Here is a 57,671-nt window from a genome sequence, read left to right as displayed (position 1 = left end):
GCCTATATCGCGCATTACAAGGCGCAACATCCTGCCTTCCCACACGAATCGACAGGCGATCAGTTTTTCGACGAAGGACAATTCGAATGCTATCGCGCGCTGGGTTACAACGTCGCCATGAACACGCTCCAATCTTGGGAGCAGCGCCCTGCTACCCCGGATCCGGAATGATATCTGTGATCAATACAGCTCGAACATTACCTGGATCCGCTCGGGATCGTCCGTGACTGTTAAGGCCAGCATGGTCAGCACCCGGGCTTTCTGCGGGTTCAGGTTGTCGGCAGCGACAATACCCTGCTCGTGCATGGAGGTACGCCGCAGCACGCGGCCGCTGCCGGCGCGCGTGCTTTCTACGATCACCACGCCCTCTGATCGCGCAGCTATTAAGGCGTCGCGTTGCTGCGGCGTGACCAGGCCGGGTGCAACACTCGACATCACAATCCCACGCGCCCCCGCGGCCACAAAGGCCGAAATAGCGGCTTCGTCGGCGCCAGCATATGTCGCCGCAATGTCGACTCGCGGCAGGCCGTCCCGACCGGAAACATCGAACTCGCAATCCGGTGCATAGCGGCGCGCCGGACGCCGGTATATAGCGACCCGGCCGTCCGCATCCGCGTAGCCCAGCATCCCCAGATCCGGGCTGCGAAAAGTCTCGAGCCGGTGAGTGGAAGTCTTGGTCACCTCACGCGCGGCCTGGATCTCCTCGTTCAGCACGACCAGAACACCGAGGGCACGCGCCTCCGGTGACGCCGCGACCTGAACCGCGTTCACCAAATTGGGGCCGGCATCCGACCCCAAGGCATTCTTCGGCCTCTGAGCGCCAACCAGAACGACAGGGATCGATGTCTTCAAGGTCAGGTTCAGAAAATATGCAGTCTCTTCCAGGGTCGCCGTGCCGTGAGTAATGACAAAGCCGTCCGGCCCCCCGCCTCCTTCCGCCAGATCGTGAATTTTCTGCACAAGGTCGATCCAGTCGCACGGAGAAACCGCCGCGCTCGATAGCGTCCGGAAGGAAACCGTTTCGATTTGCGCTATAGCATCAAGCTCAGGAAACCTGGTCAGCACCGTATCGATATCGTGACGCGTGCCGAATTCCATATATTCGTATGTATCCAGACCGTGCCTGCCATCAAAAGAGATGGTCCCGCCAGTCCCGATGACAATCACTTTGGGACGATCTTTCCTCTCTCCCACGGTGTCCTCCTTATGGCCTGCGATGATTTCAATGGGTCTGTCCGAGTGGCGTGTGCCGCAATCAAACTACACGCCGACTCTAGTCGAGGCCAACTTGGGCGCGGCAACGACAAAGCCTTGCCGGCTTCCAGATACAGATTGTTTATGCAGGCACGTCTCAGGTTAATCGACGTAACAATATACATAAAAATATAACACTGTTATTATACAGTTAGTTGGAGATAACAGGTTGCGACGACGGCTGTGTTAGGAGTTTGCTCATGCCCAAGGTTCTCTACAAAAAAAACGGCCGGATCGGCCGGATTACTCTCAACCGCCCCGAGGTTCTGAATGCCATCGACGGGGATCTGCCACAGGAACTTGCCGACCGCGTCACCGAGGCCAACGCCGATCCGGACGTCCACGTTATTGTCTTGAGCGGCGCAGGACGAGCCTTCTGCGCAGGCTACGACCTGAAAGCCTATGCCGAAAGCGGCGACACCAACGACGTCATTCAGAAGATGCCCTGGGATCCCATGAAGGATTACGCCTTCATGATGCGCAACACCGAGCTTTTTATGTCTCTCTGGCGCAGCCATCGTCCGGTGATCTGCAAGGTGCAGGGCTACGCAGTGGCCGGCGGATCGGACATCGCACTCTGTTCGGACCTGGTCGTGATGTCGGAAACAGCAGAGATCGGCTATATGCCGGCACGGGTCTGGGGCTGCCCGACAACTGCCATGTGGGTGTACCGCCTGGGTGCCGAAGGCGCCAAGCGTATGCTCTTTACCGGCGACAGGATCAGTGGGCGCGAGGCCGAACGCATGGGCCTGATCCACAAAGCCGTGCCAGAGGCAGATCTGGACGCGGAAGTCGAAGCACTCGCGACCCGTATCTGCAACGTACCGGTCAATCAGCTGATGATGCACAAACTGGTCATCAACCAGGCGATCGAAGCCATGGGCCTGCGCAACACCCAGATGATGGCGACTGTTTTCGACGGCATCACCCGACACAGCCCGGAGGGTGTCAACTTTAAGAACCGAGCAGAAACCGTAGGCTGGAAACAAGCCGTCCAGGAGCGCGATTCCGGCAGTTACGACTGGACCGCCGACCAGCCTTTTCATGATCCCACATAATCACAAGGCTTCAACAGCGAGGTTGTGGCCTTGACCTATCCAGAAGCAAGCGGCAGGGCACGCCGTCGTCGCGCCGATGCCATGCGCGATGTTCGCACCAACCTCCTGGTCGAAGCCGCCAAGAGGGTCTTCAGCGACATGGGGCTGGAGGGCGCAACCATGCGCGCTATCGCCGCCGAGGCAGGTTGCACGACTGGTGCGATCTATCCCTATTTTGAAGGCAAGGAAGAGCTCTATGCGGCGGTCCTTTCGCGGACATTGTCAGTCCTGAAAGAACGGGTCGCCGCTGCGGTTCTACGGGAACCCGAGACAAGCAGGCAAGCGCGCGCGGCCTTGCAGGCCTTTTTCGACCACTACCATGCAAATCCTGATGATCTCGCCTTGGGGCTCTATCTCTTCGGCGGCATGAAACCCGCCGGACTGAGCAGCAAACTGAACCGCGCGCTGAACAAGCAACTCCGAGAGGTGTTCGACCTGGTCGAGGCAGCCTTTGCGACAGCCGGTAAACCGGACCCTGCAGGTACAACCGCATCAGCTATCGCCCAGGCAACAGGACTATTGATCCTGGAGCAGACCGGGCGACTTCGGCTGTTCAAAAAACGGGCACCTGCGCTGTTCGCAGATTACGTCAATCAGATCTGAAGCCAATTTTCCATTGCTCGCCGATGTCCGATTGCGGCAGGCTGGTTGAATGAAAACACACATCGACTATTACCTCAGCGTGACCTCACCGTGGGTTTATCTCGGGAACCCAAGGCTCGAGGAAATCGCCCTCCGGAAAAACTGCAGCGTCAATATAAAGCCGGCAAAGTTCCATGAGATCTTCTCTCAGACTGGCGGACTGCCGCTTCCCAAGCGCGCACCTGAACGCAAGGCGTATCGTTTGATGGAACTCAGACGCTGGAGTGACCTGCTTAAGGTCCCAATTAACCTGCAACCGGCACATAGCGGCGCCGACCATCTGCCCGCTGTGCGATTGTTGCTCAGCGCCGCCGATTCACATCAGAACGCCTTGCCGTTGCTGACTGAAATCGGGCGGGCCGTCTGGGCGCGCGAAGAGGATATCGGCGACGCCAACGTACTTGCCGCCGCAGCTCAACGTGCCGGGTTCGATCCCGCGGCACTGGAGTCCGGTGCCGCTTCATTTGAGGAGACCGCTGCGCGTTACGACCGAAATACTTCTGAGGCGGTTCAAGCGGGAGTCTTCGGTGCACCGAGCTACGTTCTCCCGGACGGGGAAATCTTCTGGGGCCAAGACCGCCTGGAATTTCTCGATAGAGCACTTGTCTGATAGAGCGCTCTCCTCTCACCGCATGATCCTGCCGATGCCAGCTTTCAATCAGACCGCGTTCGAGACTTCCTGCACAATCGTCTCGACATCGCTGGCGTAGAATCCGGAACTGTTGAAACAGTTGATTTCGATGATCTTTAGATCATTTGCGACCAGACCGATGTCCAACACAAATACCTCCGCCGGCGACCAGATGTCCGCCATGCTTTCAGCGAAAGCCGTGACCTCCTCTGGTACTGGCGCCGCGATATCCAGCAACCCCGCTGTTCGATAACAGCTGCCGCCAACACATCGTCCCTTCACCATGAAAAGGCGCCACTCGGCTTCGATTTGAAGAGGTTTTGCCACGAGAATTGGGGTATCGGCCTTCAACTCGAAATCATCATCCCGGATTTTTACGAACCACGCGCCGAGCGCCTCCACTTCGGAGACTCGCGCCTCGAACTCCTTCAGATCGCGATCAGGGCGGACGAAGAGAACCTCTCCCGGCTGATAATCCCGTGCAGAGAATTCAGCAATCGTCGTGAGCTGTCCGGCCGCGTTCAGAACCCTGTCGCCATAGCGCTCGATGTATTGGCCCATGGTAAAGGCGTCTTCGTCGAAAAAGACGCCGGGCGTCCATTTCCCCGCGCGATGAACATTGGTGACGAAGCGCGTCGAACCATAAGCCACCAGCGGACCTTCCCAGTCCACGTCCGGGAAGTCATCTGCGAAGGGGACAATGCTCACCGGGTGATAAGGCAGATTCAGGGAGTCAAAAGCAGTCAGCAAACGTACGTAGTCTTCGCCGTTCCCGAGATTATCCTGCACGACCCAAAGTGGCTTGTTCACGCCTGGCCTCTGACATCGCAAGTGCGGTTAGCCGCCCTTGATTACCCGGTCGATCAGTTCGCCGGTCACCCCCAGATAATTGGCCGGATCCCGGACCTTCGCCCAATCGACCGGTGCGTCGCTACGTTCGGCCAGCAAATCCATCAGGTGCCGTCCACTCGCCAGTGCCGCCCCACAGCTCTCCTTGACCAGAGCTTGCGCTTCGGGGCGTGGCATGTGCTCGGCCAGCGCGAAAGTTGCAGCTTCAGCCAGCAACAGACCATTGGACCTGTCCAGATTTGCCCGCATCCGCACAGCGTCAACCTCCAGGTTTTCCGCCAGATAGAGGCCGTGTTTCAACGACACCGCCGTACAGACCGCCATCTGCGGCAACGTGAGCCATTCGAGTTGCCAGGCTGCACCGCCGCGTTCATGCTCCTGCAACAAAGCTTGGTGCACCGCGGGCAGCAGGGTGGCATTCATCTTCGCCGCGGTCACCAGCGCTTCACTGGATACAGGATTGGACTTCTGTGGCATCGTGCTGGAGCCGCCGCGGCCTCCCCCTCCCGACGCCTGCCCGCCTTCGCGCAATTCGCCAACTTCGGACTGCGCCATCAGCACGACATCCTGTCCCATCTTACCGAGACTTCCCGAGACCAGCGACAACCAGCCGGCAAATTCCGCGAGGCCGTCGCGCTGCACCTGCCAGGGTACGCCAGGTGAATTCAGGTCCAGTTCCGATGCCAAGGCCTCCATCACTTCCAACCCGCGCCCACCCAGCGCAGAAAGCGTACCGACCGCCCCGCCGAACTGAACGACAAGCAACCGTGGACGCAGTTGGTCAAGACGCACCCGATGCCGTTGAAGCGGTCCGAGCCAGCTCGTCACCTTCAAGCCGAACGTCATCGGCAGTGCCTGCTGCGAGCGGGTGCGTGCCGCCATCACCGTCTCACGATGCTGGTCCGCCAGGACCTTTAGACTTTCGATGACTTTATCGAGTCGCAGCTCAAGGAGCTTGATCGTACGTGCCAGTGTCAGGACCAACGCTGTATCCATAACATCCTGGCTGGTGGCTCCCCAGTGCAGATACTGCGCGGCGGACCCGTCTATCTTTTTTCGCAAGGCCGCGACCAGAGCCGGCACCGGAACGCCTGCATCGGCGGTCCCAACCGCCAGTTCTGCAGCCGGCAAGTCGATCTGCGCCAAAGTCTCGTGGAGTTGTTCAGCGGCGCCGCCTGGAATGATCCCCAACCGGCCCTGTACGCGCGCCAAAGCAGCCTCGAAACGGACCATGTTGTCGACATAGACCTGATCGTCAAACAGACTGGCAACGTCACGGTCCGAAAGCAGCGAACCATAAATAAGAGAATCGAAGGGGCTAACTGTCATCGGCGGAGCTTAACTCGAAATCAAACGTCGAAAAACACTGTCTCCTGCGGCCCCTGCATATGAATGTCGAACCGGTAGACTCTTATCGCTCCACTTTCGTCCAACTGCGCGATCAAAGTCTCTCGCCGTTCAGCGGGTACAGACGACAGAACAGGATCGCTCGCGTGAGCCTTTGCATTCTCAGGAAAATAGATACGTGTATAGGCGTGGCTGAGCATGCCTCGCATAAAGACCACGACATTGACATGAGGCGCCTGACCGTTCCCAACTGCACCGGGTCGAATCGTCTCGAAGAAAAACCGCTGTTGCGGATCGGTGCCCGTCCCCACCCGTCCAAATCCGGTGAAGTTTGCATTGGAACCACGACCATCGGCGGAGTGCGCGTAGCGACCGGCCGCATCTGCCTGCCAGATCTCGATCATGGCATCGCCAATCGGCGCTCCCTCACCGTCGAAAACCTGTCCTTCGATCCGGATCCGCTCTCCTTCCACATCCTGACCACCGACTTCAGGCACCGCGATGGATGTCAGGTCATAGTCATACTGTTCGGGCGTTAGACCGTAGGCGAAGAACGGCCCAACCGTCTGCGACGGCGTTTGCTTCTTCTTCATCAATCAAGTTTCCATCGGCGTTTCGTTGCGGCCGCGTAGCACGATGTCAAAAACATACCCCAGCGCGAAGCCGGGTTCCGTAACATCGAGCGAAAAGTCCGCCACCAAGCGGCTGCGTGCCGCAGTTGGGGTTGCCAGAAAGATCGGATCGAGATCCAGCAATGGGTCGCCGGGAAAATACATCTGTGTCACCAAACGGGTCGCAAAGCTGGGTCCGAAGAGGGAGAAATGAATGTGATTGGGTCGCCAGGCATTGTGGTGGTTGCCCCAAGGGTAAGCGCCCGGTTTGATGGTCTTGAAGAAATAGCGCCCCTCGGCATCCGTGGCACAGCGTCCGCCGCCAAAGAAATTAGGATCCAGCGGCGCGTCGTGCTGGTCCACAGCATGAATGTAACGCCCAGCTGAATTGGCCTGCCATACCTCGACCAGGGCGTCCGGAACAGGCCGCCCGTCCTCGTCCAGCACCCGCCCGGCAACAATGATGCGTTCACCCAGTGGCTCGCCGCCGGTGACCCCGTTTTTTGTCAGATCATCGTCCAGTGGGCCAACGCTCTCCTGCCCAAAGACCGGTCCGGTGATCTCCGATAGAGATTGCACCAGCGGCACCAGCGGCTTGGTCGGACTGCGCAGGCGCGTCGACTTATACTCAGAACTCAGATAGGCGGGATGGCTGTCCCAGTCCCGAGATTTAAAGGCGCGATTCTCGCTCATGCCCCACCCTGCTTTTCTTTTGCCGCTGCAGCCTCCTCAGCCTCAAGAGCCGCATAGGTTGCCTTGGCAATCTTGATCGCTGTGTTCGCCGGCGGCGCGCCGGCATAGACGGCCACCTGAAGCAGCACTTCCTTTACGTCTTCCATTGTTGCACCTGTATTGCGGGTTGCGCGAAGGTGTAACTCAAGTTCGTCGCGATGCCCCATCGCAGCCAGAAGACCTATGGTCACCATGCTGCGCTCGCGCGGCGTAATCTCATCACGCGACCAGACCGAGCCCCAGGCTCCTTCGGTAATGAAACGCTGAAAGGCTTCGTCGAAAGGAGATTTTCTCGCTTCGGCGCCGTCCACGTAACGCTCTCCCAAGGTCGCACGCCGGGTCTTCATCCCCTGCGCATATCGGTTTTCAGACAAGATTGTTCTCCTTTAGAAAACCGCTCATCAATTCTGCTAGAACGTCCGGCTTCTCGACGCAGGGCAGATGCCCAGCTCCTTCAATCACTTCGAAACGCGCCCCCTGAATCAGGCCGGCAAGCTCCCGCACAAGATCCGGTGGTGTCGAGCCGTCTTCATCGCCCACCACGCAGAGAGTCGGCACCGCAATCGACTGTGCTGCCTCGGTCATGTCGGAATCGCGGATCGCTGCCGAGGTGCCCAGATAACCCGCGACCGGCGTACGCACGAGCATACTGCGCCAACCCGCCAATTCATCCGGCTGGTTATGGCGCAGTTCGTTTGAAAACCAACGCTCAAGGATGGGCTCCGCTAGTGCTTCGATCCCACCTGCGCGGATCTTGGCTATGCGGTCATTCCACATTTCAGGTGGCCCAATCTTGTGCGCCGTGTCACTGAGCACCAATCCGCTGACTCGTCTGGGATGTCTGGCCGTCAGTCCCTGGGCGATGATCCCGCCGACCGATAGACCGCAGATAACGGCCTGCTCGATCTCAAGGTGGTCCAGCAACGCGGCAAGGTCGCCGACATGATCGTTCATGACGTAAGGGTCAGCAGGTGCTTCAGAGAGGCCATGACCGCGCTTGTCATAGCGCACAATTCGCAGAGGCCGCTCGATAAGATCGCGAAGACGCACGACAAGACGTTCCCAGACCCGAAAGTCTGTGCCCAACGAGTTCGAGAACACCAGCGTTGGCACCGCGCCTGTCGCGTTTTCCGAACCATGATCGTCGTAGTGAATAACGATCCCATTGATCTTTGCGAACTTCATTTTCGTTTCTCTCCAACTTGAACCAGTCTCAAGGTTAGCGCCAATCAACGGTCTTTCCACGACAATAAGATGCGCACTTGAACTGGTTATGTAAATTTATATATTGAGCCTGTTTCATAACCATTTCGTCATATATAATCGAGTTACATTAATGATCGACCGGCGCATCAAATTCCGGCACCTGCAATGCTTTCTGGAGGTTTCGCGCCAGAAGAGCGTGGTAAAGGCAGCTGACACGCTGTCGGTCACTCAGCCTGCGGTCTCCAAAACTCTGCGCGAACTTGAAGAAACTCTTGGCGTCCAACTCTTCGATCGCAGCAAGCGCAGCATTGCACTCACGCGTTTCGGTGAAGTTTTCCTCCGCTACGCCGGTGCCAGCGTGACTGCCCTTCGCCAGGGCGTGGACAGCATCGCTCAGGCGCGCGCAAAAGATGGCGCGACCATCACAGTCGGTGCTCTTCCCACGGTTGCGGCCCTGGTCATGCCGGCGGCGGTGAAATCATTTAAAAAGGACGGAGTAGAAACCATCGTGCGGATCGTCACCGGCCCGAACGGCTATCTCGTATCCCGCTTACGGGTCGGTGAGCTTGACCTTGTCGTGGGGCGCTTGGGTGAGCCTGAGCTGATGACCGGGTTATCGTTCGAGCATCTCTATTCAGAGAGCGTCTCCTTCGTCGTCAGGCCTGACCATCCGCTGCTCGCCGACAAAACTTTCGACCTGGCAAAAATCCTGTCTTTCCCGGTCCTTATGCCGACCCGAGATTCCATTATCCGGCCTGCCGTCGACCGCTTTCTGATTGCAAGCGGCATCGGCGTTCCGGAAGACCAGATCGAGACTGTTTCCATGGCCTTCGGCCGGAGTTATACGCGCACAACCAATGCAATCTGGATCATCTCCCGGGGTGTTGCCGCCGATTCCATCGACGATGGCGTCCTCGTCGAGCTGCCGGTCGATACGACCGACACGCTCGGCCCCGTAGGCCTCACAACCCGGGTCGATTCCCCTCCTGGCCTCGCTGTGCAGATGCTGATGCAGGCCATTCGGGAGGTACCTGACAACCAGAGAAAGAAAAGCGCATCCTGACAACAATTGGTTATGGATAAAGCCGATAAATTCATTTCTCATAACCAATTGGTTCGGTCAGACTTACGTCTTTCCTGCTGAACATTCTTAGACGGGAAGAGAAATTGCCAGGCGTAGCGATGCCCTCAAAAAAACAAGAACGGCAAAACGAGCGATAATGCGTACCCAGGTTGGTATCATCGGCGCAGGCCCGGCGGGCCTTCTGCTTTCGCAACTCCTGCACCTCAAGGGGATCGACAGCGTCGTCCTTGAACGGCAAAGCCGTGCGTACGTGCTCAGCCGCATCCGCGCCGGCGTTCTGGAGCAGGGCACTGTCGATTTGCTGAAGACCGCGCAGGTCGGCGAGCGACTGGACCGCGAAGCATTGCTCCACGGCGGCATAGAGTTGGCCTTTAACGGGAAGCGCCGCCACATCGATATGAAGGGCCTGACCGGTGGCAGCGTGGTTACGGTCTACGGTCAGACCGAGGTCACCAAGGATCTGATGGATGCGCGCAACGCTTTGGGTGGACAACTGGTTTATGAAGCCGAGGATGTGACACCTCACGATTTCGACGGCGACAAGCCACGCCTGACCTACCGCAAAGACGGTATCGAGCATGAAGTTTTTTGCGACTACATTGCGGGTTGCGACGGCTTTCACGGCATCAGCCGGCGGTCCGTGCCGCAGACGGCCCTGAAAACCTTCGAGCGCGCCTACCCTTTCGGTTGGTTCGGCTTACTCTGTGAAACCCCGCCAGTCCATGACGAACTGATCTACAACAATCATGAACGCGGCTTCGCGCTTTGCACCATGCGTTCGCCGACGCGCAGCCGCTATTACATCCAATGCGCCACCGATGAGAATGTCGACGACTGGTCCGACGACCGCTTCTGGGACGAGCTTCGGTCCCGCCTGCCAGGGGACATTGCTGAACGTCTGGTGACCGGCCCCTCGATCGAAAAGAGCATTGCACCTCTAAGGAGTTTCGTTGCCGAGCCGATGCGCTTCGGCCGCATGTTCCTGGCCGGCGATGCCGCGCACATCGTGCCGCCGACCGGTGCGAAGGGCCTCAATCTGGCTGCCTCGGATATCTACTTCCTGTCACGCGCTCTAACAGCCGTTTTTGAGACCGGCAGCAATGATCTGATCGACAGCTACTCAGCACAATGTCTGCGCCGTATCTGGAAGGCCCAGCGTTTTTCCTGGTGGATGACATCCTTGCTGCACCGCTTCCCCGAAAGCAGTCCCTATGAACAGCGCCTGCAGCAGGCGGAGCTGGACTACGTCACCTCTTCGCCCGCAGCCGCTACAGCACTGGCGGAGAATTATGTGGGCCTGCCCTACGAGTGAAGGCAGACGGCCTGGCTCAAGTATCCAATCGGCTTGTCGTCGCAACCACAGTGTCCTCTGAGCCGTTGATTGGGCTTTCGGGATTACTCGGAGCAGTCCCTGAGGGCCGCAGGATCGAAAGGCAAATCGGCCAGTTGATCCAGCGACATTTTTTTCAGGTCTGGGTGGGACAGCGGGTCGCGCCACCAGGAGTGGCAGAGGTATTCAATTTGATTTTGGTTACCGGAAAATGGCCGGCATATCAGTCTTTTGAGGGTATGGTATAAATTTAGCATGGCTAAAACATAAGCCTGCTTAGATGCTAATTTCTATCGATCCTTTCTATTCAATGATATAGCGTTGCTATATGAAAAACCTGAACCGCATCAACCTGGGTGGCTTGCGCGCCATTGAGGCGGTGGGGCGCCTGGGCTCCCTTCGTGCTGCAGCCGAAGAACTGGGCGTAACTCCCGGCGCCGTCAGCCAGCAGATCCAGAAAACCGAGCTGCAGCTCGGCCGCGATCTCTTCGAACGCCGCCCAAAGGGCCTTGTGCTCACCACCCACGGCGACTCAGTCTTGCGGCATCTGAGCGGCGGGATGGCTGAGCTCTCGGCGGCCGTCGCGCTGGCAGAGCGCAGCCGCGAGGATAGCCTGACGGTCTCGGTTGCTCCGGTTTTTGCAAGTAAGTGGCTGGTTTGGCGTCTGAAGGATTTCTACAAGAAGCATCCCGGCATCCGGGTAAGAGTCGATGCAACGGTTGCGCTGATCGACCCCAACCTCTCGGACGTCGACCTTTGCATCCGGGTCGGCAAAGGCGGCTGGAGCGACGTTAAAGCCGAGAAACTGATCGATCAGCGGATCTTTCCGGTCTGCTGTCCGGCTCTCGCGGAGCAGATCAAGTCGCCTGACGACCTGCGCCACCTGCCTATCATTCGTGACGCTGGCCAGGTCTACAGCTGGAATATCTGGCTGGCACCCAATGGACGCGACGAGTCCCTTCTGGGTGACGGCCCGACATTTTCAGACGGCTCGCTCTGTCTGGATGCCGCCGTCGCCGGCCAGGGCGTCTTCCTCGCGTGGGAAACGCTCGCCGCTGACGGGCTGGCCATGGGCCGCCTGGTGGCCCCTCTACCCGGCCGCTATTCGACCGGCCTGTCCTATTGGCTGGTGGTCGGCCGTCACGTGCAGAAATCGCGCAGCGTAAAACTTTTCGAAGCCTGGCTTCGCTCGCAACTGGAGATCTCGCTGCAGGATCAAAGCTCTAAAGCCTAGCGATCGGCGGGCAGTTCAATTATTTTCGTATAACCCTATAGAAATTTCGGCAATACCCAAACGCTGAGTCGCTTCATAGATTTAGTGTGTTAACGGCGTTTCTTTCGTCTCATCCCGCGGGAGACTTTTGTCCCGTGGACACACCAACCGGCTTGCCCTGATCAACCCGAAGACAGCGCGACTCTGCGCAGTTTCCAGGAGATCCGACAGAAGCAAATTGGAGAGCAGCGGTTTCCGGGCTTCCTCATTCACCGCTGGCAAATGACCGATGAAACCACAAACCGAAACAATTGACTCACGTATCCCTACACCCGCTAAAAGTAGGGTATCCTCCGCCAAACGTAACGCGTCTTCTGCGTCGGGTCCCGATCCTGTCAAAACCGGGCTGCCCCGGCTTCTCACCCGCCTCTGGCGCTTCTCCATGGTGTTGTCTCACGACGAGGAGACCGCGGCCGATCTGGTGCAGAAAACCTGCCTGCGCGCCCTGCAGCGCAGCACCCAGTTTCAACCCGGCACGCGTCTGGATCGCTGGACTTTCTCAATCATGGCCTCGCTCTGGAAGAACGAATTGCGCGCTGAACGTATTCGACGGGGTGGCGGCTTCGTCGATGCCAGGGAAGTCCTGGTCAGCGACAGCCACGGAAAACTCGAGACCCACATCTTTCTGGCCCAGATCTTGACCAAACTGCCCGAAGCCCAGCGCAGCACGATCCTGTTGGTCTACGTCGAAGGCCTGACTTACGCCGAAGCCGCCGCCACGCTCGCCATCCCGGTCGGTACCGTCATGAGCCGCCTGGCCAATGCACGGCAAAAGCTGGCGGAAATAAGGACTGCGGCCGAACGGCAGGCGGTCGAACCCAAGCGAAAAGCGGGCTGACGCGCGAAATGGTTATTTGGAGGGTAGGCGATAAGGCAGCAGGATGATCATGACCTGAAACGACAAAGAAACTGTCATGAAGTACACCCTTGTGATGCTGCTTCTTCTCTCCAGCACTGCACCAGAAGCAGAAGAAGTCGCAAAACCGATTCCGGATGCGAACACAGCCCCGGCGCGGTCGAGCGAAAGCAAACTCAACCTCTGCCCCAAGGACATGCCGCCCGCATGTGCCTGTGTGGAGTATGGGAATGGGGTGCGGGTAATGCCAGCAAACGAAGCCTATAAAAGCCGGGCGAAAATCCTGTTGGTCGGGCCACAAACATAAGACGCGGCACGCCCGTCACCGCCCCTTCCAGCACCGCACTCAAATGTCGGCAAGGCTTTAGCCCGAACGCTTGAAGCGCAGAAAGCCGCTATCGCCGGTCGGGGCGGCGACGATGACCAGGCGAACAATAGCTCCCTTTTCGTCACAGAAAGGAAAGCAGCCGCGGCAAATAGAGATAAACTCTCGCGCCTTGACCGGCACTTTGCTCACATGAAATGAAGGCTCGCGTGCCTCCGCGACACTGTTTAGATCCTGCCAGCGTTTCGCGAGGTCCTTGTCGCTCAGGGCTTCCGACAGATTCTGTCCAGTCATATTCGAGGCAAAGAGATTTTTTACGCTTTCGCCCATCAAGCGGACAACATGCCCTTCCAGGCTCTCATCCCGCCGTTCGAGCACGACCATCCATTCCAGTACGCTGGGCACCGCCATGGGGTCAAAATCCGACCAGAGCGGTGCCAGCGGACAAACAACACGCGGCATCCGGAAGAAATAATTCGCCATAATAAAAACGGGATTTACTTCTTCAACTTCAGATAGATTTATTCGCCGCATCGCGGTTTACTTCAGGTCTATCACAATCAACAACAGAAATAACTTAGCCGAAGAATATAATAAAAGGGTAAAAAAACATCGTTTCAATCGGTACCAGAACACAGGCAAACCCGGCGAACCCGGCAATCCTCATCCGCCCGCGCCTGCCTGGCACAGGGTAACGGCCTGCAGGCCATACCTGCGAACTGGATCTACAGAAGCTCTGCGAAGATCCTCCAGATGGATCCGAGGGTGTAAGACCGCTGTCACGGACTGCCGCCGCCATCCAGTGGAGCTACGTCCTCTCCATCTCACCTTCTTCGATCGCGGTTTTATCACCGGTCGCACGCACCATCCTCACGATCTGCGGCGCCTGCACGCCGTGTATCGCACCGGCCTGGGCCGCCAGGATGCTCGGCACGTACACATGTTTGATCTCCAGGTTTTGTACGGCCGCATGTCCCGGGTCGAAGTTCATGAAGAATGACCAATCCCCCTCTTTCACCAGCTCGACATCGGGATAGGGATGGGCGCCGCCTTTGTGCCGCAGATGTGCCGCGGCCCCAATACCGCCGGACTCGGCACAGACTGAATCGTATTGGTAGATGACGCAATCCGTGTTCATCGCGGCGCGGAGGGTCTCACGCAGATTGCCACCGGTGCGCAGCAGGGATTCGCGATGCGTGTTCCAATCGCTGATATTGCCAATCAGAAGCATGCTGAGGATATTGGCTGCTCCTCGCTGCTGCTCGAAGTATTCGCAGGTGTATTGAATCACGCGCAGCGTCGTGCCCGCGGTCATATGCGTGCCCAGCAGCGTGCCATCGTCCAGCACCACGGTAAAACCCAGGCAGGTTTGGAGATTGGGATACCAGATCTCGCGATCCCGGCCGAGATCGAATTCATTGAGACTGATCGCCATGGCTTGCTCTCCCCGAAAGCCTGCTCTCCACGATCATCGCGCTTGCAGGATCGCTGAGTTTCCCGTTACGGGGAAACTCCAGAAACATGATACGGCATAAGATTCGGCAATCACAGCGTGCAACGCAGGAGCCCGCTATACCTAACAAGTATGAGACGAGACCCCACCTATCGCCGCCGCTACGCCATTCCATCAGCAAAGTACCCCAGAGCCAGCCGGGTCTCCTCAACGGTGACCGGCTGAACACCGACCTTCTCACAGATTACGCCACCGGCTATAGCGGTTTGTGTTTTTCTGAAACCAAAAGGTTCTTAAAATCTGCATTCGAAAGCAGCAGCATGCTGGTTGAGAGGCAGCGGATTTTGAGTCGACTTAAACGCAAACAGCTCAAGGTTGACCAACGTCACAGCTTCGAACAGAGAAGCGCCCGAAGCCATAGCCGCAGCCAGCACGCTCACCACCGTGTCGCCTGCGCTCGCCGCGTCATGGACGAAGCGGATCATGGCGGGCAGCATGGCGAAATTGCCTTCGCGGTCCAGCAACGCGACGCCGTCCTTGCTGAGGGTCAGCACCACGTTTTCGCAGTCCAGATGTTCCTGCAATTCGCGGCAGCAGGCCTCTCTACACTCAGATTGCCCCCGTAGAGAGAGGCAAAATCACCTCACCTCAATTTACAATTTCACGTATTGCGTTATCGTGATACTGTTTAATCTTCTTATAGACGCATTTTACCCTTAAAGAGAATATGATTCTTTTTAAGTGCAAACGACACTATTTGGTTGTGGGGAAATCAAAATGTCAGCACTAGAAGCAATTTTATCATCGGCTGTTTTGATTATTACATCGTCATTTTTGTTTGGCGGAGCTTATGTACTAAACATCGCTTTGAAAATCAAACGTAACCAGACAAACAATCCTAGCGATATAAGTATAGATCCACAAATTAGATCGAGTAATTTTTTTCTTTACTCGACAGTTGGAAGCACACTTACATCCCTTGCTTCTGTTTACATATTCTTTCTGCTTCAATACCCTTATTTTGGATTCGCAATGCTCGCGACACTAATTGCGTTTCCACTTGGTGGCTTCATCGGTCAGAAACTAGCTAAAAAAGCCACTAATAATATCAGCAAAGAACGCAAAGGCCGGGAAGCTCTGTCAATTGGACTTATGGCAGCATTGGTTGGAGCAAACGCTGGTATCACTACAACTCGATTTGTCAAAATACTGTCCATAATAAATATATCAGCAGTAATTTGGCTGGAAATAAAAATATTGTCATCTGTATTTGCCGGTGTTGTTTTTGGCATTAGCTTTTCACCTGAACATGCAATCCATATCGGCGTTATCGCCGGAACTTTAACCGCTCTTCTTGTGCAGTTTGTCCTTCGTTTTGGTATGCAAGGTGTTATCGCAACAGATGCATTGTACTGGCCATTCATAATTCTATCTGTCGCGGTTGTCGCCGTCGTAACTATTGGGCTCGCTTACAACACATCTGGCAACATTGACAATGTAGTAAAATCGATTCAATTGGCTCCACAGAATGATCCGATCATTCTTTGTTTTTTTATTCTAAACATTTTTTCAGTTAATGCTATTTACCACATCGGTCGTGACGACCTTTGGCTTCGAATGTCAGCGTTCTCTGACGATAAGAAACATCAAAATCTTGCTGCTTCGCGACTTTTTCGGGCCACTGTATACGCGATCCCTGTCTGGCTTTTACTTGTGCTTGTAGGAATGCTTGTACCGGTCGTAATTGGCAGACCAGCAACATCTGTTGTTGAGGTCATTGAAATCGTTCGAGTGTCCGCTTTCATGCTACCAGTTTTAGTATTGGGTATGCTTGCCGCCATGCTTTCGACCTCTGACAATCAGTTTTTTGCGTTGAAACGCCTGTTTCTATTTTGCGCAAAAACAAACTCGTTACGCCGCTGGGAAATGAATAAAACGAGGATGCTGGCGATAACTGCAATGTCATTTTTTTTGGTTTTTGCGGCGACTTGGGCTGCAGTTTTTTTCTCTGTAAATGATCAAAATCTCGTCTTCATTTGCTTAGGCCTTCCCGCTGTTGTTTTTCCTGCAGTTTTGCGATCGATCAACTTGCAAAGCGTCGGTCCTACAGATGTCGTTTTGCCGGCTGCCGTGTATCTAGCCATGACCATTCAAGGCCTGATAGAAGGAGGTTTGCCAAGCTTATTCTCGGTTGCCGCTGCCCCTGCAAGCCTTTTTATTGGATTAACCTATTCAAAATTGCACCGTTAGGGTTCTAATTTCCCAAGAATGGGAAGGGAGGGTGTTATCATGGGGATACAAGAGTACGTCGCACTAGCGACCTTAATCGCATTGCTATTTGGTGGATTAACCAAAATTAGAGTTACGCTATTTCGATGGCTCAATAAAATTGATATTGGGTCACCAGAAAAGAACACTAGGCTGAGGCTTGTTGTTGGAAGCCTCTTTTTTGGAAACTTGGGACTTACAGCTTTAATATTATTCGTTTTTTTGGTTATTGGATTTGGCTTCGATAGGATTCAGGATGAACTGTTTTCTGATGATCGTAGTCAAAAAATTGAAATAGTTGACGCATCGAGCTTAAAGATTAAAACACCTTACCTGGGTGTTGTAATTGAAAAATCTTCTAACCAAGATCCTTCGACGTTTCCAGTGCTTAACTTGAACCAAGATATAGTCGATCCCGTAAAAAAGGCTCTAATAGCTATTTTTGCCTTTTTCACCGTCGCCTCCTTCTTATTATTCGTTATTGTTGGTTTAATAAAATACATATTGAACCCTTCGCCAGCTCCGCCGCCGGAATTGGGACCATGATTGGGCGCTTTGGCAAGAATGCAATGACGGTTGTGAGCATGGACAGCCAAGCATTTGACCGAGATTATCTCATAAGCACAATTGCGATGTGTGCAAAGATTCATGCTCGCCTCCATATTGTCCTTGCAGATGATTTGTATTGTTACAATCGTCCGGTTTTTGATGATGATCCAAACGAGATTTATAAGCTAGTTAGAGACCGATTTCGTTATGTTGAGAACGCGATACAAAGATCCGAAAAAGGCAAGCTAGAGGTCTTGGTCCAGTCGTGGAGGCAATTCTGTACGCCAGAGTTTATTGATATCTTAAGACGCGTCTATATGCTTATCGTCAGTGAACATACGCTTGTAGCCGCGGTTCGCGAAAGAACAGATCACTTTATAAAGCGATCCCGTCCCGGCATTAGTCATTTAACTAAAGATGATCTAATCGCCAGGTCGCGCGCGTACGTCGTTGAAGAGACAGCGATGTCGTTGCATCTTGCGTCAAGTCAAAACATTACCGACGAGTACTATCCTGGCGATCACGCGCCTATTCTGCATCTAATCTATAACATTATTGATAAAGATCAACTATATGAAAAGTTAAGCCTAAAAAGTCACGAGAAGAGATTTTGGAACATTGAGCAGAGCAATGGTCGCTTCAGGCGCACCATTGAATGGTCGAACGGCCCCGGGCGGATGGACATCTAAAATACTCATTGTGTAGACAATAGACAAAAGAAACTGACGCTACAAATGCAAGCAGTCTTTAGCGAGTGGGTAGCGCCATGACTTTATCAACACAAGCCATTCACCTCGAACCAATAAGAGGTACTCGCAAAGCGCACACCACGACATGTAACAAAACGAGGAGCTTCTAGTTTTTTTCGTAAAGCTAATTGTTAGGAACACTCGTCCCTATACAAATTGCTCGGCATTGGGACTGAGCGGCTCCTCCACCTGTACCTTGATTGTGTGATGGTCCGTCTGCTTCCAAATACCAATTGGCCCCCTCTGTTCGAACTCGACATTGTAACCACCCTCTGTTTGGGTCTCCATGTCGATAAAACCCTGAACCTGATAAGGTGCACATAAATGTATCCAAAACTGTCCCTAATAACTTCCTCTGAAGAACGCCATTGTTGTCAGTTGCTATAGCCTCAGACTCCCAGACGACTAGCGCTTGATTAGGCTTAAATTCAGATATTTTCTCCGCGGCAAACAATGAGTGATTACAAGACACCAAATAAAGGATTGCTATGGCCATAAGCCTACAGGCTTTAGTCACGTCTCCGCCCCCACACCACCTATTGTTAATAAAAAGTATTTTCAATATCGTATAAGTCGCATATTTTCTCACCAATTTCAACACCGATGAACGCTCTGTCATGTAAATAGAGGTAGATACCAGACATGTGTTCGCGGATCTGCTCAAATACCTAAAACGCAAGCCGAGGAAATCGGACTAGGCTCCAGACTCATAACCAGTAACATACAGTCGCAGCGAGACAGACAGCGGCGAGGAAGTTTTTTGCGAGACGGTCGTATCGAGTTGCGATTCTTCTGAAGTCCTTGAGGCGTCCGAACATACGCTCGATGGCGTTTCGTGACCGGTAGAGTGCTGGCGAGAAGCAGTTCTTCCATCGCTTGTTGACTTTGGGTGGGATGTTCGGGGCGGCACCTTTGCTCTCGATCTTCCGCCGTACGGCATCGCTGTCATAGCCTTTGTCGCCGTGAAGAATTTCGATTTCTGGCATGAGCTCCAGCAGAGCATCGGCCGCTGTGCAATCTGCCACCTGGCCACCGGTCAGGTGGAAGGCTATGGGACGGCAGTGGCGGTCAGTCAGGGCGTGGATCTTAGTGGTGCGCCCGCCGCGCGAGCGGCCTATGGCCTGGCTGAGCTCCCCCCTTTAGCGCCCGAAGCGCAGCGGTGAGCCTTTACTGCCGATGAATCGATCAGAAATTCCGCCGGTGGGCCACCGGCCGAGGCCAGAGCATGAAAGATTTCCGCCCATACGCCTTTGGCCGCCCAACGCACAAACCGATTGTAGAGCGTTTTGCGCGGCCCATAGACGGCCGGCGCATCGACCCAACGTCCGCCGCTCTTCAAGACATGGACGATCCCGCTGATAACCCGACGGTCATCAACACGCGGCACGCCACGTGTATCGGTCGGTAGCAGCGGTTCAAGCCGAGAAAACTGCGTGTCGTCGAGCCAAAAATAGTCGTGATCCATCATGGGGCTCCCTTCGGAAACCTTGAATCACAAATCCATTCGATAGGGAACCCATTTTATGGGTCCGGAGCCTAAGAACTAAAAGAATTTACCTATAAAATCTGCCCCAAAAACTCCTGCGTCCTTGAGTCCTTCGCGTCACTAAAAAACGTTGCCGGCGGCCCGTGCTCCACGATCACGCCCCGATCCGTGAAGTAAATATGATCCGCAACCTCCCGCGCAAATCCCATCTCGTGGGTGACCAGCATGCAGGTCATGCCATCCTGGGCCAGTTCCTTGATGGTGACCAGCACTTCCTTGACCGTCTCGGGATCGAGGGCCGCCGTGACCTCGTCGAACAGCATGATGTCCGGGTTCATGGCGAGTGATCTTGCGATGGCGACGCGCTGTTGCTGGCCGCCGGAGAGTTCGCCGGGATAGCTGTCTTCCTTACCTTCCAGGCGCACCTTCTTGATCAGTTTGCGCGCCCGTTCCTCGACCTCGGCCTTGTCCTGTTTCAGGACCTGGACCGGCGCCATCATGACGTTCTGGATCGCGGTCTTGTGGGGGAAGAGGTTGTACTGCTGGAACACCATGCCGACCTTTTTGCGCAGGGCCAGCTTGTCCAGGTGGGCGTCGTGGACCTCTTGCCCCTCCACCTTGATCGAGCCTGAGTCGATCGGGTTCAGCGCGTTGACGCAGCGAATGAGCGTCGACTTGCCGGAGCCCGAAGGGCCGATGATGCAGATCACCTCGCCCTTCATCACATTGAAGGTGATGCCCTTCAGGACCTCCAGGTCGCCGAAGGATTTACGCACTTCGTTCAGCGCCACGATGGGCTGTTCCGGGGTCCAGTCCCCGGCGGCGACAGCGGTTGCAGTGTTGGTCTCGGCCATAATTCTAATGCCTCAGAGTTTGACCGCGAACTTGCGCTCGAGCCGGATGGTCAGGCGCGCAATCGGGTAGCAGTAGACGAAAAAGATCACCAGTACGAAGCTGTAGAAGGGGATCAGCAATTCCGGGTGATTGTCCTCGGCCTCGATCGCCTGACGGGCCAGGTTCAGCACCTCGTTGACCCCCAGGATCGAGACAATGGGTGTGGCCATGGTCAGGATCGCGTACCAGTTCATCCAGGGTGGAATCATGCGCTTGATACACTGCGGCAGGATGATCTCAAACAGGGTCTGGCGGCGCGAGAAAGCCAGGCACTCGGCTGCCTCCCACTGGGCCGTCGGCACCGAATTGATGGCGCCGCGCACGATCTCGGAAATGTTGGCCATGATCGGCAGGGCCAGCCCGATCACCGCCTTGATCCAGTCCGGCACCGGGATGATCAGATCGCCGATCTGAATCTCGAATGGAAAGGACAGCATCACGATGAAGAGCAGCACCAGCCAGGGCGAGTTGCGGAACACCTGGGTTATGAACCAGCTCGGCTTGGCGATCAGCGGATTGGGCGAGATCTGTCCCAGCCCCAGAAGCACTCCGAAGATGGTACCGACCAGCATGGTCAGGAAAGAAATCAGGATGGTGAGTGCAAAGCCGCTGGTCAACAGATAGGGGATCCAGCGCAGCAGAGCCTCGAAGGCATCGCCGGTCGTGAAACCGCCACCCTGCGCCAGCGCGCTCAAGGGCCAGAGCCCGGCGACCGCGATCAGGACGAAGACGCTCCAGGCCGGAAGGCTCGCCAGCCAGCGGCTGAAACCCAGTTCGCCCGGACCGCTGTAAGTGGCCTTGAAGGAATGCAGAACCGGCAGGTCGGTTTTGGCTGCGGCGGTCACGCCCGGAATGGCGTCACGGCGAATGGCGTTGCGGCGAATAGAATGACTGCGAATGGAGTTTCTGATCATGTCAGCCTCCATATCCGGGGATGCGCATGGTGCGCTCCCACTTGTTCATGCCGACCACCACCACGCCGACCAGCCCGAGATAGGCAAAGAACAAAAAGGTCATCATGGGATACTGCGCCGAAGGATAATCATTCCAGATGGTCACCGACTGATAGAGCAGCTCCGGCACCGCGATCACGAAGGCCTGGGTCGTGGTCTTGACCAGGTTGACCAGATTGTTGTTCAGCGCGGGAATCGACACCCGCAACGCCAGGGGAAAGACGATGTGGCCGTAGATCTGCAGCCGCGTGTAGCCCAGCGCCTCGGCCGCCTCCTGGGTCGACTTCGGCACCGCCTCAACCCCGGCGCGGAAGATCTCCACGTTGAAGGCGCCGGCGAAGAAGGAGAGCGAAATGATCGCCCAGCCCACGTTGCTGATGATCGGGATCTCCAGCCAGCCGTCCGGCGAATAGGTCGGCGTGAACTGCCCCAGCGCAAAGTAGAAGAACAGCAGCTGCACGAAGGGCGGCGTGTTGCGGAAGAACTGGATATAGCCCGCCACGACGGCGCGCAAAACGGCGCTCTTGGCACCCTGCATGCCCGCGCCCACCACGCCGATCACCAGAGAAAAGAGAATGCAGACGACCGAGAGCTGGATGGTCATCCACAACCCCGACATCACCTTGTTCCACTGAGTCGCCTCGTAGAAGAAGATGAAGTTCCAGGTCGGATGGTTGGCGGCTACTTCTCGAAAAAATTCCTGAATCGCTTCGATGACATCCCCCTAAAAAGCGGCATTTCGGCCGATCTCTGCGTCGAAGCTTCCGCTTCTGTCCTCACATACCTGAAGTATGCTCCGGTTCTCGCGAAATCCTCTCCTGAAGCTCGACTCAAACTCCCGCTTTTTTACATCGAACCCTGTTTCAATTGAACCGCCGTTGGCCGGCGACGTTCTTTTTATATCGAATCTGCGCCCACTGCTCGTCGGCAGTGAATCGTTCTCGCGCCTACCGTTTGGGAGCGGCCGAAACGAGCGGCCGCTCCCAGTCGGAAAAGCTTACTTAATCCAGTCGGCGAAGCGCTCTTTCTGGTTTTGCAGATACGCGGTCGGCTGGATGCCCCACTTTTTCTCAAGCTCGACGAGAGTTCCACTCCGATGCCAGTTGTACTGCATGCCGGACATGAACTGTCCGAAGACGCAGTTCTGTTCGGCTTTCGGCACGGCCAGCGCCCAGGGGTTGTCGTCTTCGGTCTTCAGGGGCATCTCGAACTGATCCCAGTTGCCCGAAGACAGATCGGCGACGATGGAGCTGTCGTCATAGACGAAGGCGATGCACTTCTTGTCGCGCAAGGCCTGCTTGGCTTCGGCGTTGCCTCCGAAGGCCACGACCTTGGCGCCGTAGCGTTCTTCGACGATTTTGTTATAGAAGGCGCCCTGCTTGCCGCAGACCGGACGGTCGCGCAGCTGTTCCCAGTCGGCGAACTTCAAGGCCTTCGGCGCCAGGATGTTGGTGCCCGAGGTGTAGTAGTTCGGGCCGACGATACCGACGATCTCGCGGCGGTCCGGGCGGTCGGACATGGTGGCGATCATCAGGTCGATCTTGCCCTGCTCCAGAAACTGCATGCGGTTGGAGGACTGCACGGCAACGGTTTCCAGCTCAACGCCCATGGCGTCCGCAACCGACTGCGCCATGTCGATCTCCATGCCGACCAGATTGCCGCTCTCGTCGCGGAATCCCCAGGGCTTGTAGTCCGCCTTCACGCCCACGACCAGCTTGCCGCGCGACATAACCTTGTTCCAGGTGTCGTTGGTGCACTGCTCGGCATAGGCGCTGGTCGCAACCAAGGTCATGGCCGTGGCGCTCAACAGGCTAATCATTTTCCTCATAGTCTTCTCCCGTTTCTTTGCTTGATGGTTTTTATCTCACTTTTGTCCGGTCAGCCGCCCCTATGCCACCAGGCTCGGCTCTCCGGTTCTTTCATCAGCCCGTCTGTATCCAATGATCCGCCGGGCCAATGTCTTCAGATTCTCTTGTTCGTTCGATCCAGTCTGCACCTCTACGTCACCGTACGATAGACAAGATTCGAATTTCTCACGCAACTGCGCACCGCTCAGCGGCCGATTGGGCATGCCGGCCGACTCACCGCAGAAGGAGTCATGTGCGCTGCCGTCCTTTAGAGACAGCCGCAGCCGTGCAGACTCCGGAAAGCGCCCCCGCATCTCGTCGCTGGAGAGATCCGCCGCGACGGAAATGCTGATGCGATCCATCAGCGCACGCTTGCGAGCGGATGCAATTTCCACCGGCTCCAGATCCTCGAGCCGTACCTTACCGGTAAGCAGTCCGCAGACCACTGCGTAGGGCAGTGAAAACTGCGCCTGCTGTGGTGTCTCCGGCCGGTCGTAAACCAGACTGATTCGCACCAATTCCGGCACCTCGAGCCGGATTACGTCGATGTCATCAAGATTCGCTCCTGACGTCTTGAAAATCTCATCCGCCGCCTCAATCGCCGCATGAGCCGCGGAACAGACCGGGCTGGTCTTGAACAGCAGCCCCGGGTCAGCCAGACGCCAGCGCCGGCCGAGGCTGTCCAGTTCATCCATCTTCGCCTCGCCGTCGTTCAGCAGTACCAGGAACCCACGCTCATCCTCGAAAGCACTCATCGGTCCGCTCAAACCCGCACCTGCGACCCTCGCGAACTCAATCGCCCGGCGCGCCGCCTCACCGACCAGGAAAGGCTTGCCGTCACTCCCAAAGACGGACTTGCCGCCGCCCGATGCCGCCGCCGCGAGTCCAAGAGCATTGGCCGTCTGCTCTAGGTTCAAACCGTATAGCTTTGCAGCGGCCGCCGTCGCGCCGATCAGTCCGAAGGTCACCGTGCTCCACCACCCCCTGAAGTAGTGAGCATGAGTGCAGATGTCGGCCAGAGTGTAAGTCACCTCGGACCCTGCGATAAACGCCGCCAGCATCTCCTCTTCGCCCGCGCCGGCCTCTTCGGCCACCGCGAAGACCACCGGAAACACTACCGCCGATCCGTGCATGATGCCGGTGTAGCTGGTGTCATCGAAATCCCAGGCATGGGCTGCTGCACCGTTGATGAGAGCCGCGTTTTCAGCAGTCAATCCCTTGGCGCATCCGGTTGCCGAAGAGAGACCGTCGCTCTTGCCATATATATCCGTCAGAGCCGGCAGCATTGGATGAGCAGTCGCTGCGGCGATCACGCCAATGGTATCGCGGACCGCGCATCGGGCAACAGCCATCACCGCCGCCGGAATCGCTTCCGGCGCGAGACTCGCGCTCCAATTCGCAAAGCTGTGGCAAATGTCACTCATTTTAGTTTTTATGCAGCCCCTTTTGTCCCCATTTACGCTCTCGCAGATGTCGGCTCTTTCTCCTCGTCCCAATATTCGCCGTAGGCATGACGTGCGGCTTCTATGGTCTCGATCTTGGTTAGCGTCTCCGGCCCGGCACGCTTCAGCATAGTGCTCAGTAGACCTTCGACCACCGCGACCTGCGCCGCGATCGAAGGAAAATAATGTGGAGAATCCGCCGGCGCGACCAAGGCCACATCGGCGATGCGGGCCAGAGGTGCGGAGCGCCGGTCGGTGACGGCAACGACCTTGACACCGGCGGCGCGGGCATCCTGGCAGGCGACTATGGTCGCGCGCGAGTATGGCTCCGAAGAAAAAGCGATGACCGCATCCTCTGAGGTTAAGTCATAGAGCGAATTGGCAATACTGCCCCCCTGGGTGCGCAGCAGAGACCAGTTTGGAAAGGCCATGCTGGCCACGTAATGTGCATAGATGGCGAGCGAAAAACCGCTCATCATCCCCACGACCTGGACCGTCCGAGCTGATATCAAAAGATCCGCAGCTTGCTCCAGGCTCTCCTGATATCCAGCAGCCAAGAAGGAATCGATGTTGGCGACCACAGCATCGGCCTGCTGACGCATAACCCCTTTCATGTTGCCGGCATCCGCCTTCAAGGCGCGTGCACGGCCAGCAAAGGAAGCGCCGGGCTGATGACGGCCGGTGACCAGCACACGGTAGCTGTGCCGAAAGGTCTCATAGTCCTCGCACTGGATCGCCCGCGCCAATCTGGAGAGCGTTGCCGGCGCCACCCCTGCCCGCTCGGCCAGCGTCCGCATGGAATAAAGCGCGACATCGTCAGGGTGATCCAAAACGTAGCGTGCGGCGATCTTCAGCCGCGGCCCCAGGCGCTCGTAAGCCGCATCCAGGCGCGTATGCATATCAACCCCCATTCCGCGACAATAACCACTTGACGCGACTGTTTCAATCACAATTATTGTTGAAACAAATGATCCACTCTCTGAAACAGCGAGAATCCGGGCCGTTGGAATGAGTCGAACTGCGCCAGAAACAATCCTCCCCAAAACGGCCACTGTCGTCATCATCGGTGGCGGAATCATGGGCTGTTCCACCGCCTACCATCTCGCGAAATCGGGGGTTAAGGACGTTATCCTGCTGGAACGTAAACAGCTTACCTGCGGCACGACCTGGCATTCCGCGGCGCAGGTCAGGCAGTTGCGTTCTACTCGAAACCTGACGCAGCTGATCAAGGACTCGGTCGCGCTCTACAGCAGTCTGGAGATTGAAACCGGGCAATCCACCGGCTGGTACCAGACCGGCTCCCTCTCAATCGCAACCAATGCGGATCGTCTCACGCACATCCGTAGACAGGCAGCTTTGGCACGGCTTTACGATGTGCCGGTCCAGGAGATAACGGCCGAGGAGGTCAAAGACTTCTGGCCGCTCGCCCGGACCGACGATGTCATCGGTGCGATCTATTCACCAAGCGACGGACGCGTGAACCCCTCGGACCTTTGTGCAGCACTGGTCAAATCAGCCAAAGCAAACGGCGTGCGGGTGTTCGAGGACACTCCCGTATCGGGATTTTCCAAAGCCGGCGACCGAATCACGGGTGTCGACACCCCGCGCGGCCATATCAATTGCGAAACGTCCGTCATCTGCGGCGGCCTCTGGAGTAAAGAAATCGCCAAGCTCGCAGGCGTGACGATCCCGGTACAAGCCTGCGAACACTTCTATCTGTTGACCAAGCCCATAGACGGGATCGCAGGACATTTGCCCACCCTCAGCGATCACGACGGGCATCTCTACATCCGCGACGATGTCGGCGGACTGCTGGTCGGCTGCTTCGAGCCCATGGGCAAGGCGATCCGCCTGGAAAATCTGCCCAATGAGTTCGCTTTCGACTTGCTACCCGAAGACTGGGATCACTTCGAACCCATGATGATGACGGGACTGCACCGGATTCCGGTTTTAGAGACCGCCGAAGTCCGCATGCTGCTGAACGGGCCGGAGAGCTTCACGCCCGACGGCAGCTTCCTGCTCGGACCTGCGCCAGAGGTAGACGGCCTTTATCTAGGTTGCGGTATGAATTCAGTCGGGGTCGCAACGGGCGGCGGGGCCGGCAAGGCCCTGGCCACCTGGATCGTGGAGGGTCAAGCCCCGATGGATCTCGACGAGGTCCACCCTGCCCGATTTCACCCCTGCGAGGCCGAAACGGATGCTTTGTTCGCACGCGCGCCCGAGGTCCTGGGCGAACATTACGCGATCTCCTTTCCAGGCAAAGAACACACAACGGCGCGGAATCTTCGCCAGACTGCGACCCATGAAAGGCTGGTTCGGGCGGGTGCTGTGTTCGGCCAGAGGTTCGGCTGGGAACGTCCGCTCTATTTCGATCCTGAGGGTAACGTCGACGACAGCCTTACCTTCGATCGGCCCGGCTGGTTCAATGTCGTGTCAGAAGAATGTCGCGCAGCCCACGAAGATGTCGCGCTTTTCGAACAATCAAGCTTTGGGAAAATCAAAGTTCAGGGCCCCGATGCCGAGCGCTTTCTCCAGCGTATCTGCGCCAACGACATGGGGCGCGCCGCGGGCCGGGCAACCTATACATCGATACTCAACCGGAAGGGTGGAATCGAAAGCGACTTAACCGTTTTAAGGTTCTCACCCGAGGAATACCTGATGCTGCCCAGCACCGGCCGGATCAGGCGGGATCTCGCGTGGCTCCGGCGGGAACAGCATTCGAATGAAGACCTCAGCATCACCGAGATCACTGAAGACTTCTCAATCCTCGGTGTCATGGGCCCGAAGAGTCGTGCGCTGCTGCAGCCGTTGAGCGACTCTGATCTGTCCGATGACAGCTTTTCCTTCTTCACCCACCAAAGCCTCAAGGTCGCGGGCATCGCGCTTCACGCGGTTCGACTATCCTATGTCGGTGAACTAGGTTGGGAACTGATCGTGCCAAACGCCAATGCCGGCCGGATTTTCGATGCTCTCATGACGGCAGGCCATGACCACGGCATCAGGTTGGCGGGTGCCTATGCGCAAACTTCTCTTCGCATCGAAAAACAATTCCTCGCCATCGGACACGATATCGGGCCTGATACGACGCCACTGGCCGCAGGTCTCGGGTTTGCGGTCAAGCTCAATAGCGATCAAGGCTTCATCGGCCGCGAAGCCCTTATGAATCAGAAGCGAGCCTCTCCGACAACCCGCTTGGTCACACTGCTGCCCCAACAGCAGCAAATTTGGCCAATCGGTCACGAACCGGTCCTCTGCGACGGTCGCCCAGTCGGACAGGTAACGTCCGCCGCCTACGGCTTTCGTGTCCGCAGGCCGGTCGCCCTCGCCTTCATCGACGCCAACATTGCCCGAGAGGGTTATGAAGTGCAGATAGATATTGCGGGCACCTACCATCCTGCGACAGTCTCTTTGCAGGCGGCGTACGATCCAAAGGGCGAACGCATGAAATCCACACCCCGACCAACGGAGCGTCAGCTCCAGAAAGCGTAGATCTCATGAGTCACGTTTTTCCCCGTCACACCAAAGTCCGCCCACCGGTCGTTTCCCACGGCGACGGCGCCTACATCGTCGATGATAACGGCAAGCAGTATCTCGATGCCTGCGGCGGTGCGGCTGTTTCTTGCCTGGGCCACTCGGACCCGGCGGTAACCGAGGCAATACGATCCCAGATCGATTCCATCGCCTATGCCCACACCGGGTTCTTTACTTCGCCGCCGGCCGAGGCTCTGGCCGACAAACTGATTGAACTGGCGCCCGGCAGTCTCGACCGTGTCTACTTTGTGTCAGGCGGCTCGGAGGCGATGGAAGCCGCACTCAAGCTCGCCCGGCAGTACTTCGTTGAAATCGGCCAGCCGCAGCGCAAGCACGTCATCGCGCGCTGGCAGTCCTATCACGGCAACACGCTCGGCGCACTGGCGGCCGGCGGCAATCGCTGGCGGCGGGCCCAATTCGAACCCCTTCTGGTCGAGATGGCGCACATCGACCCTTGCTTCGCTTATCGCGGCCAGGCCGAGGGCGAGAGCGAATTCGACTATGGCCAGCGGGTCGCGAACCAATTGGAAGACGAAATCCAGCGGCTTGGCCCCGATAGTGTGGCCGCCTTCCTGGCCGAACCCGTGGTCGGCGCAACATTGGGCGCCGTTCCTGCTGTCGAGGGATACTTCAAGCGGATTCGGGAGATTTGCGATCGATACGGCGTGTTGCTAATCCTAGACGAAGTGATGTGCGGTATGGGCCGCACAGGTACACTCTTCGCATGTGATCAGGAGGGTATCTCACCCGACATTCTTAGCGTCGCAAAAGGCCTGGGTGCCGGCTATCAGCCTATCGGCGCCATGCTCTGTACGAATAAGATCTACGATGCCATCGAACAGGGATCAGGCATGTTCCAGCATGGACATACCTATATCGGGCATCCTACTGCCTGTGCCGCGGGCACCGCAGTCCTGACTCGCCTGGTCGACGACGGACTGGTGGAGCGCGTTGCACCCCTCGGTGAGAGTCTGCAGGAAAGACTTGAAGCCCGTTTCGGCCAGCATCCACACATCGGCGACATTCGTGGTCGCGGACTCTTCCGTGGACTGGAACTGGTCCGCAACCGCGAAACCAAGATACCTTTCGAACCCGCGCATAAGCTCCATGCCAAGGTCAAGAAAGCAGCCATGGACGAAGGTCTGATGTGTTATCCCATGGGCGGCACGGTTGATGGTCAGACCGGCGATCATGTGTTGCTCGCCCCTCCCTTCATTCTGGAAGATGCGCAGCTCGATGAAATCGTCGACAAACTTGATCGTGCCGTGTCTTCGGCCTTAACGGAGATAGGCGCCGCATGACGTCTCCCGCCACTATCATGGTCGCGCCCAACGGCGCCCGCAAAACCAAGGATGATCATCCCGCTGTTCCGGTGACCGTCGCGGAAACCGCACGGGTCGCTTCCGAATGCGCTGAGGCGGGCGCGACAGCCATCCACGCCCATGTTCGCGGTGCGGACGGCAGGCACATTCTGGACGCTGCACTTTATCAGGAACTCCTCGTCGCAATCACCAGGGAATGCGGCGATGATGTCTTCGCTCAGATTACGACCGAAGCTGTCGGCATCTACCAGCCCGAACAGCAGATGGCAGTTGTGCGAGAGGTTCAGCCACGCGGCTTCAGCGCCGCCTTGAAGGAGCTGGTTGCGTCGCCGGAAAAGGAAGCCGAAGCATCGGACTTCTACGCCTGGGCACTGCAGGAAGAGATCGCCGTTCAGCATATCCTCTATGACGCGGAAGAAATTCACCGCTTTGCCGATCTGGCTAGACGCGGCGTAATCCCCGGAGAACGTCACGCTCTGCTGTTCGTCCTCGGCCGCTATGCAAAGAATCTGGAAAGCGAAGTTGAGGATCTACTTCCCTTTGTCGATGCCCTCAATGTTTCCGGACTAAAGGTCAGTAGCGATTGGATGGTTTGCGGTTTTGGGCACAGTGAAACCGCCTCCCTGACAGCAGCGCTGGCGTTAGGCGGCCACGCTCGCGTCGGTTTTGAGAATAGCCTCTGGCATGCGGACGGCGAAGTCGCGAAGTCGAATGCGGAACGGGTTCATGTCATCGCAGCGATCGCCAAACGCCTGGGACGAGGCGGTCAGACAGTGGAAGGCGCCAGTGGCGTGTTAGGTGCCATTGGCCAGGGGGTATCTCCGCACCAGTAGGCCTTCAATGAATGGCAACAACAGTCCTGCCGATCGGGTTATCACCAGGCCCGCAGTCGAAGGCGACAGCGCCGCAATCGCCGCACTTTTTCTCATTTCTTCTGATGGACTCGCGGAATATATATGGAGTCTGAGCAAACCGGCAGGAACATCGCTACTTAAACATGGCGCGCAACGATACGCCCGTTCAAACACCGTCTTTTCCTTCGAGAATTGCCATCTGGCGGAACGCGGTGGAATTGTTATCGGCATGCTTCATGCCTTTAAAATGACAGTTGACCCGGACGCTGCCCCAGAAAGCGATCCAGTGCTCAAACCCTATTCGGAACTCGAGGACCCGGGGTCACTCTACATATCCGGCCTTGCCGTAGTTAAAGAGTTCCGATCCGGCGGGATCGGCGCAAAGCTGATGGACTGCGCCGAAGACCGCGCCCGAAAAGAAAGCCTGACACGCCTGAGTCTCATCTGCTTCGATCAGAACACACGTGCGCTTGCCTTTTACCAGCGGCGCGGTTTCGAACTGCGCGACCAGCGTCCGCTGGTGCCCCACCCCAGTCTGCACTATCCCGACGGCAACGCGCTTCTTCTGGTTCAAGAGCTGAAGTAAATCGCCTGAAACACCAAAAGATGCGCGAAGCACCTCATCGAAAATTTTTACCGGATCATTGAGGCCTTTCCAAAGGCTGTTGGGTTCACTCAGCCCATGAAAGTCGCGTCCGACGGCGAACACAAAGCGATGCGCAGAGGCTCATCGCTGATTTCCAGATTTTCTGGGAAACGAGATTTAGGTCGATAACTCAAAGTCTATCGAGGCATAATTGTCGCGTCGTTAGACTTTGCGCGCAGGAGAGCATTGGCAGATATCTTCGAGCAACCACCTCCGGTTTACTTCCAAGCAGTAATGACCTATGTAGTGCGTTCGCTTAACCGGAGATTTCATGTCCCGCTGATACCGGGTGCCAATGGCACCTTGGGGGCGCTAAACAGCACCCCGTTTCAAGCTGAGTAGCAACGCCTGCCCGCACCTCTGTGCCGCAGCCCTACTCTCTTGTCTTATCCTAAGTACACAGAACGTCAGCGGTTTTGCCGCTAGGCGAAGCATGAAAGACATGCCGGACAATGATCAGAAAATTCGAAAAAGAAGACACAGACGCCGTTGTCGCATCATGGCGAAGCGCAAGCGCACTTGCTCATCCCTTTCTAACAAATGACTTTATCGACCGTGAGGCGGAAAATGTGCGGAACGTTTATCTCGCTTTCGCCGAAACCTGGGTGACAGAAATCGACGGTGAGGTCGTCGGCTTCATCGCTCTGATTGAGGACGTGGTCGGCGGGTTGTTTCTCGACCCAGCCTATCACGGTCAGGGTTACGGAAGAGCCATGCTTGACAAAGCCGTTGCCGAAAAAGGGCCGCTGAGGGTCGAAGTCTTCAAAGAGAATGCCATTGGGCGCAGATTCTACAATGCATACGGATTCAAGGGTTCGGAGGAATTCGTGCATCAAGAATCAGGACAGGTCACTCTTCGCATGACCTTCAATCCCAAATAGTCGGAACGAGACGGGCGCTCCGGTTCGGGGCGCCCGCACTCTAAAATCCTCTAGCCTGCCCGTCGCTTCGCGGATCGGCGGCGCCTTCGATCAGGCCGTCCGGGTGGTGGACCAGCGCACCGGCATGTCCCATGATTTCCTCGAATGCGCCGGTCACTTCAATGTCGTGGCCTGCGGCCTGAAGCGCCTCGATGACTTTGGGGTCGAACCGGTTTTCGATACGAATGTTCGTTTGCTCCGAACCCCAGGTACGCCCAAGCAGCCACCTCGGCGCGGTAATCGCTTCCTGCAAATCCTGCCCTTGCAGCACATGGCGGGCAAAGATCATCGCCTGCGTTTGCGGCTGCCCCTCGCCACCCATGGTTCCGTAGGCCATCACCCGCCCGTCGGAAAGCAGAGCGAGAGCGGGCTGGATGGTGTGGAACGGCCGCCTGCCGGGCCGTAAGTGATTGTGGTGTTCCGGATCCAGACTGAAGCTGGTGCCCCGGTTCTGCCACACAATGCCGCTTTCCGGCAGAACCACGCCGGACCCGAATTCCCAATAGGTACTCTGAATAAAGGAAACCGATCTCCCCTCCCCGTCGATGGCGCCGAGCCAAACGGTGTCGCCCGCATTGACCGGTGCCGGCCAGGGCATGGCTTTGGCAGGGTCTATTGCTCTGGCCGCCTTCTTCAATGTCACAGGCGTCAGGAACGAAGCCGGGTCAACACTCATGTAGTCAGGATCGGTAACGTGACGGTCACGCACCAGAAACGCGCGCTTGGTCGCCTCCAAAAGCCCGTGCACGAATGCGAAGCTGCCTGGGCTCCCGAGATCGAGGTGCTGTGCGATCCCAAGCAACATCAGAGAAGCCAGTCCCTGGGTTGGCGGCGGCATGTTAAAGACACGGTGTCCGGCCACCTCGACGGATAACGGATCGATGCGTCGTGCCCGGAAAGATTCGAAATCGGAATGCCGCAGAGGGCTCCCGGCAATCTCAAGGTCTCTCGCCAGGCTTTGCGCGAGATCGCCCCGATAGAAACTCTCAAGCCCCTGCTCAGCCAAGGCCTGGAGACTGTTTGCCAGACGAGTCTGATAAAAGCGTTCGCCCTCACGAGGCACCGCGCCACCGGGACAATAAGTGTCTGCGAAACCTGGCGAGCCGATCATTTCAGGCCTTTTGGCGTCGGTATTTGCCGCCTGCGATCCTGTAACCGCGATGCCATGGCGCGCGTACCCGATCGCATCTTCGAGCAGGCGCGCCAGCGGCAATCGGCCAGCCCAAGTCCCCTTGGACAATGCTAACGCCGCATCCCATCCCGATGGCGCACCGGCCACAGTCAGTGCTGCCAGCGGGCCACGGCCGGGAATGACCTCCAGGTCCTGCTCGCGGTAGAAATCGATGGATGCGAGGGCCGCCGCGCCACCGCAGGCATCGATACCGACCGGACTTTCTCCCGGCTCATGAATCAGCCAGAAATTGTCTCCGCCCAGCGAATTCATGTGTGGATAGACGACGGCAATCGCCGCAGCGGCGGCGACCATGGCCTCGATAGCATTGCCGCCATCGGAAAGAACACGCTGTCCCGCCTGCGCAGCAAGATGGTGCGGCGCGACGACCATGCCGCCATAAGCCTTGGTGGTATGAAGCATAAAATCCGATCACTCAGTTAATGTTGAGGTTCAGCAATTCATCGGCGCTTCAAACCGGTCAATACGGGTAAGCGCTCATTTTCGACAAAAGACAAAATTACTCTGGTGATGACAACTCCCGGCTAAGCGCGCAGCGCTTGGATCCGGACCGCGCTCATATTCGCAAATCACCGAGTCCTCTCATACTGTCAGTTGTGCCTCGGATCTTGCTCAAAACGCCGGGCTCCGAGCGCACCTTCGTTTTTTCCATGGCGCCCCGCTAGTATCTCTGACTCGCCAACAGGGTTTGTGGCATGCCACATATTTTAAAAAAAATCATAATAATATCAACATCTAGAGGTGGTTTCTCATGGTGAAATCTGCAGAAATCAGGGATTTTTTGACATTGACGCCTTCAATACTCGGTGTATGGTATACCAGAGAATCGTTGAGATTGGGAAAATCGAAAGGAAAGAAGCGTTCTTTTTTTCTTTCTCAAACGATCATTTGGTGAATAGGATCATAGTATGTCGATTAGCGCCAAATTGAAACCGATAGCTGTGAACTTCACACTGAAGGATCATATCTACGACGTTCTACGCGACGCTATCATGGACATGAATATCTATGCCGAAGGCGCCGATCTCCGACTTGACGAGAGGCGTGTGGCCGAGCAATTGGGCATTTCCCGCACACCGGTCCGAGAGGCCCTTGCTAAGTTGGAGCAAGAGGGTTTCGTAGAAATTCAGCCCCGAAAAGGGGTGTTTGTCCGACGAAAATCACTCGAAGAAGTCTTGGAAATGATCGTGGTCTGGGCTGCGCTGGAAAGCATGGCCGCGCGTCTTGCAACTGAGAACGCGACCGATCTCGAACTCTCGTCGCTTCGCAAGCTTGGTGCAAAACACAGCCAGCATTCGGCCCGCGCCGATATCGCCGAGTATTCCGAAGCCAATATCAAGTTTCACCAGCGTATTCTCGAACTGTCTCAGTGCTCCATGCTCAAGAGTCTCGCAGACGGACTGTTCCAGCACATGTACGCCGTGCGCCGCAGAGCGATGGGTGAAGGAGACCGCGCCAACCGGTCGGTCGTGGACCACATGAGTATTATCGAAGCGCTTGAAAGCCGCGATGCCGACCTTGCTGCACGCATGGTTCGCGAACATACGATGAAGCTTCATGATCATGTGCGCCGCACTTGGATAAAACTCGAAAGCATTACCAGTACAAAGGAGGCGAGCAGCTAGCCGCCAACCGAGAACAATCAAACGCGAATATCGAACGTCAACAATCAGCGATCGAACAGCGACTAATCAAGGAAAGATGCGGTCAAATCGAGGAGCCGCAAAGAATTTGGAAGACGATATGAATGCACCCACCGCACCTGAGACTGAGACACAGCACGAGCTGACCGACGGGTTTCATCTGCTCATCGACGCCCTGAAGCTGAACGATCTGAATACAGTCTACGGCGTGCCTGGAATTCCGATTACCGACCTTGGGCGGATGATGCAGGAAGAAGGGATGCGTGTACTCTCGTTCCGTCACGAGCAAAATGCGGGGAACGCGGCGGCTATTGCCGGCTTCCTCACCAAGAAGCCAGGCGTCTGCCTGACCGTTTCCGCCCCGGGATTTCTCAACGGCCTCACCGCTCTTGCCCATGCGACCACAAACTGTTGGCCGATGATCCTGATTTCCGGTTCGTCCGAGCGCGAGGTGGTTGACCTGATGCAAGGCGACTACGAGGAAATGGACCAACTCGCGATTGCCAAGCCGCTTTGTAAGGCGGCCTATCGCGTTCTTCACGCCCAGGACATCGGTATTGCGGTTGCCCGCGCTATTCGTGCTGCAGTGTCAGGCCGCCCCGGCGGTGTTTACCTCGACATACCGGGCGCGTTGCTCGGGCAGGCAATGGATGCGGTTGAGGGCGCCAAGTCATTGGTCAAGGTCATTGATCCCGCCCCAGCACAGATCCCAGCCCCAGCAGCAATTGAACGCGCGCTCGAAGTGATCAAAGGTGCGAAAAAGCCATTGATCGTTCTGGGTAAAGGCGCTGCTTATGCCCAAGCCGACGAAATTGTTAAGGATTTTGTCGAGAAGAGCGGCATTCCCTATCTTCCGATGAGCATGGCCAAAGGCCTGTTGCCGGACAATCATCCGCAATCCGCCGGAGCGGCGCGCTCGCTGGTACTGAAAGAATCCGATGTCGTCATCATGGTTGGCGCACGCCTGAACTGGCTGCTGTCCCACGGCAAGGGCAAAAGCTGGGGCGCACCGCATTCAACTAAATTCGTGCATATCGACATTGAGCCGAAGGAAATGGATTCGAATGTCGAAATCGCTGCGCCATTGGTCGGCGACATCGAATCCTGCCTGTCAGCTTTGAGCGAAGGCATGGGCGCGGACTGGAAAGCGCCCCCACAGGAATGGACCGACGCAGTGCGTGAGAAACGCGATGCTAACGTCACCAGGATGGCGCCGACTTTACAGAACAACGCCTCACCGATGAATTATGCGGGCGCACTCGGTGCGCTGAAACGGATTATCGAAAAACGGCCGGATGCGATCCTCGTCAACGAAGGCGCCAATACACTCGATTTCGCCCGCTCAATCATTGATATGCATAAACCACGCAAGCGCCTCGACGTCGGCACTTGGGGCGTGATGGGCATCGGCATGGGAACCGCGATCGCTGCTGCCGTAGAGACCGGTCAGCCGGTTCTTGCAGTAGAGGGTGACAGCGCCTTTGGATTCTCCGGCATGGAGGTCGAAACCATCTGCCGCTACAAGCTTCCGGTCTGCATCGTGGTGTTTAACAACAATGGCATTTATCGCGGCACGGACAAGAACCGCGCAGGCGGCGAAGATCCTGCACCGACAGTATTTGTAGAAAACAGCCGCTACGACATGATGATGCAGGCCTTTGGTGGAGAAGGTCGCCATGTAACCGATCCTGATGCTCTGACCCGCGCAGTCAACGAAGCAATGGATTCAGGTAAACCAACGCTGATAAACGCCGTCATCGACCCTGCAGCCGGCAAGGAAAGCGGCAACATCGGCAGTCTCAATCCAACCAGTGTGGTCTCCAAAAAAATGAACCACGAGGTTCTTGAAATACTTAAGCAAAAGGCAGCTCAATGAAGGCCCTCGAAGGAATCAAAATTCTCGACTTCACGCACGTGCAGTCGGGTCCGACCTGCACACAGTTGCTGGCATGGTTCGGTGCCGATGTCATCAAAGTTGAACGCCCCGGCGTTGGCGATGCGACGCGCAAACAGCTCGTCGATGTCCCCGGTGCCGACAGCCTCTACTTTACAATGCTGAACCACAACAAGCGTTCCATCGAGCTGAACTCCAAGAATGAGACTGGCAAGGAAGTGCTGACCCGGTTGATCGAGCAATGCGATGTGCTGGTGGAAAACTTTGCTCCGGGAGCCCTGGACCGTATGGGCTTCGGCTGGGAACGCATTCAGGAAATTAACCCCCGTATCATCATGGCGTCGATCAAAGGCTTCGGTCCCGGCAAATATGAAGATTGCAAGGTCTATGAGAACGTTGCCCAGTGCGCAGGCGGCTCGGCATCCACAACCGGGTTCCTCGATGGCCCGCCACTTGTAACAGGCGCGCAAATCGGCGACTCCGGGACCGGTCTGCACCTCTGCCTCGGTATCGTTACGGCTCTGTTCCAAAGAGAGAAGACCGGGCGAGGCCAAAAGGTGACAACTGCGATGCAGGACTCAGTTTTGAATTTGGCCCGGGTCAAGTTGCGTGATCAGCAGCGTCTCGATGCAGGCCCCCTGACGGAATATTCCCAGTTCGGCGAAGGCATTCCCTTCGGTGACGCAACGCCGCGTGCCGGCAACGATTCCGGCGGTGGACAGCCCGGCCGTATTCTGAAGTGCAAAGGATGGGAAACCGATCCCAACGCCTACACCTACTTCATCTGCCAGGCGGCGATCTGGGGCAAGATCTGCGATGTCATTGGTGAACCGGATTGGAAAACCAAGGAAGGTTATGCCACGCCACCAGAGCGGCTCGACAAGCTCAATGAGATCTTCGAGCGGATCGAACAATGGACCATGACGAAGAGCAAGTTCGAAGTTATGGACACTTGTAATCCGCATGACATTCCAGTCGGTCCGATCCTATCGATGAAAGAAATTTCCGAAGATGAGGGGCTGTTTGCAACCGGTACGATGGTCAAGGTGGATCACCCGGAACGCGGGCCATATCTCAGTGTGGGCTGCCCGATCAAACTGTCAGACAGCGAAGTTATGGTTGAGCGCTCACCACTACTCGGCGAGCATACGAAAGAAATACTCTCAGAAGTTCTTGGATACAGCGGCGATGACTTAGAGCGCATCGTTGGTTCCGGTGCGGTCGGTGAGGTTCGTGCAGATGCCGCAGAGTAGAAATGTCGCAGACTAGAAATGCTACAGAATTGAATGACGGCCTTGGGGATTAGTTAGATGCGTATTGTTGTTCACGGTCAGCAGGCCTTTGGTAAAGCTGTCCTCGAGAAGCTGTTGGAGCGCGGCGAGGATGTTGTCGCCGTCTGCTCCGCTCCCACGAAGGAAGGTCGGCCGGAAGATCCCTTGGTCGAGTTCGCCCGCGAAAAAGGACTTCCGGTACATCAACCGGCCTCCTGGAAAACACCCGAAGCGCTGGAATTGATGAAGTCCTTCGATGCAGATGTCTGCATGATGGCATACGTTCTGCTGTTCGTTCCCGAGGCCGTGCGCGATGCGCCACGCTTCGGAACCTTCCAGTACCACCCTTCCCTTTGCCCGCTGCACCGTGGTCCAAGTTCAATCAATTGGCCGATCGCAATGGGTAAAACGCAAACCGGCCTTACCATCTTCTGGCCTGACGATGGTCTCGACGAAGGCCCAATCCTGATGCAGAAGTCCTGCGAGATCGGTCCTGACGAAACCCTGGGTGACGTCTATTTCAAGAAGCTGTTTCCGATGGGTGTCGACGCCATGATCGAGGGGCTCGATCTGGTTAAGGCGGGCATCATCATCAAGCACGATCAGCGGCTTGAGGACGGTTCCTATGAGAGCTGGTTCAACAAAGGCGCAGCCGAGATCGACTGGTCGAAGCCGGTTGCCGATGTCTACAACAAGATTCGCGCCGCAAATCCCGCCCCAGGCGCCTGGACGACTCTGAACGGACTGGAAGTTCAGATTTATGACAGTGCCAGAGTCGACGGCGACGGAAAAACCGGCAGCGTCATCTCCATTTCTGATGACGGGGTGACCGTTCAGGCTGAAGGGGGACGAATTTTACTCAAGCGCGTACGCGCCAAAGGCGAAGGCAAACAGCCCGCAGCTGAATGGGCCGCTGCATGCGGCCTGTCTGCAGGCGATCAATTCGGTTCTTAGGGAGCAGGTTTTTACAGATGAGTTACAAGACAGATATCGAAATCGCTCGCGAAGCCAGCAAGCGCCCCATTCAGGAGATCGGTGCAAAGCTCGGCATATCGGCGGAAGACCTGGTTCCGTATGGCCACGACAAGGCCAAGGTGTCAGCAGAGTTCATCGCCGCGCAGGCGGATAAGAACAACGGGAAGCTCATACTCGTCACGGCCATCAACCCGACCCCTGCAGGAGAAGGCAAAACCACAACCACGGTCGGCCTCGGCGATGGCCTGAATGCCATCGGAAAGAAAGCCGCGATTTGCATCCGTGAAGCATCGCTCGGTCCCTGCTTCGGCATGAAGGGCGGCGCTGCCGGCGGCGGCTACGCACAGGTCGTTCCGATGGAAGACATGAACCTGCACTTCACGGGTGATTTCCACGCCATCACCTCGGCCCATAACCTGCTGTCGGCTATGATCGACAACCATATCTATTGGGGCAATTCGGCTGATATCGATACGCGTCGGGTCGTCTGGCGCCGTGTGATGGACATGAACGACCGCGCCCTTCGCGACATCGTCACATCGCTTGGCGGTGTGCCCAACGGCTTCCCGCGCCAGGCCGGCTTTGATATCACCGTTGCCTCCGAAGTCATGGCGATTCTTTGCCTGGCCAAGAACCTCGACGATCTTCAAAAGCGACTTGGCGATATCATCATCGCCTACCGCCGCGACCGATCACCTGTCTACTGTCGGGATATCAAGGCCGACGGCGCAATGACCGTCCTGTTGAAGGACGCGATGCAGCCCAATCTCGTCCAGACGCTGGAAAACAATCCGGCGTTCGTGCACGGCGGTCCCTTCGCCAACATCGCCCACGGCTGTAACTCTGTCGTCGCAACCACCACGGCGTTGAAGATTGCCGATTACGTCGTGACAGAGGCCGGTTTTGGTGCAGACCTGGGCGCTGAAAAGTTCATGAACATCAAGTGCCGGCACGCCGGTCTGGCCCCGGACGCCGTAGTTATTGTAGCGACCGTCCGTGCCATGAAAATGAATGGCGGGGTGAAGAAAGATGATCTCGGCACCGAAAACGTGCAGGCCGTGAAAGACGGTTGTGCCAATCTCGGACGCCACATCGAAAACGTGAAGGGTTTTGGTGTTCCCGCTGTCGTCGCCATCAATCATTTCGTGACCGATACGGATGCCGAAGTCGACGCCATCAAGGAATACGTCGCAAGCCTGGGTTCCGAAGCGATTCTCTGCAAGCACTGGGCTAACGGCTCGAAAGGCATTGAAGAACTCGCAACGCGTGTCGCCGAAATCGCCGAAAGCGGCATGTCCCAGTTCCAAACGCTCTATCCAAACGAGATAGGGCTGTTCAAGAAAATCGAGACGGTCGCCAAGCGCATTTACCGGGCCGACGAAGTTCTTGCCGACAAGAAAATCCGCGATCAGTTGAAACAGTGGGAAGAAGCAGGATACGGGCACCTGCCGGTCTGCATGGCAAAGACGCAGTATTCCTTTACGACCGACCCCAACGTGCGCGGTGCACCGACCGGTCATTCGATACCGATTCGCGAAGTGCGTCTCTCAGCGGGTGCGGGTTTCGTCGTGGCGATCTGCGGGGAGATCATGACCATGCCGGGGCTACCCCGTGTTCCCTCTTCAGAGTCGATTATGCTGAATGACCAAGGCCAGATCGAAGGCTTGTTTTAGGCGAGTAAAGCGTGGTGAAAAAAATCATCATACCGGTGCGTGGTGATGGGAAGGGCGAAAATGTCCTTGCCCATGCCGCCGCACTGGCACGTCGGTTTGATGCCCATGTCGTCGTTACCCATTGCAGGCCAAGACCGGAGGATCTGCTTCCTTTCGGCGTTCCGATTCCCGCTGTCCTCAAGAAACAAATGATGAAACAGGCCGTGGAGCTTGCCGATCAAGAGGAAGGTGTTCTCCGCACCGAATTCATTCAATTGGCGGAGACTCTGGGCCTGAAGGTCGTTCAGCAATCAAACGGCGATTCCCCATCGGCATCCTGGATCGAGGAAGCCGGCCGGCAGGTTGACGTTATCAAACGGCATGGAAGACTTGCCGACTTAATCGTCGTTGCCCAACCCGATATCGACCGCAATCTCGGCGCCAACACCCTGAAATCGGCGTTGTTCCATACCGGGCGTCCCGTAATGATGTGCCCGCCGGCTGAAACGCCGCCCGAGGTGCTGGGGGACAAGATCGCGATTGCCTGGAACGGTTCTACCGAGGCGACACGCGCCGTGGCTTTGACCATGGGTATCATCGAGACGGCCTCTGAAGTGACCATCCTGTCCGCAGGCAGCGAGGTTCATGGTGCCGGCTCAGCCGATCTTGTGTCGTACTTGGCGGATCGGAACATCACGACAAAAGTCGACCGTTTCACCGCAGAGAAAAAGATCGGCGTGGAGCTTCTTGCAAGAGCTAAATCTTGTGGCGCCGATTTGATGATCATGGGCGCTTACGGCGACAGCCACGAACGGGAAACCGTCTTTGGCGGCAACACGCAAACCATTGTCGATACGGCAAAGATGCCGGTGATTCTGGTGCACTAAGGAACGTATTCGCTAACGCACTCGAGAAGAAAGGAGCCAGTTACAGGTAGTTTGGAGACCAAACGAGTATGCGCTGCGTGACGCTTTCACGCCGAATAGAAATAATGATTGTATGGGAGGAAGATATGACTATCGCAAGAGGACTGATGGTGAGTTTCATCGGCGCAACCGCCTTGGCTGCGACGACATTTTCTGGCATCGCAAGCGCCTTCGAACCCAACAAACCAATTGATTTCGTCATCATGGCGGGTAAAGGCGGCGGCGCTGACAAAATGGCGCGACTGATGCAGGCCATCATCGAAAAAGAAAAGATGGCGCCCCGCCCACTGGTGCCGGTTAACAAGTCGGGCGGTTCGGGTGCCGAAGCGTTGATCGCGATGAAGAATGCCAACGACCCCAATCACACCATCATGGTGACATTGAACTCATTCTTCACGACACCTTTGCGTCAGCCCGGACTTGATGTGGATATCATGAAGTTCGCGCCGGTCGGCCGTATGGCGGAAGATACCTTCCTGCTGTGGGTGCACAAGGACGAAGGCATCAATACCTTCGAAGAGTATTTGAAAGTTGCGGCAGAGCGCGGTTCTGGCTGGGTCATGGGCGGCACCGGCAAGAACTCGGAAGACAACATCATCACCGACTTCCTGAATAACAACTACGGCCTCTCCATGAAGTACATCCCCTACAAGGGTGGTGGGGAAGTCGCCAAGCAGGTCGCCGGCAAGCAGTTGAATTCATCCGTGAACAACCCCTCAGAAGCTCTCGGGTTTTTCGAATCAGGTGATCTTGTGCCGCTGGTCGCCTTCACGGACGAGCGCCTGCCATTGTTCCCTGACGTGCCGACTCTGAAAGAACTCGGCGGTGATTTCTCCTACTTCATGCAGCGTGCTGTCGTGGGTGCGCCTGGTATGTCCGACGAGGCTTTGGCTTACTACGAAGGTCTGTTCCAAAAGGTCTACGATTCGGCCGAATGGCAGAAATACAAGTCGGCAAAATCTCTCATGGGTGACTTCACCAACGGTGATGACTTGAAAGCCTACTGGGTAACCCAGCGCGACCGCCACCAGAAGATCCTGAAGGCTTCTGGCGCGATCAAGTAATCGCCGGGATCGCATAAGAGAAGATTGGGAGATTTCGAAGAAATGCGTAGAGCCGAAATTGTCACTGCGGTGATCCTCGGAATTCTCTCAATCTATCTCATGTGGAAAAGCGGCGAGCCGCCGGCATGGGATCCGGATGTTGCACGTTTCGCAAATATCGGCCTGATCGAAGGCGAAGGTCCAGGTAGCGGTTTCTGGCCGTTCTGGCTCTCCGCCATCATGCTCGTCTGCAGCATATGGATTGCTGTGAACTGGTTTCTGCGTGCTTCGCCGGTTTCAGTCTCTGAAGAACCTTTTCTCGACGGGTACGGCAAACGGATGCTGTTGCTGGTGGGCGGAGGCCTGTTCGGTTTTCTTGCGCTCATTCATTTCGTCGGATTCTACGGAGGAATGTTCGCTTTTCTGATCTATTACCTTCGTTTTCTCGGACGCCATTCGATCAAGCAATCTGTGACGGTCGCTGTCTGCGTTCCGGTCGTGAGTTTCTTCTTCTTCGACATCGCAATGCGAATCGTTTTGCCGAAGGGATATCTCGAGCCGCTGTTCATCCCGCTCTACGACATTTTCCTCTAACCAGAGGATAAAGAACCGTCGCGCTCTAGCAGGCACAGAAAATCTGTATGGAAGAAAAATGGACGTAGTTTATTCCCTTCTGAACGGCATATTGGTCGCACTCGAGCCGATTAATCTTGGCCTCGCGGTTATAGGCGTGATTGTCGGTCTATTCGTTGGTGCAATGCCGGGTCTGGGATCCGTAAATGGGGTTGCCATCCTTCTCCCCTTTACATTCGTCATTCAGAATTTCACTGGCGGTGCGACGTCACCGATGATCTTTTTGGCGGCCATCTATTACGGTGCGATGTACGGGGGTGCGATATCCTCGATAACGCTCGGCATCCCGGGCGCCTCCACAGCCGTTGCAACCACTTTTGACGGCCGCCCCATGGCCCTGTCGGGAAAGGCCCACTTGGCGCTTGTAACAGCTGCCATCGCGTCTTTTGTCGGCGGCACTGTTTCTACGCTCTTTTTCACCGGTTTCGCACCGATCCTGGCCTCTGTCGCACTTTCCTTCGGCGACCCTGAGATTTTCGCTCTAATGCTGTTGGCTTTCGCGACCTTCGTCGGCCTCGGCGGCGATGACATTCCCAAGACGATTTTTTCGATCTGTATCGGTCTGGTCCTTGCGACGGTCGGCTTCGATATCGTCTCCGGCGAACCCAGATTGATCTTTTTCGATATCACCGGTTTTACCCACGGCATCCGCTTCCTGGTTCTGGCCATCGGTGTTTATGGAATCGGCGAGATGATCTGGACGATCAACACCTCGCGCTACGGCAACACCATGACGACCGTGGATCTGCGTGCCAGCAAGATCTGGGAAGCCATAAAGGATTTCCGGCATGCATGGCGCGGTACGGCCATCGGCTCATCGCTTGGATTCTTCGTGGGAATCCTTCCTGCTGCAGGCGCAACGCCCGGTTCACTGATGTCATACGGTGTTACCAAGATCACCTCCAAAAAACCGGAGGAATTCGGCAAGGGTTCAATCGACGGCGTTGCAGCGCCAGAGGCCGCAAACAATTCAGCCTCGACCGGTGCCATGCTTCCGATGATGACCCTGGGCATACCCGGCTCCCCCACGACAGCAGTGCTGCTGGCGGGAATGGTTATCTGGGGCCTGCAGCCCGGGCCGCTACTCTTCACCAACCAGCCGGACTTCGTTTGGCCGCTGATCGGGTCATTTTACATTTCCAACTTGGTAGCCGTCGCAATCAACCTCGCGTTCATCCCCATCTTTCTTTGGATGCTGCGGATGCCCTTTACCATTTTGGCGCCGTTGATATTCGTCCTTTCACTTGTAGGTACCTTTGCAGCCTATCAGGACATGTTTGACGTCTGGTTGATGGTCATTGTCGGAATCGGCGCCTTCTTCCTGCGGATCCTGGACTACCCAGTCGCTCCTGCCGTTCTCGCCATCGTCCTTGGACCGATTGCGGAACCGAAACTTCGTCAGTCTCTGCTCTTCTCGGATGGCGACTTCAGCATCTTCTTTACCCGGCCCATCGCCGGGCCGATCACTATCGTCGCACTGATCCTGATCTTCCTGCCGCTGCTGAAGTATATTCGAGATCGGGTGCGGAAATCGAAAATGGGAGTGGTTTGAACAAAAACGGTCTGGATAAAGAAAACGGGGCCTGGAACCCGGGCATCGCTTCGGAGATTCCGAGCGAGTTGATGCCCCTGGTCACGCTCTATCGGCCGGAAAATTCAACGATCGACATTAAAGAGGCTAAGGAGATTGCCACGTTCTGCGGTCTGAAAACTGCGGAGCTGATTTCCTTCCGGGTCGAGCGCCTGGTCATTCACGAATTGCTGATACGGGTCACGGCTGACCTTTCCGTGCCCGACGGGCCAAACTACGAAGATCTGGGTATCAGCTTGAGGGCTATGGTTGCGACCATCCTCGATCGCTACATCACGCCTCAAATCGAAGAAATCAGAGTTGCATTCGAAGAAAGTCGCTCTGAAATCAGCTACCTGATCGGCAAAGAACTTTCTGAACAGATCTTTGTGTCCGTAGCCGCGACTCAAGACACTCCAAACCCACCTTCCCTCACCTCGAGGCTTTTCGGAAGCTTGTTCGGCAAGCGCAAGCAGGAGAAAACACCGGCTTCCGAGTCCAGAGAGGTCACCGCCCTCGCCAACTGGCAAAATCGCCTCTTAGGTTGCAAAGATCCGTTGGAGAGGACCTGCCTCGACGCCTTGGTAAAAGTTGTCAGCGGAATTCTCGGCCATCGTGGTCGGCTGCTTGGAGATCAAGACATGATCGCCAATCTTGCAACCAATCTGGTCTGCAATAGCTTCGGAAGCATTCAGGTCGGAAAATCCATCGAACCCGTGATTGAGAAGGCCGTCGAAGGCGAGCGATACCGGGTCTTGCCGGCACAGGAAAAACCGGTTGTCATGAACGTAAAGGGCGCATCTGCTTCGGGTAAAAGCACCATCCGTCCGCAACAACGCAAACTGGCGGAGAAAATTGGGATCCCGTGGGAAGACTTTGCGCTCATCAGCCCTGACTACTGGCGAAAATTTTTACTGGATTATGATTCGCTTGGAGAAAACTACAAATATGCCGCGATGCTAACTGGCCAGGAACTGGAGATAATCGACAAGAAACTGGATCGTTATATGGCAGACAAAGCATCCAGAGGCGCCATGTCTCATCTGCTGATTGACCGCTTTCGCTTTGACAGTTTCACGTTGGATCCTGACCGCAGTTCCGACAGCAGACTCCTCACCCGGTTCGGCGATCTGATTTTTATGTTTTTCATGATCACGCCGCCGGGCGAAACCGTTGCACGAGCCTGGGAGCGTGGTTTGAAAACCGGCCGCTATAAAGCAGTCGACGACCTGCTTTACCACAATGTCGAAGCCTATACCGGCATACCCAATCTGTTCTTTTCCTGGGTACTGTCGAAGGAAAAGCGCGTGCATTTCGAGTTTTTGGATAACGACGTACCTGAGGGAGAACTTCCTAGAACCGCCGCGTTTGGGTGGAATAGAACCATGACGATTCTGGATATCAATTTAATGGTCAATATCGATCGCTATCGAAAGGTGGATATTGAAGCCCAGGAGCCTGCCGGGATATTCGATCGCAAAGACATGGTTCTAAGAGACAACACCACTTTCATGAAGCGCTGCGCCGAGCTCATACCAGATATCAATTTCGCGGATCAGGAGACAGGCTACGTTTATGCTCGGATGAACCACGGGAAAATGACTTGGTGCGACGCCCACTATGTCGAAAATCTAAGCAAAGAGCCGGATGTGAAAGAAAGCCTTGAGGCGTTTGGCTTTTGGGGAGCAGCCCCCTCGGAAAGCACTGGCCTGGAGGTTTTGGATTTAGAAGCGGAAAAAAATTACACTCTGGGTAGGTGGGGCGTTCATCAGACCAATTGACCTCTGCAGCATAAAGCCCTTCTGGTTGGTTCGAGCATGAGATTGTGCATCTGTCACTAAACCGCTGAAAATTTTCGCAGCGGTGCGGTGTTGATCAGTTTGTATGCGCTATGACTGCAGTGCGATCGCCCTTAAACATTTTGGTCAAGAACGATCGCACTCAAGAGGAAGTAGCTGTCAGGCGTCAGCAGTCAGCAGCCTTGTCCGGAATGCGACGCCAGCGACTGCCGCACCGATGCAGGGCGCAACCAGAAACAGCCAAAGCTGTGCAAGCGCCTGACCTCCTACGAAGACCGCAGGGCCCAAGCTACGTGCAGGATTAACCGAAACACCCGTCACCTGGATGCCGACAATATGGATGACCACCAGCGTGAGGCCGATTGCAAGGCCTGCCAGCAGGTTTGGCCCACCCTCCTGGGTGGAGCCCAGGATCGCGACCAGGAACAGGAAGGTTGCAATTACCTCGAAGACAAAGGCTGAGACCATCGAGTATTCACCAAGATATCCGGCCCCCCAACCATTCTGGCCCAGGCCCGAAGCCGCTAAATCATGCCCGGCCAGCTTTCCGCTGACGATCAAATAGAGGACACCTGCACCGGCGATCCCCCCCAAGCACTGCGCAATAACGTAAGACACAAAGTCTGCAGGTGACATGCGGCCGGCAATCAAGACACCCAGGCTGACGGCCGGGTTAATGTGACAACCGGATAGCGGTCCGATTCCATAAGCCATGGCAATCAATGCCAGTCCGAAGGCAAAGCTTATCCCCAACACTCCGACGACATCTCCGGCAATAACAGCCGACCCACACCCGAAAAGAACAAGGGTGAAGGTTCCGATAAATTCCGCGACAGCTTTGTTCATGGCTGTAATCCCTCTCTTTATGCAGGGTCCACCAACAATAAGCACCCTCAGGCGAACCCTCTTTCGCCGATGAAACATAGTCTATCAGTCAGTTAACCATTGATATTAGGGAAATTCCTGGTGCGATAAGACTTGACATTGAGGCTAAAAAGCATCACATCCCCGTCTCTCGCTGCTTGATGCCTCCACTCGGCATCGTTGGCGGCTTTACAAAAAAACAAAAATGTTTCCGCCGTGCCTCTGCACGTGCTTCGGTTTTGGCCAAAGTTACGTCCTGACGCCCAGCTACGGGTTACACCGCGGAATGCTCAGCCCCTTGCCTGAAAAAGGGGCTGTAACGTCTGCGGAAGGACAAAGACGATGGCATCTTTCGACACGCTCGGCTTGAGCGATGATCTCTTGCGTGTGGTTCAAGCCCAGGGCTTTACCGAACCAACGCCAATCCAGACCAAAGCAATCCCAATGCTGCTCGACGGCCGCGACCTCAAGGGTGTCGCGCAGACCGGTGGTGGCAAGACGGCAGCCTTTGTGCTGCCTCTGCTTCACAGGCTCGCCGCAGAGAAGCAGCCGACCAAACCGGGAATGGCCAACGCACTGATCTTGGCACCGACGCGCGAGCTTGCAAATCAGATTGGCGATTGCATTCGTCAGTTCAGCAAGGGCCAGCGGCTTTTTCACACAGTTCTCTTCGGCGGCTCTCCATTTTTCCCGCAGATGAAGGCCCTGCAGCGCGGCGTCCACATCGTCGTGGCCACACCAGGCCGCATGATGGATCATATCCGCCGGGGCAATCTGAAACTTGATGATGTTCAGACCTTTATCCTCGACGAAGCCGACCGCATGCTCGACATGGGCTTCATCGACGAAGTAAAGCAGGTGGCCGCCAGCCTGCCAAAAGAGCACCAGACGATCATGTTCTCGGCAACCATGAACAGCGGAATCCGCAGCCTGGCCGATAAGCTGCTCAATGATCCGGTTCAGGTAGAAGCCGCCAAGGAAAGCACGGTCGCCTCCACGATCGACCATCGCGTGCTTTGCGTCGACTACCGCAACAAAAAAGAGCTTCTGCTGCACCTCTTAAAGGACGATGCTCTTAGCCGGGTTCTTGTTTTCACGCGTACGAAAGCCATGGCCGACAATCTGGCGAAGGATCTACGCGACTGTGGGCGCCGCGTCGATGCCATTCATGGTGACCGGGAGCAGCGGATCCGCCAGAAGGTCCTGCAGAAGTTCCGCAAGGGCTTCATCGACGTTCTAGTGGCAACAGATGTCGCCGCCCGCGGCATCGATGTTCCGGACATCAGCCATGTGATCAACTACGACATGCCTTTGGAGGCCGAAAGCTACGTTCATCGCATCGGCCGCACAGGTCGTGCCGGCACCAAGGGCACCGCACTTTCGCTCTGCGAGACCAAAGAAGGCAATCTGTTGCGCAACGTCGAGCGCGCGATCCGGCAGCCGGTTCCTGTTGAAAGAGACCATCCTTTCCATGCGGAACTGGCTGGTAGCCGAAACAACGGCGCCAAGCGGAATGGAAAGAAATTCGGAAAACCCTACGCTGGCAACGGCCGCAAGCCTTTCAAGAAAGACGGATTTAAATCTGCAGATGCCGAAGGCGGCGCACGGAAAGGCGGCAAGAAGCCTTTTTCCAAAACTGCAGGCAAATTCAGGAACGAAAACGCGGGCAGAAAAGACCACGCCAACGACGGTCAGAATTTCCGCAAGTTCAAAGACAGTGGCTACAAGGGATCCAAGCGGAAACGCGCCGCTTAAAGCACATGAGATGCAGGCACGGGTTTAAGCCCGCGCCTGCATCCTCCCTGAGCCTCCAAGAAAATCACCAGCCCCTTACCTACTTTGGCACGGCGTGACCGGCAAAATGGTCGCCAAGCGGCCAGAGGTGAAGCGGGAACCGGTCTCTTCTCAGGTTACAAACGGCAAAGCCGGCTTCCTCGATCATCTGCTGCGGGCTGCGATTAAGATTGCAACCGCCCGCGATATGCCCCCACACCCCATTCAAGCGATCCTGCATCCTGCGGCAAAAGGGCCTGCCGGAGCGCCCATGCTCGCAAAATAACAGGCGACCGCCAGGCCTCAATACGCGGCGAATTTCTCTTAACGCCCGATCTGGCTCGGGAATTGTGCAAAAAGCATAGGTCACGACAGCGGTATCGACACTCGCCCTATCGAGTGGGATACACTCGCCACCCACCGACATCAGTTCCGTCCGCAGACGTTGAGCGCTCAGCTGCTTCCGTGCCAACTTGCGTCTCGCGATCGAGAGCATCTTTTCGTCGGGATCGATCGCGATAAGGCGCTCAATCCTCGACATATCGTAATAGGGCAGATTCAAGCCAGACCCAAAACCAATCTCGGCCACGACACCGCTGGCCTGAGGAACGACCTGCATCCTCATTTTAGAGAACGTGCCCAGCGAACAGCCTACGTGGACGACATGGGGTGCGACGAACCGCTCATAGCTGGGTACGCAGGAAAAACACATAGCTGGGACTCCAGTCTGGATCGACCTAATATCTTGCGAAGGCCGTCGATTTCGAGATTCTAGAGTCTGATCGTTTTTCATCGAATCGATGAAGAAAGCGAACCAGCCTCTACAACGTATGGACAGAGGACCGATCGCATTTTTGATCGACACAACAAAAAGCAATTGCACTCTAGACACTGGAGATAAGACTTTGCCGTCCCTCGAACGTCCCCTCTTCACGTTCAAGCCCATAGTCCGATGCAAAAGCTGAAGCTCGATCTAAAAACCCTTGGCTTTCCGCAACTCTTCCTGAACGGCAACAGTGTCGAGCTTGGTTTACGCAAGGCAATCGCTTTGCTCGTGTATTTGGTCGAGACGGAAGGACGGGTCGGGCGCGACATCATGGGCACCCTGCTCTGGCCGGAAGCAAATCAGGAGACCGTCCGGGCAAGACTGCGCCGGACCCTCTACAAGATCCGTGTGGCCTTCGGCACCAATCTCATCGAAGCAGACCGCGATACGCTCCGTTTTGAGTCCAGAGTGGAGGTGACACTCGACGCACGGCATTTCGAGAAGGCTTGCAATGACGGGGCCTTCGCTGGCGCCGCGCGGCTCTACAAGAACGATTATCTTTCCGGTTTCGCGCTCGATGACAGTCCTGAGTTCGAAGACTGGGCTTTCTATCGTCGCGAAGGGCTGCGCAGCCGCCTCACGCAGGCTCTGGAACGCCTTGTCGAGGCCGACATCGCACAGGGCGAGTACGGGGAAGCCCTTGCTTCTGCAACACGCCTTCTGGCGCTTGATCCACTGAACGAAGCCGCGCACCGCCACGTCATCAGGATTCATCTTCTTGCCGGTCAACCTTTGGCGGCAGAACGCCAATATGACAACTGTGTCAATCTCTTGCGCGATGAACTTGGTATCGCACCTGCACAAGAAATCAAGCGACTTTTAACCGAAATCTCAGAAAGCCCGGCGAAGCCCTCTGCCAACCAATCGAGACCCAAGACGTTCTACGTCGCAAGCAACAACCTGCATATTGCTTATCAGACGCTGGGCGAAGGCAAGCTGGATATCGTCCTGGTACCGGGGTTCGTCTCGCATGTCGAACGCGCATGGGAAGACGCACGCTGCCGGTCTTTTTTGACCGCCCTTTCCGGACTGGGCCGCCTGATTATTTTCGACCGACGAGGAGTCGGCCTCTCCGACCGGGTTGGGATGAACCCGACCGTGGAGGCGACGTCACAGGATATTACCGCCGTGATGGACGCCGTAGGCTCGCGAAAAGCCCTCTTGATCGGCGCCTCAGAAGGAGGACCGGGCTGTATTCACCTTGCAGCCTCTGCGCCGAACCGTCTTGTTGGCCTCGTCCTCTATGGTTCCCTCGCCAAAGGCAGCAGGGAACGGGGGTATCCCTATGCCATGAGCCGGAACCAATACGACATCTGGCTCAAACGTTTGATCGGGGAATGGGGTGGGCCGGCAGAGTTGGCCTTCTTTGCCCCCAGCTTCGTCGGCGATCGGCAGGCAGAAAACTGGTGGGCCGGCCTCCTGCGGAGCGCCTCCAGTCCAGGCGCGATCAAGGGCGTTCTGGAAGCCCTGCGCGATCTCGATGTAAGGCCGCTTCTACCCGAGATCGAGGTACCAACATTGGTGATCCATCGTCGTGGCGACCGTGCCATTCGAAGCGAGGCCGGACGCTATCTCGCACAAGCGATTCCAGGCGCACGCTTTGTCGAACTCGACGGCAAGGATCACTGGTTCTGGGCCGGCGACCAACAGAGCGTTCTACGCGAGATTACGGACTTTACATTGCAACTTGAGAAAGCTCAGAATTAGCTGCGGCACCGATCCTTAAGAAGGTCTTTGGACATGAACCAGAAGCTGCCAAAGCTAATTTCCTTCGCCATATCGCATTACTGCGAGAAAGCGCGCTGGGCGCTGGACTGGTATGGCATCGAATACACTGAGGAGTTTTGGCCGATCGGGCTCCACATGAGGATGACCCGGGAACTCGGCGTCCCCAAATCCTGCGTCCCCATTCTCATGCTTGACGGAGAAATCCTGCAGGGCAGCCGGGAAATCCTAGACTGGGCATATGTCAACCGGACAGATTCCGAAAAATCACTCGAAGACAGCAAACATGGAGAAGAAATCCGCGAAATCGAGGCCCGGGCCGATGACGTTGTCGGGGTCGAAGTCCGACGCTTACTCTACGCTCAGACCCTGACACAGCACCCCGACATCGTGTTGGAACTGCTCTACGGTAATCTAGATAGTAAGGTCAGGTCTGTCGGCCATAATCTATGGCCCAAGATCCAACCCGCCATGATCCAAACCCTCGACGCAGCGCCCGACGCCGTAGCGGATTCACGTGCCAAGCTCGATGTGGAATTGGATTGGCTCGACGAGAAGCTTGCGGAAGGCAAACACCATCTCGTCGGCGATCGTCTCACGCGGGCCGATCTTGCCGCTGCCAGCCTCCTCGCTCCCTTCGCTCAGCTTTCCCGGGAGCGGATGTACAGACGAGTGGAGGTTCCGCCGGAGATCGAAGAAGAATTCGAGCGACTGAAGGACAGACCCAGCATGAAGTGGGTCGCCGACACGTACCGGGACTTCAGATAACCGCTTTCAGGACTCTCATGATTCACGCTGGTAGACTCTTCGGCCAGCGGCATAGGTTGCCTCGATGGCACGATCGTCTGCCAGGATCATTTGGATGAACAAGGCCTCCTCCAAATCCTTGGCATGCTTCATCCGCTGCGCAATCAAAGGCGTCGAATTCAAATCGACCACCGTAAGATCGGCTTCGAGACCAGGGACCAGATTCCCGATTTTATCATCCAGATACAGCGACCTCGCGCTGCCCCAGGTTGCCAGGTAATAGGCTTGGACCGGGTGGAGACTGAAGGACTGGAGCTGCGCAATCTCGTAGGCGGCACGCATAGTCCCGAAGATGGAAAAACTGGTGCCCCCGCCCACATCCGTAGCCAGTCCAACCCGCAGCGGTTCTGTGTGCTCTTGCGAGGCCCTCAGATCAAACAGGCCACTGCCAATAAAAAGATTTGAGGTCGGACAGTGCGCAATGGCACTACCGGTCTCGGCAATGACTGCTTTCTCGCGCTCGGACAGATAGATGCCGTGACCCAATATGCTCCGCGGCCCGAGCAAGCCATACTTCTCGTATACCCCTAAATAGTCGTCGCAATCCGGAAAAAGTTCCGCAACCCAGGCCAACTCCTGGCGGTTTTCCGACACATGAGTCTGCATATAGACGCCACCGGTCTCCTGCCACAGTGCACCCGCCGCTTCCAGTTGGGCCTCTGTGCTTGTAGGTGCGAAGCGCGGGGTCAAGCCGTAGAGCGCTCTGCCTTTGCCGTGCCAGCGCTCAATAAGCGACTTCGAATCGTCGTAGGCCGACTGAGCGGTATCCGTCAGAAAATCCGGCGCATTGCGGTCCATCATCACCTTGCCTGCAATGACCCGCAGATCATAAGGCGCGCAAACCTCAAAAAAGGCATCGACCGATTCCGGATGGACCGTGCAGTAAACAGCCGAGGTGGTGATGCCGTTGCGCAGGCTTTCGTCAAGAAAGAGTTGAGCAGCCTTGCGGGCATAATCCCGATCGTGGAATTTGCCTTCTGCCGGAAAAGTATATTCGTTCAGCCACTCGATTAGTTGCGCTCCATAAGAGGCAATGACTTCCATCTGCGGATAATGCACATGGGTGTCGACGAAGCCCGCCATGATCAGCCTGCCGGGATAATCGTGGCGCTCAACACTCGGCTCCAGACGAGCCAACAACGCGGGCGCCTCACCGACCTCCTGAATAACGCCGGCCTCTATGATCACCAGACCATCCGACCAGAACCGAAGGGCGGAGTCTGTTCCAACTTGAAAGGGGTCTCCGGTGAACTGCAGCACCTGCCCTCGGATCGCGAGTCTATTGCTTTGGTCCATCGTTTTCTCCCGACGGGGCCGATTTCACGTATCTAAGCCTTTGGCTGGCACAATGCAGTCGGCACATCCAGATCAATGTACCGCTCTATTCTTACCGCCTCCAGAAAGGCTTGGGAATGGGACACAACGACCAAAGCACCAACATAGCCCCTCAAGGCCTGTTCCAATACGTCGAGCGAGCCGAAATCCAGGTGATTGTCAGGTTCGTCAAGTAGCAATAACGGAGGCGCAGTGGTGGCGCCGAAGACAATTGCGAGAGCGACCTTTAAGCGCTCTCCACCGCTTAGATCGGCAGTAGGAAGCAAGACCCTGTCCCCTCTCATCCTCAGTTGAGCAAGTCGCGTACGTGCCTGCGTTTCCCGTAGTTCCGGTAAATGACGTGTCAGATTTTCTAACGGAGAAACAGTATCATCCAGTATGCCTAGATGCTGATCGAGTAGAACGCATCGATTGGCGCGCAGCCTCACCTCACCGCGGCTCGGCTGTGTCGTATTCTCAATGAGGCGCAGGAGCGTCGATTTACCTGATCCATTGGACCCGACCAACGCAATCCGGTCTCCGGCGGCAACCTGAAACGACACACCCTGCCGGAGCGCCTTACCTCCATAGGGCATGGCGACATCGCGTAACGCGGCAAGGACACCCTGTGCAGGTGCCGACGGCGGTGTGAAAATACTTAAGGGATCTATGCGTTCGACCACCGCACGCGCCTCCTGCGTTGCGGCCAATGCGTTGTCTTTCCGGTTTGCCGCTATCCGAGACAGTCTGGATGTCGATGCTTCGGCGCGGGCCTTTGCAGCATCAAGGATCATTTTATCCTGGCTCCCGTCCCCGCGTTGCTTTCGCCCGTAGGCATCCCGCCGTGCCTGCCGCTCTTTTCTCGCCTGCACTGCACGCCGCTCCTTGAGCTGCACCGCCTCCGCGGAGGCAAGCGTTTGCTGTGCGGCGGTCAATTCCGTATCTTTTCGAGTGCGGTAGAGGCTGTAGTTGCCGCCATACGTCGCCAAGCCAAGACCGGTCAACTCCAGGATCCGGTCTACGGCGTCCAGCAGTCCTCGATCATGCGTCACGATCAGAGCGCCATCTCTCCATTGTTCCAATCGTTCGATCAACCAACGGCGCCCATCCCGATCAAGATGATTGGTCGGTTCGTCGAGAATCAAAAAATCGGGACGACCGATTTCGAGCGCCAGAATAGCCAGGCGCGTTCGTTCTCCTCCGCTGAAACTTTCTACCGGCTCCGATAAAACCGGTGGCAAACCAACAGCTTCGAGAGCCAAGTCAAGATCCTCTCTCAACGACCAATCTTCGCCGATCAGTTCGAAGTCCGCGGGGTCGCTGCCGCCCTTTTCAATCCGGTCCAGGGCCTCCAGTCGAGTGGATACACCAAGTGCCTCTGCCTGGGTTCCATGTATGCGGTCAGCAGCATTTTGAGGCAGATAGCCGACCGAAGCGCGCCGCACGACCCGACCGTCGCTTGGCGGCCTGCGGCCTGCCAGAATCTGGGCCAACACTGATTTGCCTACGCCGTTGCGACCAACCAATCCGCAAAGCTGTGGGCCAAGTGCGATATCCAGATTCTCGAAAAGAAACCGGCCGTCGTCAAAATGAAAAGAGATCGAACGCGCGGCAATCGCCGCAGGAGAGCGGGCCATAACTGGGCTCCCATCATTGTCCACGTCTGTCCACGCTTGTTGCGCAAACGGCGATGTCTTAGATGGAAAGCGCCTGTTTCATGTTCCCGTTTCGCTTTAGTTTCAACCTGATCTATGGGAGATCAAGTTCTTGATACGACAGATATAACTTCACGCGGTCAAAGCTTCAAGAGCGGCCTGACCAGACACTCTCTGTCTTAGCGCAGGCTGCTCTTGCCGTAGTGACGCTCGATACGCGACTGGACAACCTCAAAGATCATCGAGATCACCCAATAGACAACCGCCGCAGTAATCAGCATTTCAAGATGCTTGAATTCCGAACGCCCTTGCGTGCGCGCCAGAAACATCAGCTCCCAAACCCCCATGACCGAGACCAGGGAAGAATCCTTAAGCATGGCAATGAACTGGTTACCGGTCGGTGGAATGACGATCTTGATGGCCTGAGGCAGAATAATCTTGCGCATGATCACGCTGTTGCGGAGTCCCAGTGCGCGCCCGGCTTCACTCTGTCCTTTGGGAATCGCTTCGATACCCGCACGAAAAATCTCTGCCATATAGGCGCCGTAGCATAGCGATAAAGCGGCAATGCCTGCCGGAACCGCATCGACGATGAAGCCCATCTGTGGCAGACCGAGATAAATCAAGTACACCTGGAGCAGCAGCGGCGTGCCGCGAAAGAACGAAATATAGAAAGTCGAAATACCGTAACCAACGCCGCTGTTCGACAGTTTGGCCAAGGCACCGACGAGCGCAATCATAAAGGAAATCACGATCGCGGCCGCTGAAATGTAAATGGTCGTAAAGGCGCCCTGTGTGATCAGAAACGGCAAACGAGACCAAATAAACTCATAGCTGAGTCCGAAGGAATTGAAAAACGCCAGCGCAAGGAACAGCAGCTCGAACCATACGATCCCCACCTGCCATTTGAACGGCAAGTAACGTAAGCCTTCCACATTTGCGACAATGATGAGCGAGAGAACCAACGCCGCGGCAATGCGGATATGCCAACCCGCTTCTGCCGCGGGCGCAACCAGTTCACCGAAAAAACCGCCTCCTACATTCGCTACCGCAAGGACGATCGTTGAAACGGCGAAGATAAGCGCGGGGCGCCGGAGCGCGGAAAGTTCCACACCGCCCGGCGCCCCAGCATCGTTGGAGGGCACGTTACGAGCCGACTATTTAGCGGTCGTGAAGTCGGTACCGTACCACTTGATGGACAAGGCGGTCAGCGTGCCGTCCTCATGCATCTTCTTCACAATCTCCGCAACCTTGGCAGAGAATTCGGGATCACCCTTGTCTACAGCGACCGAAAGAGGTTCGTAGAAGGCTGCATCACCGACAACTTTTACCGGATAGCCATTCTTGATGGCCTCGTCGATGGTCGGACGCGCACTCAACATCGCATCGAGACGCGCGCCATCCCCGAGGCGCAGATCATCCAGGACGTTGATATCGGTCTCGTAGGTTCGAATACTGCCTGCAGTCACATCGTAGCCAAATGGCGGTGTTCCCTCGGCATCGATCACCAGGTCCTTATTCAGATAGGCTTCGTAGGTGCAGCCGCCACAAACGCCGAACTTCATTCCGTTTAGGTCTGCGCTTGATGCTGCAGATGAATCTTTGTGAACCGCAAAAGCAGCCGGCGTGTAGTAATAAACAGCGGGGAAATCCAGCACCTTTGCCCGCGCCGTGGTTGGCGTCATGGAGCCCACGGAAATATCCCAGCGGCCGCCCCAATTGCCTGCAGTGATGATTTCCCATGCCGGCGTGACGATCTTCAGCTCTGCGCCCATGCGCTTGGCAATTTCTCTAGCCACACCAACGTCGAACCCATCCATCTCGTTTTGATCGTTCAGGAACGACTGCGGTGGATATTCAGGATCCGACGACAGGGTGAGTGTTTTGCTGCTCATCACCCGGTCCAGCGTCTCGCCAGCCATCGCGGTCGGGGACCAGGGGGTCATCGCCGTCGCTGC

At 56.3% G+C, this 57,671-nt stretch carries 53 protein-coding genes and 1 pseudogene (2 of these 54 cut by a window edge); 30 read left to right on the top strand and 24 right to left on the bottom strand.

Annotated elements, in window-relative coordinates:
• Positions 1-171, top strand: partial view of a patatin-like phospholipase family protein gene (locus QMZ18_RS23120; protein WP_282608728.1) — the final stretch only. Its footprint begins 2,391 nt before the window's first position; 171 of the gene's 2,562 nt are visible here — the last part of the coding sequence; its start codon lies beyond the left edge, outside the window; it ends in the stop codon at positions 169-171.
• 9 nt (positions 172-180) lie between these two features.
• On the opposite strand, the gene QMZ18_RS23115 is transcribed toward QMZ18_RS23120, so the two are convergent.
• The gene (locus QMZ18_RS23115) at positions 181-1,194 is read right to left on the bottom strand and encodes an asparaginase (RefSeq protein ID WP_282608727.1); all 1,014 of its coding nucleotides are present in this window, start codon (positions 1,192-1,194) and stop codon (positions 181-183) included.
• 260 nt (positions 1,195-1,454) lie between these two features.
• On the opposite strand from QMZ18_RS23115, the gene QMZ18_RS23110 reads away from it, so the two are divergent.
• The 3 genes from QMZ18_RS23110 to QMZ18_RS23100 are packed head-to-tail and all read left to right on the top strand — an operon-like array spanning position 1,455 to position 3,603.
• Entirely contained in the window at positions 1,455-2,312 is an 858-nt protein-coding gene (locus QMZ18_RS23110; RefSeq protein ID WP_282608726.1) for a crotonase/enoyl-CoA hydratase family protein, read from the top strand.
• Positions 2,313-2,342: 30 nt separating this feature from the next.
• Positions 2,343-2,954, top strand: a complete 612-nt coding sequence (locus QMZ18_RS23105; protein WP_282608725.1) for a TetR/AcrR family transcriptional regulator — start codon at positions 2,343-2,345, stop codon at positions 2,952-2,954.
• Positions 2,955-3,003: 49 nt separating this feature from the next.
• The gene (locus QMZ18_RS23100; protein ID WP_282608724.1) at positions 3,004-3,603 is read left to right on the top strand and encodes a 2-hydroxychromene-2-carboxylate isomerase; all 600 of its coding nucleotides are present in this window, start codon (positions 3,004-3,006) and stop codon (positions 3,601-3,603) included.
• 48 nt (positions 3,604-3,651) lie between these two features.
• On the opposite strand, the gene QMZ18_RS23095 is transcribed toward QMZ18_RS23100, so the two are convergent.
• The 6 genes from QMZ18_RS23095 to pcaD are packed head-to-tail and all read right to left on the bottom strand — an operon-like array spanning position 3,652 to position 8,348.
• Entirely contained in the window at positions 3,652-4,434 is a 783-nt protein-coding gene (locus QMZ18_RS23095) for an ATP-grasp domain-containing protein (protein ID WP_282608723.1), read from the bottom strand.
• A gap of 27 nt (positions 4,435-4,461) precedes the next feature.
• Positions 4,462-5,802 carry a 3-carboxy-cis,cis-muconate cycloisomerase gene (gene pcaB / locus QMZ18_RS23090; RefSeq protein ID WP_282608722.1) on the bottom strand — a complete coding sequence of 447 codons (1,341 nt, stop codon included), beginning with the start codon at positions 5,800-5,802 and terminating at the stop codon, positions 4,462-4,464.
• A gap of 20 nt (positions 5,803-5,822) precedes the next feature.
• On the bottom strand, positions 5,823-6,413 hold the full coding sequence (pcaG, locus tag QMZ18_RS23085; protein WP_282608721.1) for a protocatechuate 3,4-dioxygenase subunit alpha: 591 nt from the start codon (positions 6,411-6,413) through the stop codon (positions 5,823-5,825).
• Between the two features lie 3 nt (positions 6,414-6,416).
• Entirely contained in the window at positions 6,417-7,124 is a 708-nt protein-coding gene (gene pcaH / locus QMZ18_RS23080) for a protocatechuate 3,4-dioxygenase subunit beta (RefSeq protein ID WP_282608720.1), read from the bottom strand.
• Positions 7,121-7,537, bottom strand: coding sequence for a 4-carboxymuconolactone decarboxylase (pcaC, locus tag QMZ18_RS23075; RefSeq protein WP_282608719.1), 417 nt, complete (start codon positions 7,535-7,537; stop codon positions 7,121-7,123). Before pcaC ends, pcaH begins: the two co-directional genes overlap by 4 nt.
• Positions 7,530-8,348: a 3-oxoadipate enol-lactonase gene (pcaD, locus tag QMZ18_RS23070; protein WP_282608718.1), complete on the bottom strand. Its 819-nt coding sequence runs from the start codon at positions 8,346-8,348 to the stop codon at positions 7,530-7,532. The genes pcaC and pcaD overlap by 8 nt, the downstream gene beginning before the upstream one ends.
• A gap of 151 nt (positions 8,349-8,499) precedes the next feature.
• Here pcaD and pcaQ point away from each other — a divergent pair, with 151 nt between their 5' ends.
• The 5 genes from pcaQ (at position 8,500) to QMZ18_RS23045 (ending at position 13,219) form a co-directional block, all read left to right on the top strand.
• Positions 8,500-9,432, top strand: a complete 933-nt coding sequence (pcaQ, locus tag QMZ18_RS23065) for a pca operon transcription factor PcaQ (protein WP_282608717.1) — start codon at positions 8,500-8,502, stop codon at positions 9,430-9,432.
• A 157-nt stretch (positions 9,433-9,589) separates the two neighbouring features.
• The gene (gene pobA / locus QMZ18_RS23060) at positions 9,590-10,765 is read left to right on the top strand and encodes a 4-hydroxybenzoate 3-monooxygenase (protein WP_282608716.1); all 1,176 of its coding nucleotides are present in this window, start codon (positions 9,590-9,592) and stop codon (positions 10,763-10,765) included.
• Between the two features lie 346 nt (positions 10,766-11,111).
• Positions 11,112-12,017: a LysR substrate-binding domain-containing protein gene (locus tag QMZ18_RS23055; protein WP_282608715.1), complete on the top strand. Its 906-nt coding sequence runs from the start codon at positions 11,112-11,114 to the stop codon at positions 12,015-12,017.
• 268 nt (positions 12,018-12,285) lie between these two features.
• Positions 12,286-12,894 (top strand): RNA polymerase sigma factor, encoded by a 609-nt coding sequence (locus tag QMZ18_RS23050; protein WP_282608714.1) that lies wholly within the window; start codon positions 12,286-12,288, stop codon positions 12,892-12,894.
• Positions 12,895-12,970: 76 nt separating this feature from the next.
• Positions 12,971-13,219 carry a hypothetical protein gene (locus QMZ18_RS23045; RefSeq protein ID WP_282608713.1) on the top strand — a complete coding sequence of 83 codons (249 nt, stop codon included), beginning with the start codon at positions 12,971-12,973 and terminating at the stop codon, positions 13,217-13,219.
• A gap of 57 nt (positions 13,220-13,276) precedes the next feature.
• Here the strand turns inward: QMZ18_RS23045 and QMZ18_RS23040 are convergent, their stop codons facing one another.
• From QMZ18_RS23040 to QMZ18_RS23030, 3 genes and pseudogenes are all read right to left on the bottom strand, one after another.
• The gene (locus QMZ18_RS23040) at positions 13,277-13,699 is read right to left on the bottom strand and encodes a PAS domain-containing protein (RefSeq protein ID WP_282608712.1); all 423 of its coding nucleotides are present in this window, start codon (positions 13,697-13,699) and stop codon (positions 13,277-13,279) included.
• A gap of 346 nt (positions 13,700-14,045) precedes the next feature.
• Positions 14,046-14,672: a hypothetical protein gene (locus QMZ18_RS23035; protein WP_282608711.1), complete on the bottom strand. Its 627-nt coding sequence runs from the start codon at positions 14,670-14,672 to the stop codon at positions 14,046-14,048.
• A 311-nt stretch (positions 14,673-14,983) separates the two neighbouring features.
• Positions 14,984-15,277, bottom strand: a pseudogene (locus tag QMZ18_RS23030) (PfkB family carbohydrate kinase); the annotation flags it as partial.
• Between the two features lie 190 nt (positions 15,278-15,467).
• On the opposite strand from QMZ18_RS23030, the gene QMZ18_RS23025 reads away from it, so the two are divergent.
• The 3 genes from QMZ18_RS23025 to QMZ18_RS23015 are packed head-to-tail and all read left to right on the top strand — an operon-like array spanning position 15,468 to position 18,196.
• Entirely contained in the window at positions 15,468-16,940 is a 1,473-nt protein-coding gene (locus QMZ18_RS23025) for a hypothetical protein (RefSeq protein WP_282608710.1), read from the top strand.
• A 39-nt stretch (positions 16,941-16,979) separates the two neighbouring features.
• A complete protein-coding gene (locus QMZ18_RS23020) occupies positions 16,980-17,504 on the top strand; it encodes a hypothetical protein (RefSeq protein ID WP_282608709.1) in 525 nt (174 codons plus the stop codon).
• Positions 17,501-18,196, top strand: coding sequence for a hypothetical protein (locus tag QMZ18_RS23015; RefSeq protein WP_282608708.1), 696 nt, complete (start codon positions 17,501-17,503; stop codon positions 18,194-18,196). The genes QMZ18_RS23020 and QMZ18_RS23015 overlap by 4 nt, the downstream gene beginning before the upstream one ends.
• Positions 18,197-18,963: 767 nt before the next feature.
• Here QMZ18_RS23015 and QMZ18_RS23010 read toward each other — a convergent pair.
• The 7 genes from QMZ18_RS23010 to QMZ18_RS22980 form a co-directional block, all read right to left on the bottom strand.
• A protein-coding gene (locus tag QMZ18_RS23010) for an IS5 family transposase (protein WP_282608707.1) occupies positions 18,964-19,721 on the bottom strand; the annotation gives its coding sequence in 2 pieces (ribosomal slippage) (positions 18,964-19,385 and positions 19,385-19,721; 759 coding nt in all).
• A 92-nt stretch (positions 19,722-19,813) separates the two neighbouring features.
• Complete coding sequence (locus tag QMZ18_RS23005) at positions 19,814-20,596, bottom strand: amino acid ABC transporter ATP-binding protein (protein ID WP_282608706.1); 783 nt, start codon at positions 20,594-20,596, stop codon at positions 19,814-19,816.
• Between the two features lie 12 nt (positions 20,597-20,608).
• Positions 20,609-21,550: an amino acid ABC transporter permease gene (locus tag QMZ18_RS23000; protein WP_282608705.1), complete on the bottom strand. Its 942-nt coding sequence runs from the start codon at positions 21,548-21,550 to the stop codon at positions 20,609-20,611.
• 1 nt (position 21,551) lies between these two features.
• Positions 21,552-22,208: an amino acid ABC transporter permease gene (locus QMZ18_RS22995; protein WP_322097263.1), complete on the bottom strand. Its 657-nt coding sequence runs from the start codon at positions 22,206-22,208 to the stop codon at positions 21,552-21,554.
• Positions 22,209-22,586: 378 nt separating this feature from the next.
• On the bottom strand, positions 22,587-23,417 hold the full coding sequence (locus QMZ18_RS22990) for a transporter substrate-binding domain-containing protein (protein WP_282608704.1): 831 nt from the start codon (positions 23,415-23,417) through the stop codon (positions 22,587-22,589).
• A gap of 60 nt (positions 23,418-23,477) precedes the next feature.
• Positions 23,478-24,860, bottom strand: coding sequence for an MmgE/PrpD family protein (locus QMZ18_RS22985; protein WP_282608703.1), 1,383 nt, complete (start codon positions 24,858-24,860; stop codon positions 23,478-23,480).
• 32 nt (positions 24,861-24,892) lie between these two features.
• A complete protein-coding gene (locus QMZ18_RS22980) occupies positions 24,893-25,777 on the bottom strand; it encodes a MurR/RpiR family transcriptional regulator (protein WP_282608702.1) in 885 nt (294 codons plus the stop codon).
• A 109-nt stretch (positions 25,778-25,886) separates the two neighbouring features.
• Here QMZ18_RS22980 and QMZ18_RS22975 point away from each other — a divergent pair, with 109 nt between their 5' ends.
• The 5 genes from QMZ18_RS22975 to QMZ18_RS22955 all read left to right on the top strand — a co-directional run bounded on the left by QMZ18_RS22975 (position 25,887) and on the right by QMZ18_RS22955 (position 32,112).
• Entirely contained in the window at positions 25,887-28,367 is a 2,481-nt protein-coding gene (locus QMZ18_RS22975) for an FAD-dependent oxidoreductase (RefSeq protein ID WP_282608701.1), read from the top strand.
• Positions 28,368-28,372: 5 nt separating this feature from the next.
• Positions 28,373-29,710, top strand: a complete 1,338-nt coding sequence (locus QMZ18_RS22970; protein ID WP_282608700.1) for an aspartate aminotransferase family protein — start codon at positions 28,373-28,375, stop codon at positions 29,708-29,710.
• Positions 29,707-30,564: a 3-keto-5-aminohexanoate cleavage protein gene (locus QMZ18_RS22965; protein WP_282608699.1), complete on the top strand. Its 858-nt coding sequence runs from the start codon at positions 29,707-29,709 to the stop codon at positions 30,562-30,564. The genes QMZ18_RS22970 and QMZ18_RS22965 overlap by 4 nt, the downstream gene beginning before the upstream one ends.
• Before the next feature lie 7 nt (positions 30,565-30,571).
• Positions 30,572-31,171: a GNAT family N-acetyltransferase gene (locus QMZ18_RS22960; protein WP_282608698.1), complete on the top strand. Its 600-nt coding sequence runs from the start codon at positions 30,572-30,574 to the stop codon at positions 31,169-31,171.
• Positions 31,172-31,683: 512 nt separating this feature from the next.
• Entirely contained in the window at positions 31,684-32,112 is a 429-nt protein-coding gene (locus QMZ18_RS22955; protein WP_282608697.1) for a GNAT family N-acetyltransferase, read from the top strand.
• A gap of 40 nt (positions 32,113-32,152) precedes the next feature.
• Here the strand turns inward: QMZ18_RS22955 and QMZ18_RS22950 are convergent, their stop codons facing one another.
• Positions 32,153-33,745, bottom strand: a complete 1,593-nt coding sequence (locus QMZ18_RS22950; RefSeq protein WP_282608696.1) for a gamma-glutamyltransferase family protein — start codon at positions 33,743-33,745, stop codon at positions 32,153-32,155.
• 506 nt (positions 33,746-34,251) lie between these two features.
• Here QMZ18_RS22950 and QMZ18_RS22945 point away from each other — a divergent pair.
• The 10 genes from QMZ18_RS22945 (at position 34,252) to QMZ18_RS22900 (ending at position 46,731) form a co-directional block, all read left to right on the top strand.
• On the top strand, positions 34,252-34,968 hold the full coding sequence (locus QMZ18_RS22945) for a GntR family transcriptional regulator (RefSeq protein WP_282608695.1): 717 nt from the start codon (positions 34,252-34,254) through the stop codon (positions 34,966-34,968).
• 118 nt (positions 34,969-35,086) lie between these two features.
• Positions 35,087-36,862, top strand: coding sequence for an oxalyl-CoA decarboxylase (oxc, locus tag QMZ18_RS22940; RefSeq protein ID WP_282608694.1), 1,776 nt, complete (start codon positions 35,087-35,089; stop codon positions 36,860-36,862).
• Positions 36,859-38,133: a formyl-CoA transferase gene (gene frc / locus QMZ18_RS22935; protein WP_282608693.1), complete on the top strand. Its 1,275-nt coding sequence runs from the start codon at positions 36,859-36,861 to the stop codon at positions 38,131-38,133. The genes oxc and frc overlap by 4 nt, the downstream gene beginning before the upstream one ends.
• Before the next feature lie 57 nt (positions 38,134-38,190).
• A complete protein-coding gene (locus tag QMZ18_RS22930; RefSeq protein ID WP_282608692.1) occupies positions 38,191-39,105 on the top strand; it encodes a methionyl-tRNA formyltransferase in 915 nt (304 codons plus the stop codon).
• Positions 39,106-39,122: 17 nt separating this feature from the next.
• Positions 39,123-40,799, top strand: coding sequence for a formate--tetrahydrofolate ligase (locus tag QMZ18_RS22925; protein ID WP_282608691.1), 1,677 nt, complete (start codon positions 39,123-39,125; stop codon positions 40,797-40,799).
• Between the two features lie 11 nt (positions 40,800-40,810).
• A complete protein-coding gene (locus QMZ18_RS22920; protein WP_282608690.1) occupies positions 40,811-41,665 on the top strand; it encodes a universal stress protein in 855 nt (284 codons plus the stop codon).
• Positions 41,666-41,790: 125 nt separating this feature from the next.
• Positions 41,791-42,768 carry a tripartite tricarboxylate transporter substrate binding protein gene (locus QMZ18_RS22915; RefSeq protein ID WP_282608689.1) on the top strand — a complete coding sequence of 326 codons (978 nt, stop codon included), beginning with the start codon at positions 41,791-41,793 and terminating at the stop codon, positions 42,766-42,768.
• A gap of 42 nt (positions 42,769-42,810) precedes the next feature.
• On the top strand, positions 42,811-43,341 hold the full coding sequence (locus QMZ18_RS22910; RefSeq protein ID WP_282608688.1) for a tripartite tricarboxylate transporter TctB family protein: 531 nt from the start codon (positions 42,811-42,813) through the stop codon (positions 43,339-43,341).
• Between the two features lie 58 nt (positions 43,342-43,399).
• Positions 43,400-44,932 (top strand): tripartite tricarboxylate transporter permease, encoded by a 1,533-nt coding sequence (locus QMZ18_RS22905; RefSeq protein WP_282608687.1) that lies wholly within the window; start codon positions 43,400-43,402, stop codon positions 44,930-44,932.
• Between the two features lie 284 nt (positions 44,933-45,216).
• Complete coding sequence (locus QMZ18_RS22900) at positions 45,217-46,731, top strand: hypothetical protein (protein WP_282608686.1); 1,515 nt, start codon at positions 45,217-45,219, stop codon at positions 46,729-46,731.
• Between the two features lie 177 nt (positions 46,732-46,908).
• On the opposite strand, the gene QMZ18_RS22895 is transcribed toward QMZ18_RS22900, so the two are convergent.
• Positions 46,909-47,595, bottom strand: coding sequence for an aquaporin (locus QMZ18_RS22895; RefSeq protein WP_282608685.1), 687 nt, complete (start codon positions 47,593-47,595; stop codon positions 46,909-46,911).
• Positions 47,596-47,955: 360 nt separating this feature from the next.
• Between QMZ18_RS22895 and QMZ18_RS22890 the strand changes: the two genes are divergently transcribed.
• Complete coding sequence (locus QMZ18_RS22890) at positions 47,956-49,368, top strand: DEAD/DEAH box helicase (RefSeq protein WP_282608684.1); 1,413 nt, start codon at positions 47,956-47,958, stop codon at positions 49,366-49,368.
• Positions 49,369-49,447: 79 nt separating this feature from the next.
• Here QMZ18_RS22890 and QMZ18_RS22885 read toward each other — a convergent pair whose 3' ends face one another.
• Positions 49,448-50,098: a class I SAM-dependent methyltransferase gene (locus tag QMZ18_RS22885; protein WP_282608683.1), complete on the bottom strand. Its 651-nt coding sequence runs from the start codon at positions 50,096-50,098 to the stop codon at positions 49,448-49,450.
• Positions 50,099-50,338: 240 nt separating this feature from the next.
• On the opposite strand from QMZ18_RS22885, the gene QMZ18_RS22880 reads away from it, so the two are divergent.
• Together QMZ18_RS22880 and QMZ18_RS22875 are read left to right on the top strand one after the other, a co-directional pair.
• Positions 50,339-51,919 (top strand): alpha/beta fold hydrolase, encoded by a 1,581-nt coding sequence (locus tag QMZ18_RS22880; RefSeq protein ID WP_282608682.1) that lies wholly within the window; start codon positions 50,339-50,341, stop codon positions 51,917-51,919.
• A 33-nt stretch (positions 51,920-51,952) separates the two neighbouring features.
• Positions 51,953-52,705, top strand: a complete 753-nt coding sequence (locus tag QMZ18_RS22875) for a glutathione S-transferase (protein ID WP_282608681.1) — start codon at positions 51,953-51,955, stop codon at positions 52,703-52,705.
• Positions 52,706-52,720: 15 nt separating this feature from the next.
• On the opposite strand, the gene guaD is transcribed toward QMZ18_RS22875, so the two are convergent.
• The 4 genes from guaD to QMZ18_RS22855 all read right to left on the bottom strand — a co-directional run.
• A complete protein-coding gene (gene guaD, locus QMZ18_RS22870) occupies positions 52,721-54,040 on the bottom strand; it encodes a guanine deaminase (protein WP_282608680.1) in 1,320 nt (439 codons plus the stop codon).
• A gap of 32 nt (positions 54,041-54,072) precedes the next feature.
• Positions 54,073-55,695, bottom strand: coding sequence for an ABC-F family ATP-binding cassette domain-containing protein (locus QMZ18_RS22865; protein ID WP_282608679.1), 1,623 nt, complete (start codon positions 55,693-55,695; stop codon positions 54,073-54,075).
• A gap of 197 nt (positions 55,696-55,892) precedes the next feature.
• Complete coding sequence (locus tag QMZ18_RS22860) at positions 55,893-56,858, bottom strand: amino acid ABC transporter permease (protein WP_282608678.1); 966 nt, start codon at positions 56,856-56,858, stop codon at positions 55,893-55,895.
• Positions 56,859-56,870: 12 nt separating this feature from the next.
• Positions 56,871-57,671: the 3' portion of a transporter substrate-binding domain-containing protein gene (locus QMZ18_RS22855; protein ID WP_282608677.1), read on the bottom strand. 39 nt of this gene lie beyond the right edge of the window; 801 of the gene's 840 nt are visible here — the last part of the coding sequence; its start codon lies beyond the right edge, outside the window; it ends in the stop codon at positions 56,871-56,873.

The organism is Pelagibius sp. Alg239-R121 (assembly GCF_947331435.1).
Classification (GTDB): domain Bacteria; phylum Pseudomonadota; class Alphaproteobacteria; order Kiloniellales; family Kiloniellaceae; genus Denitrobaculum.
Note: the sequence above shows the minus strand (reverse complement) of the source record. Positions and strands in the feature narration are given on the sequence as shown.

Bases quoted from the DNA above. Each gene is read 5' to 3' on its own strand.
- QMZ18_RS23110 (WP_282608726.1), top strand. From the start codon at position 1,455: ATGCCCAAGGTTCTCTACAAAAAAAACGGCCGGATCGGCCGGATTACT.
- QMZ18_RS23100 (WP_282608724.1), top strand. From the start codon at position 3,004: ATGAAAACACACATCGACTATTACCTCAGCGTGACCTCACCGTGGGTT.
- pcaB (WP_282608722.1), bottom strand. From the start codon at position 5,802: ATGACAGTTAGCCCCTTCGATTCTCTTATTTATGGTTCGCTGCTTTCG.
- pcaG (WP_282608721.1), bottom strand. From the start codon at position 6,413: ATGAAGAAGAAGCAAACGCCGTCGCAGACGGTTGGGCCGTTCTTCGCC.
- pcaH (WP_282608720.1), bottom strand. From the start codon at position 7,124: ATGAGCGAGAATCGCGCCTTTAAATCTCGGGACTGGGACAGCCATCCC.
- pcaD (WP_282608718.1), bottom strand. From the start codon at position 8,348: ATGAAGTTCGCAAAGATCAATGGGATCGTTATTCACTACGACGATCAT.
- pcaQ (WP_282608717.1), top strand. From the start codon at position 8,500: ATGATCGACCGGCGCATCAAATTCCGGCACCTGCAATGCTTTCTGGAG.
- pobA (WP_282608716.1), top strand. From the start codon at position 9,590: ATGCGTACCCAGGTTGGTATCATCGGCGCAGGCCCGGCGGGCCTTCTG.
- QMZ18_RS23055 (WP_282608715.1), top strand. From the start codon at position 11,112: ATGAAAAACCTGAACCGCATCAACCTGGGTGGCTTGCGCGCCATTGAG.
- QMZ18_RS23050 (WP_282608714.1), top strand. From the start codon at position 12,286: ATGAAACCACAAACCGAAACAATTGACTCACGTATCCCTACACCCGCT.
- QMZ18_RS23045 (WP_282608713.1), top strand. From the start codon at position 12,971: ATGAAGTACACCCTTGTGATGCTGCTTCTTCTCTCCAGCACTGCACCA.
- QMZ18_RS23040 (WP_282608712.1), bottom strand. From the start codon at position 13,699: ATGCCGCGTGTTGTTTGTCCGCTGGCACCGCTCTGGTCGGATTTTGAC.
- QMZ18_RS23035 (WP_282608711.1), bottom strand. From the start codon at position 14,672: ATGGCGATCAGTCTCAATGAATTCGATCTCGGCCGGGATCGCGAGATC.
- QMZ18_RS23025 (WP_282608710.1), top strand. From the start codon at position 15,468: ATGTCAGCACTAGAAGCAATTTTATCATCGGCTGTTTTGATTATTACA.
- QMZ18_RS23020 (WP_282608709.1), top strand. From the start codon at position 16,980: ATGGGGATACAAGAGTACGTCGCACTAGCGACCTTAATCGCATTGCTA.
- QMZ18_RS23015 (WP_282608708.1), top strand. From the start codon at position 17,501: ATGATTGGGCGCTTTGGCAAGAATGCAATGACGGTTGTGAGCATGGAC.
- QMZ18_RS23005 (WP_282608706.1), bottom strand. From the start codon at position 20,596: ATGGCCGAGACCAACACTGCAACCGCTGTCGCCGCCGGGGACTGGACC.
- QMZ18_RS23000 (WP_282608705.1), bottom strand. From the start codon at position 21,550: ATGATCAGAAACTCCATTCGCAGTCATTCTATTCGCCGCAACGCCATT.
- QMZ18_RS22995 (WP_322097263.1), bottom strand. From the start codon at position 22,208: ATGTCGGGGTTGTGGATGACCATCCAGCTCTCGGTCGTCTGCATTCTC.
- QMZ18_RS22990 (WP_282608704.1), bottom strand. From the start codon at position 23,417: ATGAGGAAAATGATTAGCCTGTTGAGCGCCACGGCCATGACCTTGGTT.
- QMZ18_RS22985 (WP_282608703.1), bottom strand. From the start codon at position 24,860: ATGAGTGACATTTGCCACAGCTTTGCGAATTGGAGCGCGAGTCTCGCG.
- QMZ18_RS22980 (WP_282608702.1), bottom strand. From the start codon at position 25,777: ATGCATACGCGCCTGGATGCGGCTTACGAGCGCCTGGGGCCGCGGCTG.
- QMZ18_RS22975 (WP_282608701.1), top strand. From the start codon at position 25,887: ATGAGTCGAACTGCGCCAGAAACAATCCTCCCCAAAACGGCCACTGTC.
- QMZ18_RS22970 (WP_282608700.1), top strand. From the start codon at position 28,373: ATGAGTCACGTTTTTCCCCGTCACACCAAAGTCCGCCCACCGGTCGTT.
- QMZ18_RS22965 (WP_282608699.1), top strand. From the start codon at position 29,707: ATGACGTCTCCCGCCACTATCATGGTCGCGCCCAACGGCGCCCGCAAA.
- QMZ18_RS22960 (WP_282608698.1), top strand. From the start codon at position 30,572: ATGAATGGCAACAACAGTCCTGCCGATCGGGTTATCACCAGGCCCGCA.
- QMZ18_RS22955 (WP_282608697.1), top strand. From the start codon at position 31,684: ATGATCAGAAAATTCGAAAAAGAAGACACAGACGCCGTTGTCGCATCA.
- QMZ18_RS22950 (WP_282608696.1), bottom strand. From the start codon at position 33,745: ATGCTTCATACCACCAAGGCTTATGGCGGCATGGTCGTCGCGCCGCAC.
- QMZ18_RS22945 (WP_282608695.1), top strand. From the start codon at position 34,252: ATGTCGATTAGCGCCAAATTGAAACCGATAGCTGTGAACTTCACACTG.
- oxc (WP_282608694.1), top strand. From the start codon at position 35,087: ATGAATGCACCCACCGCACCTGAGACTGAGACACAGCACGAGCTGACC.
- frc (WP_282608693.1), top strand. From the start codon at position 36,859: ATGAAGGCCCTCGAAGGAATCAAAATTCTCGACTTCACGCACGTGCAG.
- QMZ18_RS22930 (WP_282608692.1), top strand. From the start codon at position 38,191: ATGCGTATTGTTGTTCACGGTCAGCAGGCCTTTGGTAAAGCTGTCCTC.
- QMZ18_RS22925 (WP_282608691.1), top strand. From the start codon at position 39,123: ATGAGTTACAAGACAGATATCGAAATCGCTCGCGAAGCCAGCAAGCGC.
- QMZ18_RS22915 (WP_282608689.1), top strand. From the start codon at position 41,791: ATGACTATCGCAAGAGGACTGATGGTGAGTTTCATCGGCGCAACCGCC.
- QMZ18_RS22910 (WP_282608688.1), top strand. From the start codon at position 42,811: ATGCGTAGAGCCGAAATTGTCACTGCGGTGATCCTCGGAATTCTCTCA.
- QMZ18_RS22905 (WP_282608687.1), top strand. From the start codon at position 43,400: ATGGACGTAGTTTATTCCCTTCTGAACGGCATATTGGTCGCACTCGAG.
- QMZ18_RS22900 (WP_282608686.1), top strand. From the start codon at position 45,217: ATGGTTGCGACCATCCTCGATCGCTACATCACGCCTCAAATCGAAGAA.
- QMZ18_RS22895 (WP_282608685.1), bottom strand. From the start codon at position 47,595: ATGAACAAAGCTGTCGCGGAATTTATCGGAACCTTCACCCTTGTTCTT.
- QMZ18_RS22890 (WP_282608684.1), top strand. From the start codon at position 47,956: ATGGCATCTTTCGACACGCTCGGCTTGAGCGATGATCTCTTGCGTGTG.
- QMZ18_RS22885 (WP_282608683.1), bottom strand. From the start codon at position 50,098: ATGTGTTTTTCCTGCGTACCCAGCTATGAGCGGTTCGTCGCACCCCAT.
- QMZ18_RS22880 (WP_282608682.1), top strand. From the start codon at position 50,339: ATGCAAAAGCTGAAGCTCGATCTAAAAACCCTTGGCTTTCCGCAACTC.
- QMZ18_RS22875 (WP_282608681.1), top strand. From the start codon at position 51,953: ATGAACCAGAAGCTGCCAAAGCTAATTTCCTTCGCCATATCGCATTAC.
- guaD (WP_282608680.1), bottom strand. From the start codon at position 54,040: ATGGACCAAAGCAATAGACTCGCGATCCGAGGGCAGGTGCTGCAGTTC.
- QMZ18_RS22865 (WP_282608679.1), bottom strand. From the start codon at position 55,695: ATGGCCCGCTCTCCTGCGGCGATTGCCGCGCGTTCGATCTCTTTTCAT.